The 51,108-nt window shown below is 51.8% G+C and carries 58 protein-coding genes; 42 read left to right on the top strand and 16 right to left on the bottom strand.

Annotated elements, in window-relative coordinates:
* Nucleotides 1-53: 53 nt before the first annotated feature.
* Together QMD53_03545 and QMD53_03540 are read right to left on the bottom strand one after the other, a co-directional pair.
* Nucleotides 54-1,301, bottom strand: a complete 1,248-nt coding sequence (locus QMD53_03545) for a hypothetical protein (protein ID MDI6799731.1) — start codon at nucleotides 1,299-1,301, stop codon at nucleotides 54-56.
* A 20-nt stretch (nucleotides 1,302-1,321) separates the two neighbouring features.
* Nucleotides 1,322-2,377, bottom strand: a complete 1,056-nt coding sequence (locus tag QMD53_03540) for a hypothetical protein (GenBank protein MDI6799730.1) — start codon at nucleotides 2,375-2,377, stop codon at nucleotides 1,322-1,324.
* 473 nt (nucleotides 2,378-2,850) lie between these two features.
* Between QMD53_03540 and galT the strand changes: the two genes are divergently transcribed.
* The 15 genes from galT to QMD53_03465 all read left to right on the top strand — a co-directional run bounded on the left by galT (nucleotide 2,851) and on the right by QMD53_03465 (nucleotide 16,709).
* Nucleotides 2,851-3,858: a galactose-1-phosphate uridylyltransferase gene (galT, locus tag QMD53_03535; GenBank protein ID MDI6799729.1), complete on the top strand. Its 1,008-nt coding sequence runs from the start codon at nucleotides 2,851-2,853 to the stop codon at nucleotides 3,856-3,858.
* Nucleotides 3,859-4,068: 210 nt separating this feature from the next.
* Nucleotides 4,069-4,947, top strand: a complete 879-nt coding sequence (locus QMD53_03530) for a diguanylate cyclase (protein ID MDI6799728.1) — start codon at nucleotides 4,069-4,071, stop codon at nucleotides 4,945-4,947.
* A gap of 70 nt (nucleotides 4,948-5,017) precedes the next feature.
* Nucleotides 5,018-5,263 (top strand): hypothetical protein, encoded by a 246-nt coding sequence (locus tag QMD53_03525; GenBank protein MDI6799727.1) that lies wholly within the window; start codon nucleotides 5,018-5,020, stop codon nucleotides 5,261-5,263.
* Between the two features lie 93 nt (nucleotides 5,264-5,356).
* The gene (locus QMD53_03520) at nucleotides 5,357-5,833 is read left to right on the top strand and encodes a Na+/H+ antiporter subunit E (protein ID MDI6799726.1); all 477 of its coding nucleotides are present in this window, start codon (nucleotides 5,357-5,359) and stop codon (nucleotides 5,831-5,833) included.
* Nucleotides 5,833-6,102 (top strand): cation:proton antiporter, encoded by a 270-nt coding sequence (locus QMD53_03515; protein ID MDI6799725.1) that lies wholly within the window; start codon nucleotides 5,833-5,835, stop codon nucleotides 6,100-6,102. Before QMD53_03520 ends, QMD53_03515 begins: the two co-directional genes overlap by 1 nt.
* Nucleotides 6,095-6,463, top strand: coding sequence for a monovalent cation/H(+) antiporter subunit G (gene mnhG / locus QMD53_03510; GenBank protein MDI6799724.1), 369 nt, complete (start codon nucleotides 6,095-6,097; stop codon nucleotides 6,461-6,463). The genes QMD53_03515 and mnhG overlap by 8 nt, the downstream gene beginning before the upstream one ends.
* Entirely contained in the window at nucleotides 6,450-6,692 is a 243-nt protein-coding gene (locus tag QMD53_03505) for a DUF4040 domain-containing protein (GenBank protein MDI6799723.1), read from the top strand. The genes mnhG and QMD53_03505 overlap by 14 nt, the downstream gene beginning before the upstream one ends.
* A complete protein-coding gene (locus QMD53_03500; GenBank protein MDI6799722.1) occupies nucleotides 6,689-7,420 on the top strand; it encodes an MnhB domain-containing protein in 732 nt (243 codons plus the stop codon). The genes QMD53_03505 and QMD53_03500 overlap by 4 nt, the downstream gene beginning before the upstream one ends.
* On the top strand, nucleotides 7,417-7,791 hold the full coding sequence (locus QMD53_03495) for a cation:proton antiporter subunit C (protein MDI6799721.1): 375 nt from the start codon (nucleotides 7,417-7,419) through the stop codon (nucleotides 7,789-7,791). Before QMD53_03500 ends, QMD53_03495 begins: the two co-directional genes overlap by 4 nt.
* Before the next feature lie 3 nt (nucleotides 7,792-7,794).
* The gene (locus QMD53_03490; GenBank protein ID MDI6799720.1) at nucleotides 7,795-9,315 is read left to right on the top strand and encodes a proton-conducting transporter membrane subunit; all 1,521 of its coding nucleotides are present in this window, start codon (nucleotides 7,795-7,797) and stop codon (nucleotides 9,313-9,315) included.
* Between the two features lie 73 nt (nucleotides 9,316-9,388).
* Nucleotides 9,389-10,930: a monovalent cation/H+ antiporter subunit D family protein gene (locus tag QMD53_03485; GenBank protein MDI6799719.1), complete on the top strand. Its 1,542-nt coding sequence runs from the start codon at nucleotides 9,389-9,391 to the stop codon at nucleotides 10,928-10,930.
* A gap of 8 nt (nucleotides 10,931-10,938) precedes the next feature.
* The gene (locus tag QMD53_03480; protein ID MDI6799718.1) at nucleotides 10,939-11,430 is read left to right on the top strand and encodes a hypothetical protein; all 492 of its coding nucleotides are present in this window, start codon (nucleotides 10,939-10,941) and stop codon (nucleotides 11,428-11,430) included.
* A gap of 64 nt (nucleotides 11,431-11,494) precedes the next feature.
* Nucleotides 11,495-13,036, top strand: coding sequence for a monovalent cation/H+ antiporter subunit D family protein (locus QMD53_03475; protein ID MDI6799717.1), 1,542 nt, complete (start codon nucleotides 11,495-11,497; stop codon nucleotides 13,034-13,036).
* An 8-nt stretch (nucleotides 13,037-13,044) separates the two neighbouring features.
* Entirely contained in the window at nucleotides 13,045-13,536 is a 492-nt protein-coding gene (locus QMD53_03470; protein ID MDI6799716.1) for a hypothetical protein, read from the top strand.
* Nucleotides 13,537-13,559: 23 nt separating this feature from the next.
* Nucleotides 13,560-16,709 (top strand): proton-conducting transporter membrane subunit, encoded by a 3,150-nt coding sequence (locus QMD53_03465; GenBank protein ID MDI6799715.1) that lies wholly within the window; start codon nucleotides 13,560-13,562, stop codon nucleotides 16,707-16,709.
* A 367-nt stretch (nucleotides 16,710-17,076) separates the two neighbouring features.
* Here the strand turns inward: QMD53_03465 and QMD53_03460 are convergent, their stop codons facing one another.
* The 14 genes from QMD53_03460 to QMD53_03395 all read right to left on the bottom strand — a co-directional run bounded on the left by QMD53_03460 (nucleotide 17,077) and on the right by QMD53_03395 (nucleotide 29,094).
* Nucleotides 17,077-17,538, bottom strand: coding sequence for a hypothetical protein (locus QMD53_03460; GenBank protein ID MDI6799714.1), 462 nt, complete (start codon nucleotides 17,536-17,538; stop codon nucleotides 17,077-17,079).
* A gap of 8 nt (nucleotides 17,539-17,546) precedes the next feature.
* The gene (locus tag QMD53_03455; GenBank protein MDI6799713.1) at nucleotides 17,547-17,870 is read right to left on the bottom strand and encodes a hypothetical protein; all 324 of its coding nucleotides are present in this window, start codon (nucleotides 17,868-17,870) and stop codon (nucleotides 17,547-17,549) included.
* Nucleotides 17,870-19,714 carry a FapA family protein gene (locus QMD53_03450; protein MDI6799712.1) on the bottom strand — a complete coding sequence of 615 codons (1,845 nt, stop codon included), beginning with the start codon at nucleotides 19,712-19,714 and terminating at the stop codon, nucleotides 17,870-17,872. The genes QMD53_03455 and QMD53_03450 overlap by 1 nt, the downstream gene beginning before the upstream one ends.
* Nucleotides 19,715-19,730: 16 nt before the next feature.
* A complete protein-coding gene (locus tag QMD53_03445; protein ID MDI6799711.1) occupies nucleotides 19,731-20,468 on the bottom strand; it encodes a FliA/WhiG family RNA polymerase sigma factor in 738 nt (245 codons plus the stop codon).
* A gap of 133 nt (nucleotides 20,469-20,601) precedes the next feature.
* A complete protein-coding gene (locus QMD53_03440) occupies nucleotides 20,602-20,865 on the bottom strand; it encodes a hypothetical protein (protein ID MDI6799710.1) in 264 nt (87 codons plus the stop codon).
* On the bottom strand, nucleotides 20,865-21,509 hold the full coding sequence (locus tag QMD53_03435; protein MDI6799709.1) for a PilZ domain-containing protein: 645 nt from the start codon (nucleotides 21,507-21,509) through the stop codon (nucleotides 20,865-20,867). The genes QMD53_03440 and QMD53_03435 overlap by 1 nt, the downstream gene beginning before the upstream one ends.
* Nucleotides 21,496-22,416: a MinD/ParA family protein gene (locus QMD53_03430; GenBank protein ID MDI6799708.1), complete on the bottom strand. Its 921-nt coding sequence runs from the start codon at nucleotides 22,414-22,416 to the stop codon at nucleotides 21,496-21,498. Before QMD53_03430 ends, QMD53_03435 begins: the two co-directional genes overlap by 14 nt.
* Complete coding sequence (flhF, locus tag QMD53_03425; protein ID MDI6799707.1) at nucleotides 22,409-23,536, bottom strand: flagellar biosynthesis protein FlhF; 1,128 nt, start codon at nucleotides 23,534-23,536, stop codon at nucleotides 22,409-22,411. The genes QMD53_03430 and flhF overlap by 8 nt, the downstream gene beginning before the upstream one ends.
* Nucleotides 23,536-25,599 carry a flagellar biosynthesis protein FlhA gene (gene flhA, locus QMD53_03420; protein MDI6799706.1) on the bottom strand — a complete coding sequence of 688 codons (2,064 nt, stop codon included), beginning with the start codon at nucleotides 25,597-25,599 and terminating at the stop codon, nucleotides 23,536-23,538. Before flhA ends, flhF begins: the two co-directional genes overlap by 1 nt.
* 22 nt (nucleotides 25,600-25,621) lie before the next feature.
* Nucleotides 25,622-26,683, bottom strand: a complete 1,062-nt coding sequence (gene flhB / locus QMD53_03415; GenBank protein ID MDI6799705.1) for a flagellar biosynthesis protein FlhB — start codon at nucleotides 26,681-26,683, stop codon at nucleotides 25,622-25,624.
* A 7-nt stretch (nucleotides 26,684-26,690) separates the two neighbouring features.
* Nucleotides 26,691-27,455, bottom strand: coding sequence for a flagellar biosynthetic protein FliR (fliR, locus tag QMD53_03410; GenBank protein MDI6799704.1), 765 nt, complete (start codon nucleotides 27,453-27,455; stop codon nucleotides 26,691-26,693).
* A gap of 31 nt (nucleotides 27,456-27,486) precedes the next feature.
* Nucleotides 27,487-27,756 (bottom strand): flagellar biosynthesis protein FliQ, encoded by a 270-nt coding sequence (gene fliQ, locus QMD53_03405; GenBank protein ID MDI6799703.1) that lies wholly within the window; start codon nucleotides 27,754-27,756, stop codon nucleotides 27,487-27,489.
* Nucleotides 27,757-27,790: 34 nt separating this feature from the next.
* A complete protein-coding gene (gene fliP, locus QMD53_03400) occupies nucleotides 27,791-28,573 on the bottom strand; it encodes a flagellar type III secretion system pore protein FliP (protein MDI6799702.1) in 783 nt (260 codons plus the stop codon).
* Nucleotides 28,570-29,094 (bottom strand): flagellar biosynthetic protein FliO, encoded by a 525-nt coding sequence (locus tag QMD53_03395; GenBank protein ID MDI6799701.1) that lies wholly within the window; start codon nucleotides 29,092-29,094, stop codon nucleotides 28,570-28,572. The genes fliP and QMD53_03395 overlap by 4 nt, the downstream gene beginning before the upstream one ends.
* A gap of 598 nt (nucleotides 29,095-29,692) precedes the next feature.
* On the opposite strand from QMD53_03395, the gene QMD53_03390 reads away from it, so the two are divergent.
* The 27 genes from QMD53_03390 to QMD53_03260 all read left to right on the top strand — a co-directional run bounded on the left by QMD53_03390 (nucleotide 29,693) and on the right by QMD53_03260 (nucleotide 51,072).
* Entirely contained in the window at nucleotides 29,693-31,759 is a 2,067-nt protein-coding gene (locus tag QMD53_03390; protein ID MDI6799700.1) for a methyl-accepting chemotaxis protein, read from the top strand.
* Nucleotides 31,760-31,851: 92 nt separating this feature from the next.
* Entirely contained in the window at nucleotides 31,852-32,340 is a 489-nt protein-coding gene (locus tag QMD53_03385) for a chemotaxis protein CheW (protein ID MDI6799699.1), read from the top strand.
* Nucleotides 32,341-32,539: 199 nt separating this feature from the next.
* Nucleotides 32,540-32,806, top strand: coding sequence for a response regulator (locus QMD53_03380; GenBank protein MDI6799698.1), 267 nt, complete (start codon nucleotides 32,540-32,542; stop codon nucleotides 32,804-32,806).
* A gap of 99 nt (nucleotides 32,807-32,905) precedes the next feature.
* Entirely contained in the window at nucleotides 32,906-33,466 is a 561-nt protein-coding gene (locus tag QMD53_03375; protein MDI6799697.1) for a hypothetical protein, read from the top strand.
* A 49-nt stretch (nucleotides 33,467-33,515) separates the two neighbouring features.
* Nucleotides 33,516-34,046, top strand: a complete 531-nt coding sequence (locus QMD53_03370) for an HD domain-containing protein (GenBank protein MDI6799696.1) — start codon at nucleotides 33,516-33,518, stop codon at nucleotides 34,044-34,046.
* Nucleotides 34,047-34,185: 139 nt separating this feature from the next.
* Nucleotides 34,186-36,321, top strand: a complete 2,136-nt coding sequence (locus QMD53_03365; GenBank protein ID MDI6799695.1) for a chemotaxis protein CheA — start codon at nucleotides 34,186-34,188, stop codon at nucleotides 36,319-36,321.
* 17 nt (nucleotides 36,322-36,338) lie between these two features.
* On the top strand, nucleotides 36,339-36,947 hold the full coding sequence (locus tag QMD53_03360) for a chemotaxis protein CheC (protein ID MDI6799694.1): 609 nt from the start codon (nucleotides 36,339-36,341) through the stop codon (nucleotides 36,945-36,947).
* A complete protein-coding gene (locus QMD53_03355) occupies nucleotides 36,944-37,447 on the top strand; it encodes a chemotaxis protein CheD (protein MDI6799693.1) in 504 nt (167 codons plus the stop codon). The genes QMD53_03360 and QMD53_03355 overlap by 4 nt, the downstream gene beginning before the upstream one ends.
* Before the next feature lie 18 nt (nucleotides 37,448-37,465).
* Nucleotides 37,466-37,828, top strand: a complete 363-nt coding sequence (locus tag QMD53_03350) for a response regulator (protein ID MDI6799692.1) — start codon at nucleotides 37,466-37,468, stop codon at nucleotides 37,826-37,828.
* 24 nt (nucleotides 37,829-37,852) lie between these two features.
* Nucleotides 37,853-38,893: a chemotaxis response regulator protein-glutamate methylesterase gene (locus tag QMD53_03345; GenBank protein ID MDI6799691.1), complete on the top strand. Its 1,041-nt coding sequence runs from the start codon at nucleotides 37,853-37,855 to the stop codon at nucleotides 38,891-38,893.
* 24 nt (nucleotides 38,894-38,917) lie between these two features.
* Nucleotides 38,918-39,718 carry a protein-glutamate O-methyltransferase CheR gene (locus QMD53_03340; GenBank protein ID MDI6799690.1) on the top strand — a complete coding sequence of 267 codons (801 nt, stop codon included), beginning with the start codon at nucleotides 38,918-38,920 and terminating at the stop codon, nucleotides 39,716-39,718.
* 6 nt (nucleotides 39,719-39,724) lie between these two features.
* Entirely contained in the window at nucleotides 39,725-40,720 is a 996-nt protein-coding gene (locus tag QMD53_03335; protein MDI6799689.1) for an HDOD domain-containing protein, read from the top strand.
* Between the two features lie 3 nt (nucleotides 40,721-40,723).
* Complete coding sequence (locus QMD53_03330) at nucleotides 40,724-41,200, top strand: chemotaxis protein CheX (GenBank protein MDI6799688.1); 477 nt, start codon at nucleotides 40,724-40,726, stop codon at nucleotides 41,198-41,200.
* Nucleotides 41,201-41,235: 35 nt separating this feature from the next.
* Complete coding sequence (locus tag QMD53_03325) at nucleotides 41,236-41,856, top strand: hypothetical protein (protein ID MDI6799687.1); 621 nt, start codon at nucleotides 41,236-41,238, stop codon at nucleotides 41,854-41,856.
* A gap of 23 nt (nucleotides 41,857-41,879) precedes the next feature.
* A complete protein-coding gene (locus QMD53_03320; GenBank protein MDI6799686.1) occupies nucleotides 41,880-42,182 on the top strand; it encodes an EscU/YscU/HrcU family type III secretion system export apparatus switch protein in 303 nt (100 codons plus the stop codon).
* A 59-nt stretch (nucleotides 42,183-42,241) separates the two neighbouring features.
* On the top strand, nucleotides 42,242-43,030 hold the full coding sequence (locus tag QMD53_03315) for a flagellar hook-basal body protein (GenBank protein ID MDI6799685.1): 789 nt from the start codon (nucleotides 42,242-42,244) through the stop codon (nucleotides 43,028-43,030).
* Between the two features lie 126 nt (nucleotides 43,031-43,156).
* The gene (flgG, locus tag QMD53_03310; protein MDI6799684.1) at nucleotides 43,157-43,975 is read left to right on the top strand and encodes a flagellar basal-body rod protein FlgG; all 819 of its coding nucleotides are present in this window, start codon (nucleotides 43,157-43,159) and stop codon (nucleotides 43,973-43,975) included.
* A gap of 26 nt (nucleotides 43,976-44,001) precedes the next feature.
* A complete protein-coding gene (locus tag QMD53_03305) occupies nucleotides 44,002-44,403 on the top strand; it encodes a MerR family transcriptional regulator (protein ID MDI6799683.1) in 402 nt (133 codons plus the stop codon).
* Between the two features lie 78 nt (nucleotides 44,404-44,481).
* On the top strand, nucleotides 44,482-44,805 hold the full coding sequence (gene flgM / locus QMD53_03300) for a flagellar biosynthesis anti-sigma factor FlgM (GenBank protein MDI6799682.1): 324 nt from the start codon (nucleotides 44,482-44,484) through the stop codon (nucleotides 44,803-44,805).
* A 48-nt stretch (nucleotides 44,806-44,853) separates the two neighbouring features.
* Nucleotides 44,854-45,336: a flagellar protein FlgN gene (locus QMD53_03295; GenBank protein ID MDI6799681.1), complete on the top strand. Its 483-nt coding sequence runs from the start codon at nucleotides 44,854-44,856 to the stop codon at nucleotides 45,334-45,336.
* A gap of 21 nt (nucleotides 45,337-45,357) precedes the next feature.
* A complete protein-coding gene (gene flgK, locus QMD53_03290; GenBank protein ID MDI6799680.1) occupies nucleotides 45,358-46,764 on the top strand; it encodes a flagellar hook-associated protein FlgK in 1,407 nt (468 codons plus the stop codon).
* A gap of 25 nt (nucleotides 46,765-46,789) precedes the next feature.
* Complete coding sequence (gene flgL / locus QMD53_03285; protein MDI6799679.1) at nucleotides 46,790-47,683, top strand: flagellar hook-associated protein FlgL; 894 nt, start codon at nucleotides 46,790-46,792, stop codon at nucleotides 47,681-47,683.
* A gap of 15 nt (nucleotides 47,684-47,698) precedes the next feature.
* Nucleotides 47,699-48,013 carry a DUF6470 family protein gene (locus QMD53_03280; GenBank protein MDI6799678.1) on the top strand — a complete coding sequence of 105 codons (315 nt, stop codon included), beginning with the start codon at nucleotides 47,699-47,701 and terminating at the stop codon, nucleotides 48,011-48,013.
* Nucleotides 48,014-48,067: 54 nt separating this feature from the next.
* On the top strand, nucleotides 48,068-48,508 hold the full coding sequence (locus QMD53_03275) for a flagellar assembly protein FliW (GenBank protein ID MDI6799677.1): 441 nt from the start codon (nucleotides 48,068-48,070) through the stop codon (nucleotides 48,506-48,508).
* 36 nt (nucleotides 48,509-48,544) lie between these two features.
* On the top strand, nucleotides 48,545-48,802 hold the full coding sequence (csrA, locus tag QMD53_03270) for a carbon storage regulator CsrA (protein ID MDI6799676.1): 258 nt from the start codon (nucleotides 48,545-48,547) through the stop codon (nucleotides 48,800-48,802).
* A gap of 90 nt (nucleotides 48,803-48,892) precedes the next feature.
* Nucleotides 48,893-50,083, top strand: coding sequence for an aminotransferase class I/II-fold pyridoxal phosphate-dependent enzyme (locus tag QMD53_03265; protein ID MDI6799675.1), 1,191 nt, complete (start codon nucleotides 48,893-48,895; stop codon nucleotides 50,081-50,083).
* 701 nt (nucleotides 50,084-50,784) lie between these two features.
* The gene (locus QMD53_03260) at nucleotides 50,785-51,072 is read left to right on the top strand and encodes a hypothetical protein (protein ID MDI6799674.1); all 288 of its coding nucleotides are present in this window, start codon (nucleotides 50,785-50,787) and stop codon (nucleotides 51,070-51,072) included.
* The last annotated feature ends 36 nt before the right edge of the window (nucleotides 51,073-51,108 follow it).

Here is a 51,108-nt window from a genome sequence, read left to right as displayed (position 1 = left end):
TTGGCTAAGATCACATCAAATAGGCGCAAAGCTTTAGGTAAGCCTATTTTTGCCTAATCCCTGGAGTACTTTATCACCCTAACGCCATCCCGATCGGCCTGCAATTGAAAAATATTGCCGTCTCCGTCGACTGCATGGTGATAGCGCGAAAGTCCTGAAATGGATTTATCATCCTCAAGCCGAAGAGTAACAATATTGCCTTCGTCAAGATCTATTATGTCCATCCAGGTCTCTATCTTCCTCCGGTACTCCTCAAAATCCTCCTCGGTCTCAAGGGGGATGGTGGGCGCATTGACCCGCAGGTAGTAGAGGTTCCCTTCATTATCGAATTCCGATGGTCCACCCCCAAGATAATAAAAACCGGGTGAGAGATAGGGCTCGTAGATCAGTTCGTCCTCCTCTCCCCTGGCCCCCGTTCGATTGACCACGTACTGGGCTCCTTCAAGGCCGCCGCCAAGAAGGGTGAAGTTGACCCGATCTCCCTCTCTATCCTCGAACTCAACGAGGTTGAAATTATAATCGTGCTGTTCGCCTGGCTTTTTCAAGAATTTGCCATTCTTGTTGAACTTTCGACCCCTCAAATTGTATTCGGGCGTTGGGGTCTTATCGATCACGTTGTAGTTGCCGCTGGGAAAGACCCTGAGCTCGTCGGCCTCTTCCAGTTTGGGCCCTATCGGCTTAAACTTGGGCCCTATCGGCTTAAAGCCAGTCTTAGCTTTCTCGTCATCATCATCTTCTTCTTTCAGATCAACTTGCATCTTATACACCCTGGTTTGCGTCAAGATGAAGAGGTTGTTCTCATCATCCACCCCAAATTCGCCGGTCCAACGAAGATCGTGATCGACCTCTATCTTCTTGATGAACTCGCCGCTCTCGGAGAAGACCTTGATGGCCGGGGTCATAGCTATCGGATCGGTTTCTTTGACAAGTCCATACTCCCCGCTTGCCCTGTCGGCCACAAAGATGACTCCGTCTTCGCCGAGGGCTATGCCCGAAGGAGCCCTGATCGATCCGGCAAGCTCATTGCCACCCGGAAATTCTCTAAAACCAAACTCCTCATCGGCCGCGCCGTAGGCGACATCCAAGATGACCTCGCTTGAATAGCTATCCGTCTCATCCTCGCCCTCGCTTACGAACTTTGCTCTTCCCTTCTCGAAGTCATCATCCAGCTCCTCTTCGGGCAGAGGCATGTTCTTCTTGCCAAAATCCAAAAAAGGCGCGGCGCTCAAATGAAGGCCGCCAAAGATCAAGATGACCAAAATGGTTGCGGTGGAAATCGCTAGCCATCTCTTCTTATTCATATCCATTCCTCCTCTCATCGTTACCTTAAGGCCCGCCTTGAGTAGCTGAGATAGTCCGTTATCGCCGTCTCTTGGCATTTTCTGGACTCATCCCGGCTTGCGGCATGCATGACCTTAAAAAGATTCTCTCCTGAAGCCGATAGTCTGGAAGCAAAGCAGACATGACTGCCGCTCTTGACGTAGACATCTCCGATCTCAACATTGCGCCAATCCGAGATATGAGTCGAGTTGCTATAGATATAGTCCGTCCCTACGTAATCGATCCCTTTGCCTTCAATAGCATAAGTAATCGTAGAGGCATTAGCCGCTCGCCAGATGAGCCCGCTGCAATCAATCCCCGTCCATTTTCCCGTTTCACCGTCATAACGTCCGGGCCTATAATAGCTTGAACTATAATCATTCCAGTTGTCCTGGGGAACAGTTTTGTTTGCGTTTGCCTCGGTCATCTTCACCCTATAATCACTTATCGCATCCTTGGATCCGTAGCCATAGGCAACCCCTTTAGTATGATACTCCGTCCCTGAGAAAAGTCGGCCGTAAAAAGCGAAGGGATAGTCCACATACCTTAATCCTTCCATATAGAAGGCGGCATCCCCCTTGACTATCTGCATCCTGTACTTTGTGGAGCTATAGGCGCTTGAATAACCATCGATCCGGATAAAATAGGTCCCTTGTTTAGCAATTGAAAAATGCGCCTGCTCCGTCGTTGTTCCTCTGCTTCGCGAAGCGGCTAGGACGGTGGTCGCTGGCTCCGGTCCCCTGACCTCGATATCATAATCGGCCGGCAAGCTTCCGTAAATACTGCTCGTGGTCTTGGTGTTGTTTGTCAAAGTAACGGAATGGTAGCCGGGAGTGAGCCAGATTTTAAACCAGTCTTCATCTCCATTATAGCTTATCGCACCCGTCGCACAGCTCACCCTATATTCAAAATTCGTACCGCCAAACGACATTGAGACCGCCTTGGCCGCTGTATTATTGGGTTCGGTATCGACCCCATCTAAGGCATAGCCCGTCGCTGGAGTTAACATCGGTAAAACCAGCATGGCCAATAAAAACGTGACAATTATTCTTTTCAATCCAATTTCACCTCCAGTTTGTCAGCAAGTCTAGCTTGAATAAATAACGTTCTTTTTTCGATTGTCCTAAATAATCACCGCCTTCTCTTCGTAATAAAATTCTAATTGCAATTTCATTTTGACTTATCTTGTGAAGAAGATATCATTGGACCCCCCCCGTTTGTCAATAGTTTTTTTCAAATTATATTTTTAATTTGTCACAACTAATATTTATGCAAAACCACCTTTCCCTGCCGCCGCTAGCAAGCTCACGCTGGAGAAGTGAGAAGCAAAAAGGGACCCCCGATCGGGGTCCCTTTTTTTATCCTTTGATTGGCTAAGATCACATCAAATAGGCGCAAAGCTTTAGGTAAGCCTATTTTTGCCTTGACACAAATCATAAGTTCGTTTACTTAAAGATCGAAGTCGGCTATTATTGGTCTTTGTGAGCTCAAAGCATTAAATCTTAAATCATCATTTTGAAAAGGGGTCAGATGCCGGAGCTAAGAAGGGATCCAACCACGGGCCGCTTGACGGTGATAGCGACCGAGAGGGCCGCAAGGCCGGAGGTCTTCTGCTTAGCAAAGGAGAATTTTTCTTCCAGCCCAAAGGACTGCCCCTTCTGTCCGGGCAATGAGGATATGACGCCACAAGAGGTCTTTGCCTTAAGGCCGCCCGGTCGCTCTCCAAACGATGATGGCTGGCAGGTCAGGGTGATACCAAATAAATTTCCCGCCTTTACCCTAAAGGACCTGGAAGGGGAAGGTGGTTGGGTCAAAGAGGGGCTGCACGAAAGCTCCCCGGCCGTTGGTATCCACGAGGTCATAATAAATACCCCAGACCACCTAAGGGGTCTCTCTCTGATGGAACCGTCTGAGATAGAGATGGTTCTTGCGACATATCTTGTCCGCTTGGCTTCCCTCAAGGCTTACCCCCATTTAAAATCCTCGATCGTCATCATCAATCACGGCCAGAGGGCAGGGGCTTCGATGGAGCATCCTCATTCTCAGCTCTTCAGCATGGCAAACGAGATTCCGCTACTCAAGACCGAGATGGCCACAGCCAAGTTATATTTTGAAGACAAGGGGCGCTGCATCTACTGCGATATCGTTCAAGAGGAGGCCCAAGCCAAAGAGCGGGTTCTTCTCGAAAGCGATCATTTTCTCTCCCTTCTTCCCTTCGCCTCTAGGTTTCCCTTCGAGATTTGGATCTTGCCCAAAAGGCACTCGAAGGATTTTGAATCGTTGACGGAGGAGGAGAAGGGAGATCTTGCCGTCCTCCTCAAAAGGGTGACCTACAAAATACAAGTTGGTTTAAATGATCCATCTTATAATCTCTATATTCACTCGGACGGCTTCGATGACGGGGCGGGCTGTTACTATCACTGGCACATTGAGATGATACCGAGACTGATCAATTTGGCCGGTTTTGAGATGGGTTCGGGGATGATGATAAATATCGCCTCCCCCGAGAAGGCGGTTAAAATTCTGGCGCCTATCTAAAATTTTTTTAAATTTTTGAAGGAATATCGCTCTTTTTGTGTAAAACCACTTTGTAAGGATTACCAGTTTTTTACAAATTCTTGAAGGATATTTCGGTCTTTTGTGTAATTACTACGATTAGCTGGGTGTAATCTTGCGTGGTCTTATGGGCAAGAGCTCGATACCTTTGGGTATTAATATAAACTACAACAGAAAAGGAGGTTGAGATTTTTGGGCGCAGGTCAACATTTAAAGAAGATGCTTTTGATTGTCGTTAGTTTTGTCTTCGTATCCCTCTTCGTATATGTTTCCGGTCAACTTGAGTTCTATTGGTTTCTTTATGTCATTCCCATATTCATAGCGGCTGCCGCTTATGAGTTTGCCGGAAGCATAATCGCTGGGGTACTGAGTGGGGCGGCCATCTATTGGACCATGGGAAACAGTTCCTTGATGATAGCCGATCCAGAGCGCTTGAATTACCAGATGATGCTCGGAGTGGTAATCTTCACATTGGGAGGGCTGGTCGTCGGCTATATCTCCGGCAAGCAGCGCAAGCAGCAAGCTGAAGCCGAAATGCTCTCCAACAAGGATGCTCTGACTCATCTATATAATTATGGTTACTTCATGGCTCGCTTAACGGATGAGGTCAAGCGCTCCAAGAGGTATAGCGATGCTTTTGCTCTATTGATGCTGGATATCGATGATTTCAACAAGTTCAACGACACCTTCGGCTACGATAAGGGCAATAGGATGCTGGAAAGGGTAGCCGAGATAATCAAGAAGACGGTTAGAGAGATAGACATCGTTGCCCGTTACGGCGGAGAGGAATTCGCCGTCATTCTGCCCAAGACCGATTACTCAGGAGCTGAGACGGTCGCAGAAAAGCTTCGTAAGATGATCGAAGCGGCACAGTTTGAAGGAGATATCGAGCAACCGGTCGTCAAAGCCACAATAAGCGTGGGAATATCCATATATCCGACGAGTGCCGACACCGATACCGAGATGATAATCAAGGCGACCGAAGCCCTACGCAAAGCCAAATCGGACGGGAAAAACAAGGTTGTCATCCTTACCGAGAAGAAGGAGGGCACAAAGAAGGCGAAAAAATAATCTCATCTTCTTTTGGCGGTCGCTCGTCGCCTTAAGTACAAGGCGAAATAATTCTTTGGGAGCTGTGATATTGTATACCGAAAAAGAAAAGGTTAGGGTGGTGATGTGCACCTCGCTCTATAAGGTAGAGGGGGATATCTACATTATTCCGGGAAGCAGAATCACCGATATGCTCAACGTCAAGGCACACGATTTCTTCCCGTTCACGAACGCCAAAGTGATGAATGCTCTGGATGACAAGGTCTTATTCACCAAGGATTATCTGACTGTCCATCGCAATGCCATTCTTGTGGCATTTCCAGCAGGCGATGGATAGCGGCTTTGAGGCGTTTTGTGTCATTGTTACATAGATCATAAATAAAGCTCTGATAAAGGGGGGTTTTGATTGCCTTCTAAAAAGGTATTTAGTATGACACTATTTTTGTTCGGTTTTTGGATGTTACTTACATCCGGTAACTGGGGCTCTACCAACGTCATCATGGGCGTGGTTGTCTCCCTGCTGGTAGCGGTCTTAGCTTATGTTTTGATGAAGGAGAACCTTGGAGACGTGGAGGGATCGCCGGCCATTTTGGGCAGGTTCCTCTACTCCATCTTCCTTCTCTTGATTGAGATCATCAAGGCCAACATAGATGTGGCCGAGAGGGTCTTGAATCCCCGCCTTCCGATCGATCCTCAGATACTTAAGTATGACTGCCATCTCAAAGGAGAGGATGCCAAGACCATCCACGCCAACTACATAACCCTGACCCCAGGGACTCTGACGGTCGATATCGATGACGAAGGTTACTACTACATTCACTGTCTGGCCGATACCCACGCTCGCGGCATGGGAGAGAGAGTCTTGGAGAACATGGTCAAATGGGTATATGAAGGGGTGAAGGAGTAGTGGATAATTTCTTTATCGTGGTATGCACCATCCTGGTTCTCTATATGTTCGTCTGTCTCTTTAGGGCCATAGCCGGACCGACTCTGGCCGATCGGCTGGTTGCGGTCAATCTGATCGGCACCAAGACCGTTGCGGTCTTATCCCTCATCGCCTTCATCTTCGATCAAAGCATGTATATAGATACGGCAATCGTCTACGCGCTTCTTAACTTCATCGTAACCATAGCGGTTGCCAGATATCTCGAGACGGGAGGTCTGCCAAGTGCCTAGTCTAAATATTTTAGGAATCATTACCAACATTCTGATCTACATCTTTGCGTCCATGGGCCTCTTCTTCTTCTTCGTTGGAGTCCTGGGCCTGGTCCGTTTGCCGGATGTCTATTGCAGGCTTCATGCTGGAACCAAGTGTGACACCTTAGGACTTGGAGGAATCCTATTCGCCTTGGCGATATACGAAGGTTTCTCCGGAGACGGCCTCAAGATGATCATCCTCATCTTTCTGAACATGATTTTGACCTCGGTCTGTGGACATGCGATTTCCCGGGCCGCTTACAGGGTCGGCATCATGCCCTGGAGAAAGCAGTACCAGACAACCTATGCAAGGGAGGGTTTTGCCGATGCGGAGTCTTGATTTACTGCTCTTGCTCTTTCTGATAATCGCAGCTTTCGGCGTGGTTCGGACCAAGGACCTTCTTGGAGCCTCGATCATCTTTTCGGCCTATAGCTTGATAATGGCCATTATTTGGCAACGCTTAAGCGCTCCTGACATCGCTCTGACTGAAGCGGCCGTCGGCGCCGGTGTTACTACCATCCTCTTCTTGATCACCATCGGCCGTACCGTCAGAAGGGAGGACGAGTGAAAAGAATACTGACCTTTTTCATACTCTTTTTATTGTGGCTCTTGATGGTCTCAGCCGTCTTGGCCCTGCCCCCGATAGGCAGCGAGACGACTCCCGTCACCACTCATGTGATACCTCGTTATCTTGAACAGGGGGTAGAGGAGGCCGGAGCCGAAAACATCGTGACCTGCGTCATCTTGAACTACCGTGGTTACGACACCATGGGTGAGGTGACGGTCATCTTCTGCGCCCTGATCGCCGTCTTGGCGGTCGTCGGCAGAGAAGATCCCAAGCTTCATACATCCAAGGTCGACTTGGTCGGCATCAAGGAGAGCGTCATCGTAAAAAGCGTCGTCCGTTTTCTAGCTCCATTCATCATGCTCTTTGCCGTATACATCATGCTTCACGGCAAGGAATCTCCCGGCGGCGGCTTTCAGGCCGGTGCGATCCTTGGCGCGAGCATAATCATCTATACGATGACCTTCAGTTATGAGCTGGCCTTGAGCAAGTTCTTTGTGAAGGTCAGGACCCTGATGGAGGGGGCCGGACCGATCGCCTTCTTCGCCTGCGGCGTGGTGGCTCTATTCTACAACCAGAACTTCTTGACCTATATCATTCCCGGTCTCGATCCTGTCACTCAGACGGCCATGCGCAGCCTAATGATCGAGATAATCGAAGTAGGCATAGGTATCGGGGGCGGAACGGTCATATCCTCGATATTCTTGGCCATGGAGAAGGTGGAGAAATGATAAATAACGAGATAATCGCCAAAGCTTATTCGAGCATAAATTATGTGGTGGCCGTGACCCTATTCTGCATTGGGCTATACGCTCTGATCATTAAGCCCAATCTAATCAAGAAATTCATGGGCCTTAATATCATCGAGACATCGGTCTTTCTCTTTATCATCTCGAGCGGTCTGGTTGAGGGCGGTATCGCTCCCATTTATACCAAGACAACGCCGGCAAACCCGGTCTTCGTAAACCCGATACCCCAGGCCCTCATCCTTACGGCCATCGTCGTTGCCGTCAGTACGACGGCTCTGGCGCTGTCGCTGATGATAAAGCTCTATGACCAGTGCGGTACCTTGAACGCAAACAAGTTAAAGGAGTTAAGATAAACTATGACGACATATCTGACATCTCATAGCCCAGTCTTAATGGAAATAATCTTTCTGGCTGGAGCGGCCTTAACTCCCATCATCAGCCTGATCAGAAAGAAACTCGCATTTTGGTGGGCTCTGATAGTATCGACTTTGGGCTTCTACTTCTGTATGCTTGCTGCGGCAGAGCTCTATCGGTCCGGGCCCCTAAGTTACTATCTAGGCGGCTGGAGGCCGCCCTACGGTATCGAGATAAAGTTCGATTACTTGGGAGCCTTCGCCTTTCTGATCCTGCTCCTAAACATCATCATCATGGTCTATTCCAAGAAGTATATGGAGCACGAGATAAGCGAGGATAAACTCCCCATCTACTATACCTTGGTCTTGCTTCTAGTCGGAGGCATGGTCGGCGTTACCATAACCGGCGACATCTTCAATATGTTCGTCTTTATGGAGATACTATCTCTGGCCGGTTACTCTTTGATAGCCATAACCGAGGAGAGGCTAAACGCCATGGCCAGCTTCAAATATCTGGTGATGGGTGCTCTCTCGTCACTGCTTCTTCTGGTAGGCATCGCCTTCATCTACAACGTTACCGGCAGCCTCAATATGGCTGATATCTCACTCAAGCTTCAGCAGTATGGAGCATCTACTACGGCATATGTGGCCGTGGCCGCGCTGATAATCGGCTTTACCGTCAAGGCGGCCATGTTCCCGGTCCACATCTGGCTACCCGATGCCCACGGTCTTGCCCCCTCTCCGGTCAGCGCGCTCCTTTCCGGTCTGGTCATCAAGATCGGTATCGTCGGAATCTTGAGGATTGTCTTTTCGATATATAGGATCGCCGGACCGATCAACTTCAGCTACCTGCTCGATGTGCTGGCCTGGTTTGCGACGGCGACCGTAATCTTTGGTGCCTTCTTCGCCTTTTTCCAGGATGATTTAAAGATCATCTTAGCCTATTCCAGTGTTTCCAACATCGGCTACATCCTTATGGGTATTGGTCTTATCTCGGTATCTAATCCGGCTGGAAGCGTCAACGCCATGCTCGGCGCCTTAACCCATGTGGCCGCCCACGCCATCATCAAGAGCCTTCTCTTCCTTTCAGCCGGTGCCATAATCTACAAGACCGGCCTTAGGAAGCTGAACGATCTTAAGGGAATAGGGAAGAAGATGCCGATCACCTGCATGGCCCTTGTCATCGGTGCTCTCTCTATTACGGGTGTTCCCGGAACCGTCGGCTTCTGGGCCAAATGGTATGTCATCAACGGGGCCTTTGATTCCGGTCGATTATTCTTCGCCATAGCCATGCTCGTTGGAGCCTTGATGGTCTTTGCTTACTACATAAAGATAATAAACGTGATATTCTTCCGCATCCCCGAGAATCTCACGGCCGAGGTTGACGAGGCCCCGCTTAGCATGCTGATCCCGATAGTCATACTGGCTGCAAGCTGTCTTGTTTATGGCCTCTTCTATATCAATCCGATGATCACCAATTACTTCATGCCGGCCGCTAAATCGCTGCTGGGGCTTGCCATGTAAGGGGCCGCTTTAAGGTTTCACAGCTTTCAAGCTTTAGACGTGCTTCATAATACTATTTAAGGAGGTTTTAAAGATGAACGGTAGTTCGCAAGCTATGTTTTCGAATCCCGCACTCTTAGTTGTCTTAATCCCACTAGTCTTTGCGGTCCTCATCTTCTTGCTCGGCGAGAAGAGGAGCGGCTTGGGTTCCTTCCTGGGCGTAATCGCCTCGGTGGCAACCTTCGTCGTCACCCTCTCGATGATGAAAACGGTCATCGGCGGGGGGGTCTATGAGGCGAGTCTGGGTGAGGTCGTTCCCGGCATAAACTTTGCCCTAAGGGTCGATCAACTCGGTCTTCTTCTGGTCTTCACGGCCGCCCTCATCTGGGTCTTGGCCACCATTCACTCGATAGGCTATATGTCTCACGGTCACTCCAAGAGACGCTACTTCAGCTTCGTGGCCCTATGTCTATCCTGGACGGTCGGTGTTGCCATATCGGCCAACCTCTTTACCTATCTCATATTCTACGAGCTCTTCTCCTTCTCGACCTATCCCTTGATAGTTCATGAGGAGACCCCGGAAGCCCTGGCAGCCGGTAAGAAATACATGGTCTACATATTGATCGGTTCCTCCTTCGTGCTCTTCTCGATCATCTATACATACTTCTTGGCCGGCACCTTGGATCTCTCCATGGCCGGTATACCGGCGCTCGCGGCTCAGAATAGGGCAGCTCTTCTCGTCCTCTTCTGGGGCTTCATGATCGGCTTCAGTGTCAAAGCCGCCATGATGCCACTGCACGGCTGGGTCCCTCAGGCTCACCCGGTAGCTCCGGCTCCCTTTAGTGCCATCCTTTCGGGCGTCATGGTCGCCGTCGGTGCCTTCGGTATCGTTAGAACCGTGCTCAACGTCTTTGGCGTGGCCTTGGTCAAGAGCTTGAACGTCTCCTTCACCCTGGCCTACATAGTCTCATTCACCATCATCGTCTCCTCGATACTGGCCCTAAATCAGGACAACCTTAAGAGGAGGCTCGCCTATTCGACCATCGGTCAGATGGGCTACATAGTTCTTGGAACCGTCCTTTTGACCGAGTTCTCAATCGCGGGAGCCCTGGTTCACATCATTAACCACGCCCTCATGAAAGGAACTCTCTTCATGTGCGCCGGTAACATCATCCATCAATCGGGCAAGGCCAATGTGAGCGAGTTTCGCGGTCTTGGTAACAAGATGCCCTTAACCTTCATCGCCTTCACGATAGCCGCCCTCGGCATGATCGGTCTTCCGCCCTTTGTCGGCTTCATCAGCAAGTGGTACTTGGCCATCGGTGCGCTCGATGCGGGCGGAGTCTTCTTCGTCATAGTCCTCCTCATAAGCTCGCTCCTTGGAGGCGCCTACTTCCTGCCCATCATCTACACCGCCTTCTTCCAGAAGGCCGAGGGTGAAGCAGCGGCCGGACACGGCCATGACGAGCATGGCCACGGCGAAGCCGCCAAGGTCGAGTCGATAGAGGCTCCGGCCGTCATGACCATCCCGGTTCTCGTCGGTGCGCTCGGGGTCATCGTGGTCGGCATATTCGCCAAGGCTCCAGGTTTCCCACTAGATATCATAAAAGCAGCCACCAATATCTTGCTTAAGTAGGGGTGCTCATGAGAAGCGGTTCAATCAGAAAGCTATATATAACGATAGTCACCTTGGTCCTAGGGCTGATCCCTTCGGGGATCGCCTTGGCCAGCGCGGCGGCGGAGGGCGGCCATGAGGTCGATAAGGTGGCGATGCAGTACTATCAGATCCAATGGGGTCTCACCATCGCAACCTTCGTCATCTGCCTGCTCTATGCCCTCAAGATCAAGCTGCGCGGCAAGGGCCACAGCGAGGGTATGCTCCTTGGCTTCCTCATCGTCATCATGGTCTTTGCCATCAAGGGACTAGATTATCCCCTGATGCTAAGGTCGTTTCATGAGACTCAGCAGCTCGGCACGATTAGGATATTCGTCATGTTTGTGGCGGCCTTCCTGATCACCTTCTACGGGGTTCTCGGTCGTCACGACGAAGAGCCGGGTGATCACGGGTCCGATCACGGACATGGATCGGGTCACGGAGAAGATCATGGCGCGGCCCCTGACGCGGGGCACCATTAATACCTATTTCACAGCTTTCAAGCTTTAGACGTGCTTCATAATACTATTTAAGGAGGTTTTAAAGATGAACGGTAGTTCGCAAGCTATGTTTTCGAATCCCGCACTCTTAGTTGTCTTAATCCCACTAGTCTTTGCGGTCCTCATCTTCTTGCTCGGCGAGAAGAGGAGCGGCTTGGGTTCCTTCCTGGGCGTAATCGCCTCGGTGGCAACCTTCGTCGTCACCCTCTCGATGATGAAAACGGTCATCGGCGGGGGGGTCTATGAGGCGAGTCTGGGTGAGGTCGTTCCCGGCATAAACTTTGCCCTAAGGGTCGATCAACTCGGTCTTCTTCTGGTCTTCACGGCCGCCCTCATCTGGGTCTTGGCCACCATTCACTCGATAGGCTATATGTCTCACGGTCACTCCAAGAGACGCTACTTCAGCTTCGTGGCCCTATGTCTATCCTGGACGGTCGGTGTTGCCATATCGGCCAACCTCTTTACCTATCTCATATTCTACGAGCTCTTCTCCTTCTCGACCTATCCCTTGATAGTTCATGAGGAGACCCCGGAAGCCCTGGCAGCCGGTAAGAAATACATGGTCTACATATTGATCGGTTCCTCCTTCGTGCTCTTCTCGATCATCTATACATACTTCTTGGCCGGCACCTTGGATCTCTCCATGGCCGGTATACCGGCGCTCGCGGCTCAGAATAGGGCAGCTCTTCTCGTCCTCTTCTGGGGCTTCATGATCGGCTTCAGTGTCAAAGCCGCCATGATGCCACTGCACGGCTGGGTCCCTCAGGCTCACCCGGTAGCTCCGGCTCCCTTTAGTGCCATCCTTTCGGGCGTCATGGTCGCCGTCGGTGCCTTCGGTATCGTTAGAACCGTGCTCAACGTCTTTGGCGTGGCCTTGGTCAAGAGCTTGAACGTCTCCTTCACCCTGGCCTACATAGTCTCATTCACCATCATCGTCTCCTCGATACTGGCCCTAAATCAGGACAACCTTAAGAGGAGGCTCGCCTATTCGACCATCGGTCAGATGGGCTACATAGTTCTTGGAACCGTCCTTTTGACCGAGTTCTCAATCGCGGGAGCCCTGGTTCACATCATTAACCACGCCCTCATGAAAGGAACTCTCTTCATGTGCGCCGGTAACATCATCCATCAATCGGGCAAGGCCAATGTGAGCGAGTTTCGCGGTCTTGGTAACAAGATGCCCTTAACCTTCATCGCCTTCACGATAGCCGCCCTCGGCATGATCGGTCTTCCGCCCTTTGTCGGCTTCATCAGCAAGTGGTACTTGGCCATCGGTGCGCTCGATGCGGGCGGAGTCTTCTTCGTCATAGTCCTCCTCATAAGCTCGCTCCTTGGAGGCGCCTACTTCCTGCCCATCATCTACACCGCCTTCTTCCAGAAGGCCGAGGGTGAAGCAGCGGCCGGACACGGCCATGACGAGCATGGCCACGGCGAAGCCGCCAAGGTCGAGTCGATAGAGGCTCCGGCCGTCATGACCATCCCGGTTCTCGTCGGTGCGCTCGGGGTCATCGTGGTCGGCATATTCGCCAAGGCTCCAGGTTTCCCACTAGATATCATAAAAGCAGCCACCAATATCTTGCTTAAGTAGGGGTGCTCATGAGAAGCGGTTCAATCAGAAAGCTATATATAACGATAGTCACCTTGGTCCTAGGGCTGATCCCTTCGGGGATCGCCTTGGCCAGCGCGGCGGCGGAGGGCGGCCATGAGGTCGATAAGGTGGCGATGCAGTACTATCAGATCCAATGGGGTCTCACCATCGCAACCTTCGTCATCTGCCTGCTCTATGCCCTCAAGATCAAGCTGCGCGGCAAGGGCCACAGCGAGGGTATGCTCCTTGGCTTCCTCATCGTCATCATGGTCTTTGCCATCAAGGGACTAGATTATCCCCTGATGCTAAGGTCGTTTCATGAGACTCAGCAGCTCGGCACGATTAGGATATTCGTCATGTTTGTGGCGGCCTTCCTGATCACCTTCTACGGGGTTCTCGGTCGTCACGACGAAGAGCCGGGTGATCACGGGTCCGATCACGGACATGGATCGGGTCACGGAGAAGATCATGGCGCGGCCCCTGACGCGGGGCACCATTAAATTAAAGTATTGGAGGAAAGTGTATGAGTGCGGCAGCAGTAGCTGGGCCCGTAACGGGCGGAGTAAGTAATCTTACAGCTTCTCTTCCGCTGGTAGCATGTCTTGTACCGGCCGGGGGGGCCCTGGTTGCCGGATTACTCAACAAGAGGGAGAAGTTAAGAAATGCAGCCACGGTCCTTACCACCTTGGCTACCTTCTTGGTCCTTCTTATGATGTATAATCCGGTGGTCAAGGGAGTATCTATTAAAGGCCATACCTATCTTGGCATTGAACGCGTTTATGGATTTTTAAATTTAGGATTCAAGGTCGATCCGACGGCGCTACTGATAGCGCTCACGACATCGTTCTTATGGCTCTTATCATCGATATATGCTGTAAGTTATATGTCGCACGAGCATGCTAGGACAAGGTATGCCACCTTTGTCCTTTTGACCTTGAGTGCGGACCTCGGTGTCCTTTTGTCCAGAGATTTTCTCTCTCTCTTCATCTTCTTTGAGATGCTCGGTCTCTTCTCGGTCATGCTGGTAATTCACGAAGAGAACGAGGCGGCCTTCTCGGCCGGAAAGCTCTATCTCTGGTTCGGCATCATCTTCGGTCTGGCCCTTCTGGTCGGTATTCTGCTTCTCTTCTCCTATACCGGTCAACTAAACATCATGCCGATGGCCGAATTGATCCAGAAGACGGTCCCAACTAATATGAGGTATATAATAGCGGCCTGCATGGTCGCCGGCTTTGGAGCCAAAGCCGGCGTCTTCTTCCTCCATGTCTGGCTGCCCGAAGCTCACCCGGTTGCTCCGACTCCGGCCAGCATGCTTCTCTCTGGCGTTATGATCAAGGCCGGCGCTTACGGTATCATCAGATCCATCAATACCCTCTACACTGAGGCCCATCCGGTCTTTGCCGAGGCAGCGGCGACCCATTCGGCTGCTGCCGGTCACGTGGCCGAATGGACGACCAAGACTACCTTGGGTTACGCTCTCCTCTGGCTCGGAATAATCACAATGTTCTTTGGTGTCGTTAACGCCTTGCTCACGGCCAATTGCAAGAGGATGCTTGCTTACCACAGCGTCTCTCAGATGGGCTACATCGTCTTCGGTTTCGGTTGTGCGGCTTACCTCGGTGCAGACGGGGCCATGGGTTTTGCGGGCGGTATCTATCATATCGTCAACCACGCTCTCTTTAAGGCCCTCTTATTCATGAGTATCGGTGCGGTCTACTTTAGAACGCACGAGCTCGACATGTATAAACTGGGTGGTCTCTGGCGGAACATGCCGATTGTGGCCATAGCCTGCTTGATTGCGGTCTTCGGCATAGCGGGCGTGCCCTTCTTCAACGGTTTTGCCAGTAAGACCCTTCTCCACCATGCCATTTTCGAGGCGTTTGATCACTCGGCCGCCTTTTCGGCGGTCGGCAAGAAGGACATCTTGCTCCTGGTAGCCGAAATAATCTTCATGCTGACGGCCTTTGGAACCTTCTGCTCCAACTTCAAGATGTGGCTCTTCGTCTTCATCTGGAAGAGGCCGGAGAAGTACAAAGATGTCGAGCGCGAGCCGATCTACATGACCATCGCGCTTGTGACTCTAGCTTCGGTCATCATCTTCATCGGCATGAAGCCCAACTGGATGATAGAGAGCTTCATTGGACCGGCTCTGGCCTACTTTGGTTATAATCCGGCCTCCCATCCCTATCATATACTGTTCAATACCCATGCGGCTGCGGGAGAGATAAAGTCGATCATTCCTCTCTGGTTTGACCCGGTTACTAAGGCAGTCTTCAGCAACGCTGACGCCCTTCACAACATCTTGGGTTCGGCTATGGCGGTTATGGGCGGCGGAATGTATTTCGTCTTAGGTTATCGCATAGGTCTCTTCCACATTCACCCGCCGGAATGGATCTCGGTCAGGTACTGGTATCTCAAGATCTCGGCCGCCTTCTTGTTCTTCAATAAGTTCGTTGCCGAATCCAAGAATAGCGTCAAGTCGAACATAGAGACGGGGCTTGTCGAGTCGGGGGCTTTAACCCTTCCCAAGCGGAGCCTTAGTGCGTTCGATAGGATCAGGCTGAAAGCCGGAAGCTTCTTATTGGAAGCCGTACTTGCTAAGATGCCAAAGACCCTTAGTGCGTTCGATAGGATCAGGCTGAAAGCCGGAAGCTTCTTATTGGAAGCCGTACTTGCTAAGATGCCAAAGACCCTTAGTGCGTTCGATAGGATCAGGCTGAAAGCCGGAAGCTTCTTATTGGAAGCGGGTCTTGTCAACGTGCCGAGAAATGTTGATTCACTCAACAATAGGATCAGGCGCAGGATCAACACCTATCTCTTCAAGGGCAAGCACGAAAGGCGCAGAGAGATAAGCGTGCGCGTGGCAACCCTGCTCGAAGAGCAGAAAATCAGAGGCGAGATTATCAGGGATATTGCAGAAGCCGTCTCAAACTTGAATAGGGGATTGGACGATCTCTCCCAGAGGGAGCTCCACGCCTTAAGAAAGGTCTTAATCCAGATAGAGGAGCCCTTGATCCGCGAGGAGCATCTCTCCAGAGCCGACCTCAGCGCCCTAAGATATATGGGAGCTGCCGTCGAGAGCAACCCGAACCTCCTAAGCAAAGAGGATGTCTATTGGTTGAACAGGCTGCTTACCAGCGCCGAAAAGACTCTGGAGAGGGATCAGAAGATTATTAAGGATAAGCTGAATCGCCTGCAAGATACCATCGTCAAGCTGGAAGAGATCAGCAAGATGTATGGCGGAGAGGGCATGTTGGGAACCGGCGAAGGTCCGGCCACCTTAGAAGAGCTCCGCGCCCAATTCACCATATTTGGTGAGATGGGCATGGAGAGCATGGCCAAAGCCGAGGACTTCGTCGAGTCCGATAGGATAGAGCAGCTCTTCCAGAGAGCGCTTTTTGAAGCCGGCAAGGCCCAATTGACCTACAAGATACTGACCTATGGCGTCTATCAGGAGATGAACTGGATTAGAAGGATGATCCTGGCTGGTCTCACCTTCCTCTCCGAAAAGAGATTCGCCGGGGCCGAGCAAGCGCTCTATGCTGCCATAGACGTCGAAGAGACCAGGGATTCGATCCGTTCATACACCAGGGATATCGGTACCAATATACTGATAATGATAAGCCTCCTTCTGGTTATTGCGGGCTCCTTGCTCTACGTAAGGGCCTTCTAGAGACAAGGTCATTTCTAGTCATAATTAAATAGCACCATAAACTCCTTAAGCGGGCTATTCTAATCGATAGCCCGCTTAAGAATAGGTGCTCCTAAAGGGCATTTATGGCCTCCATTGGTCATATTTGAAATCAATTAATCTTTAAGAAAAGGGAGTTTTGAAGTGAAGAGATGCTGGCAACTCAAAGGCTGTCCGGCCAGCCACTATCTCAGCTGCGAGGCCTATAAGAAGGGTGAAAGCTGCTGGGTAAATAAGAATGGCTGTCTTTGTAAGGCTGGTCTTGAATGTAGGGTCTGTCCGATTTACGCAAAGCACGTAAATGATGAGGATGGTTCAAAATAGGGCTCGACAGGTAAAATGCGCCAGCTCAGTTATCGAATCTTTTGTTTGCCTTCAGGTTAAGTATCAATTCGACTTCACCGGCCCCTATGCCCAAGACCTGGGCGATCTGATTGGAGCTAAGACCCAAAGAGACCATCTCATCCAGGCTTAGTCCTTTTGCTATCTCGTTGATGCTTAAGCTTTCCTTATCCGGCGACTTCATCTCAATTTTCTGCTCTCTGGTCACGTGGGCCATATTATCAATCAACTCTTCGGCCCTCTTGATGACGAGTTCCAAACGGATCGTTGCCCGGTCAGCCTCACCAAGAGCTCTTTCAGAGGCCGTTTCGATTTCGGAGAGGAGGTGGCTCAAAGAGTTTTCCAGTTCTTTGAGCTCGAGGTGTTTTCCGGCTTCATCGGCAAATAGCGAGCTCTTTCTCATCCCTTTCGCTAGTAGGAATGGTAAGAGTACCAAGATCAGCAGCAATAAGAAGATCAATATTTCCAACAATCCCCCTAAATCTTTATATCCAAATTTTGACCCGTCTCTTCTTCCTCATCCTCATCGTGGGCACCCTGTTCGTTGTATGCCTCTTCCTCGGACTTCTTCTCTCCACCCTTTTTCCTTCGCTCTTCCTCTCTTATCTCTGCCTCTTGTGGCTTTGGGGTCTGGGTTACATCCTTCTCTCTGTTTTTGTGGATCTTGTTCATCTCTTGGGCAAATTGCTGCTGTTGAATGCGGGAATGTTGTTGTTGTATCTGCTGGATTCTCTCTACATCCTGGGTCTTTTGTATTATTATCTGCAGGTCACTTGGGCGAATGGACATACCCGTCCTCATTAAGGTGAATACGTTCCGATATGGATTTCTCCATTCTTTTCATAGAGCGAGCAGGAGTCGAGCTCGTCGGTTACGTTTATTATAGCACCTCTTATGGTCACCTTCACTTGTGAAAATATCTTTCTTGAAGCCGATACTTTGGCGAAGCGCGAAGCGAATAGTGTCTCTTTGAGCTGGTCCAATCTCTTTTTGAGGAGGGTGTTATCATCCTCAAAAAAGGAGATATTGGTCTTGAGCCTCTCGTAGAGACCGACCCGATCCTTGGTTAGAAAGCCCTTCTCCTTCCGCTCCTTCTCCAGGAGCAGTATCGCCTTTTCAGTATCGTCTATCTTTCGTGACTTCTCCTCTATCTCGTTTTTGACAAGGTCATATTCTGCCCTAACTTCCGGGATGATGCCGACCTCTATCACGGTCTCGGTCCCAAGGTGGGAGCCGATGTTATTGGCATCGACGTCCTCTCCGGCCCTAATGACTCCACCTGAAATGAGCCCCTTGCCCCGTTTGACCAAGATCTTCTTATGGGCGAATATTTCGCTGTGCAGGACGGCATCTCCGACTATGACATTTCCCCTGGAATGGATAATGGCGTTGCTGATATATTTTGCCGTTACGTCCCCGCCGGCTTTTACTATTCCCTTGCTGTGAGACTGGACGCCCGCCCCGATGATTATCGCCTCTTCCGCTTCCAGGGTGGCGCCCTCCACGCCCCCCCTAACCTCGATACTTCCCTTGGCTTTAACGGAGAAGCCGTCTCTGACCCAACCTCTGATGACGACGCTTCCGATGAAGTCTATGTTGCCGACCGAAAAATCTACGTCGCCGCTGGTTTGATAGATGGGCAGGACGGTTATCTTGCCGTCCTTTATGTGGGGAGTTCCGTCTATCTTGGCGAAGGCGGTCTCCCCATCTTCATCTTCGACCGTGTAGACGTTCTGTCCGATAGGAATCCTTCTATCCTTGCCCGCCTTCTGTAAGATCCCTTCGCCAAAGACGCTGACTCCCGGAACTCCAGGGGTAGGGGGGGTCTTTTTTGCCAAGGGCTCGTCCTTGGTGACGTTTATTATCTCGTTTATTTCACGAAAGTCTATCCGCAAGTTTTCGGGGTTTTCGATCAATTCCTTCTTGTGGGGGCCCCTCTCAAAGAGGTACTCGACGCTGGCATTCTCGCCGTCGATGGGAGGGACCCCTTGAGCTAAAAGGACCGGTTTGCCGTAATAGAAACCTCGCTTATCGGCGGCTATCCTTTCTATGAGGCCCCATTCGACGCCGTAGGTTACGTTGTTCATCATGAGGGCCGACTCGATATCCTCTTTGCTTGCAGGTTTGCCGTCCCCCCAGGGCTCGCTGATGAGAGCGTTTGCCGTGACCTTGTCCCTGGATACGGTTATCGTGATCTCGCCATCCTTGGGAGTTATCGGCTGGACGGGAGCTATCCAGACATCGATGCTATCCTGTTTGCTTACAGCCTCCATTACGTTCTTCATATCGAAGTCTTTGATCTCACAGTACCTAATCCTTGCCATGACCCGCTCAAGCCCGACGCTCTGGCCCTGTCCCTCCGGAGGATAGACCCGAAGGAAGATGCCATCGCCCTTGGCAAGGAGGCTAAAAGAGCCATCAAGATCGGCGGAGATCTCCTTTTGAGAATTTTCCTTTTCTTCCCCCGGGTTAATCTCCTCAGAATGGACGGCTTTAAAGCGGTAGGCTCCGGCGCTCGATGGCGCATCGCCATCCGATGACTCCAAGGAGACCTCACTCCTGTGAGCCTTGAGTATCTTAAGGGCGGCCTTTATGGCCGCCTCTTTGATTTTCGCTTCTACCTCTATCGATTCCTTATCTTCCATCCGGTTTCCTCTTGAATTAGACCAGAGCGTCCTGCTCTAGGTGGCTGAGCATCTCACGCAAGCGCAAGACCGCCTTGGTCCGTATCTGCGAGACTCTAGATTCCGAAAGGCCCAGAACCTGGCTTGCTTCTTTCAGAGTCAGGCCGTCATGGTAATAGAGAGATATCACTATCCGCTCCTGTTTGGCAAGGCTCTCTATGCCTCGGGCCAAAGCGGCCTTGATGTCCTTGGCCTCGAGCACTTGGAGGGGGTTTTCCGCTAGCTTATCATCCAGCCTTTCGCTGAAGGTCAGGGTCGAATCGGAGTCGCTTACGATGAAATCCTCCAAAGAGACTAGCGACATCCTGTTGACCTCGGCCAGCATCAGGTTATAGCTACTCATATCCATGCCGAGCTCTTCAGCCAGCTCAACGTCCTTGGCCTCTCTGCCGAGCTCTTTCTCCAGTTTGACGTGGGCCTCGAGCAGACGCTTGGCCTTCTGGCGCAGAGAGCGGGGGGCGTCGTCCGAGAGGCGAAGCTCATCGACAATGGAGCCTCTGATTCTGGGGATGGCGTAGGTCTCAAATTTTAAGCCCCTAGAGAGATCGAACTTCTCGATGGCGTCGATTAGACCGATTATCCCGTTGCTGACCAGGTCGTTTGACTCCATCTTGAGCTTGGGAGAGAGATTGTCCTTCATCCGCTCGACGATGTATTTGACAAGCGGTAGATACTCGATTATCAGTTCCTCGCGAGCCTTCTTATCTCCATTGATCTTATAACGAGTCCAATTATCCTTGCCCTTAATCTTAACTCACCTCGGGTTCCAAAGTAATATTAAAGGTAAAATTCACATATTCATTTAATCGGATTCAATCGAGGGTTAGTTGAGGATTTTGAGGAATCTATTACGTGGATGCCGGATTTGCCCTTTGTCTCCTTGTGACGCAATCGGCGATGGCCGCTTCGGAGAAGATCTTTCTTATCACGTAAGAGACCGCTCTTACCAGGATGGAGACTAGGATGAAGGCGAGAAGGGCTCTTTTGTAGAAGATGTTTATTATATCGCCTCCCGAGATGAAGGCGAACAGGCCGGATACCAGGCCGAGGATGATGCCCAAAAATAACCTGATTGCTGCGATGTTGTTTTGATCGGTGAGATAGGAGGTCATCAATCCCTCCTTATGGCCTGCTCTTTAAGGAGGAACCCGATTACCTTGTCCCGGTCACTCTCCTTTATCGTATTGAAATAGACCCTGACCGTAAGGAAACCGTCGTCGCCCAGGGTAGCACCCAAGATCTCCCCGACGATATTTATGCTCTCTTCAAGGCTGGGAAGGTGTATCTGCAGCCTTATCCTCTTTTTCACCTTGATATCTGGGTCGTTTGGGATCTCTATCGCGGCTCCGCCGCCGCTTATATCCAGGGCTCTGGCGAAGTAGAGCCGGGAAGAGTATAGATCCTGGCTCGTTTCGACGAGCCTGTATTTCAGCCCGATGTTCGGATTTCTAAGCCGGTAAAACTCGCGTCTCTGGATCACCGAAGCCTCCTTCAAAGGTTTCAAAGCCAATAGCGAAATGTCGCCTCTGAGCTCGAAGACTTCGGTCTCGAGATTATAGCGTCCCGTCTCGGCCAGGGCAGAGAGCTTCAAGCGCACATTGGGGCGGAGCCTTTCTATATCGGCGCCGTCGCTAGGCAATTGGGCCAATATCAGACCTTCATCCACCCCGAAGACCTCGCTCTTCCAGGATTGGTCTAGAGCTTTGGAGTAGATATCAACCTCAAGGCCCCTCTGAAATACTTTATCCAAGTTCATCAGCTTCACCACCAATAAAAAGCCGCATAAAGAAATTCATCAGCCCTTCCCCCTTCGGATGGGCAGAATCGGACCGAGCAAAGAGATCGGCCACCCTAAGAAGTGACCTTGAGGCGTGGCTTGTCGGCGATTCGATAAGCCAGGGCCTCTGCATTCTGACAGCCTTGGTCACAGCCACATCCTTAAATATATAGCCCAGACTATCTACTCTTTTATTCAAGAACTGCTTGGCCACCAGGGATATCCTGTCGAAGACCTCTTTGCCCTCGGCCTCTCCGCTCACCATATTGACGATGAGCCCGACATCGACATCAAAATCTCTCTCGCTGACCACCTTGATCAGCCCGTAAGCGTCCGTTATGGCCGTCGGCTCCGGGGTGGTCACCACCACCGCCTCACCGGCCGCCATTATGAAATCGAGGACATTTTTGGATATGCCTGCTCCGGTATCGATCAAGGTGATATCCGACTCATCCTCTATATCGACGAATTTTAAAATTAGTTTAGCTCTCTCTTCATCGGAAAGTTCTGTCAGTTCCATTATACCCGAAGCTCCAGGTATTATTCTTATCCCGCCCGGTCCTTCGAGTATGATATCGGCAAGTCTCTTCTCCGAAGCCACTAGGTGCTTTAGATTATATTTTGGAGTCAGATCTAGCAAGACGTCTATATTGGCAAGACCCAGATCGGCATCTAAGAGAAGGACTTTCTTGCCTCGCCCAGATAGGGCGATTGCAAGGTTGATGGCTATATTGGTCTTGCCGACCCCGCCCTTACCACTGGTTATGGCGATGACCCGGCTCTTTGATCTGACCGGAAAGGCTGTCTTTTTGGTCTTGGTTTTTGGAACCCCCTTCTCCTTTGCGAGCTCTCTAAGTTTTTTTGCCTGATCCTTCTTTTCAATCATTTCCGATCCTTAAAATTATCTTAGCCACCAGGGCGGGGCTTGCCGCCTCGATATCATCTGGAACATTTTGGCCATCCGTTATGTAAGATAGAGGAAGCCCGGTCTCCTTGAGGAGGCCGAGCATGCTTCCCGGGCTCCGGGTCTCATCCAGCTTGGTGAAGAGGAGGTTGGAGACATTGGCCTTGGAAAACCTTTCGACGGCATCGATGAGATCGGCCGGTTTGGTGGTTAAGCTCAAGACCAAGATGATCTGATCCGGTTGGCAGGCGGAGATGAGGTCAGCGAGCTCCAGGATCTGATCCTGATTGTGGGGGCTTCGCCCGGCCGTATCGATCAGGATGAGATCCTTATCCTCATGTTTTCTCAAGGTAGTTCTCATATCATCCTGACAGAAGACTATTTCGACCGGTGCTCCGATGATCTCGGCATAGATTTTGAGCTGTTCGACTGCGGCTATGCGGTAGGTATCGGCCGTAATCAAGGCGACATTTTTGCCTGAGAATATGCTGCTTCGAGCGGCCAACTTGGCTATGGTGGTCGTTTTTCCGCTTCCGGTCGGCCCGACCAGGGCGATGACCTTTCGTCCTTCGCCCAGCTCCTCCAGGGTTCCTTCAACCCTGACCCTTGCCGATATCTCAGAGAAGAGGGCCTCTTTGAGCTGGGTGGGGCCAGAAGCGCCTTCACCCAGGTTCTGCTTGGCCGAGACGATGATATTTTTGGCCAGTTCCTCATCGACTCCTTGCTGGGTTAAACTCTTTAGCGCCTCCATCATCGCCTCCGATGCCTCCGCCATGAAGGGATCATTCTCAATTGGTGATATGGAGCGGATCATCGTCTTTATCTCGTCCATCTCGTCTCTTAGCATGCCGAGCTTCTCTTCGAGGCGGGGTGCAAGATCGCTTGCCCTGGGGTCCGACCCTTCTCGCTTCATCGGCGGGTCGCCCATCAGGTTCAAGTCGAGGGCGGCCGTGATCTCAACCCTCTCCTTTGAAAGGAATTTGAAGGGACCCTTCTTGGGGCTCCGCTTGGTATGAAGGATGATGGCCTCGCGGCCCAAGTCGGCCTTGACCTTGGCTAGGGCTTCCTCTATCGTTGCCCCCTCGTATCTCTTTACCCTCATCAGCTCACCATCCCGACGATCTTGAGCTCGATATTGGGGACGATCTCTAAGAAGGATAGGACGATGAGGTCGGGCACGAAACGGGCGGTTAAGCGTTTGAAGGGAGATCTGATCTTGCCCGAGCAGAGCAGGATGGGGCTGTGTCCTTCTTTGAGCAGTATCTCAAGCTTGACCGAGATATCCGATATTATCTTGTTGACCCGGCTCGGTTCCAGGGCGACTTGAGAGCCCTGCTCCGTCTGTTGGATGGCCTCGGCTATCTCGCTATCCAATTCGGGCGAGAGGGTTAGGACGTAGATGCGGTCGTTCTCCTTATATTGATTGCAGATATTTCTGGCCAAGGCTTGCCTTACCCGGTCGGTCAGATAGTCGATATCTCTGATGTGGCTCGCGTGATCGCCGAGCGTCTCTAGAATGGTTACCATATCGCGGATGGCGACCTTCTCTCTCAAGAGGTTCTGAAGCACCTTCTGGACTTCACCCACCGTCATTTGGCCTGGAATCAGCTCTTCGACGATGATCGGGAAATTCCGTTTGGTGTTATCGATTAAGGCCTGGACCTCTTGACGGCCCAGAAGCTGGTAGGAGTTCTTCTTGACCAATTCTGAGAGGTGGGTTATGACGACCGAAGCCGGATCGACCACGGTGTAACCTAAGAGTTCGGCCCCTTCCTTTTGGGTTTCGGTTATCCAGAGTGCATCCAGAGAAAAGGCTGGCTCTTTGGTCGGTATGCCCTCCACCTTCTCCTCTACGCCGCCGCTCTCGATGGCCATGTAATGGTCGAGCATGATTGAGTATCGGGTCATCTCCACGCCTCGTATCTTGATCACGTAATCATGCGAGCCGAGTTGGATGTTGTCGCGTATCCTGATCGGCGAGACGATGTAGCCAAGGTCCATAGCTATCTGCTTGCGCATCAAGGTGATCCTATCCAAAAGCTCGCCGCCCTGGTCGGGATCGACGAGAGGTATCAATCCGTAGCCGATATCCAGCTCTATCGGATCGTACTGAAGGTTCTCCAGTATGCCTTCCGGCGTTCGCATTCTATCCTCTTCAGCCTCTCTCATCTCGGGCTCGGCCAAGGCCGCCTCTTCGGTCGGCTGACTGAGGAGGTAGTAGGCGCCTCCGATTCCCGCTGCGACCAGAAAGAAGGGGAGCTTGGGCAGGCCCGGGACCAGAGCGAAGAGGATGAGAAGGATTGCCGCTATGGCCAGAGCTTTGGGACGGGCCAGAAGCTGGGTCGTCAGCTCATCACCGAACGGTTTCTCCGAAGCCGCCCGGGTCACGATGGTGCCGGCCGCCGTGGAAAAGAGGAGGGAGGAGACCTGGATAACCAGGCCGGCTCCAATGGCCAGCGTTCCGAAGGTCTGAAGCGAGGTCACTATGTCCATGCCTAGCTGGACGGCTCCGATTATGAAGCCGCCGAGCAGGTTGACTATCATAATTATTATGCCGGCGATGGCGTCTCCCTTGACGAACTTACTTGCACCATCCATGGCTCCAAAGAAGTCGGCCTCGTCTTCGACCTCGCGCCGTCTCATCTTGGCCTCTTCTTCGGTTATTATGCCGGCGTTCAAGTCGGCGTCTATCGACATCTGCTTGCCGGGCATTGCGTCCAAGGTAAATCTCGCTGCGACCTCGCTTATTCTCGTCGTTCCCTGGGTGACGACCAGAAACTGGATGATGACAAGGATGATGAAGATGATGATGCCGACGACGTAATTTCCGCCGATGATGGCCGAGCCAAAAGCCTGAATGACGACGCCGGCCGAGCCCTGCGAGAGGATTAGGCGGGTCGCCCCGATGTAGAGGGCCAGCCTAAAGACCGTTGTGATGAGGAGAAGGCTTGGAAAGATCGAAAGTTCCAGGGCCTTATCGATATACATGGTCAAAAGGAGGACGACGATGCTTAAGGTGAGATTTAAGCTTAAGAGGAGATCCAAGAGGGGGGCGGGGATCGGGATGATGAGCATCATCACTATGATCGCAAGGATCATGGCGACAGTCAGATCGTTATATCTGGCCTTTCTCAGCCCAGAGGCCGCTTCGGTTCCGTTTGCCATCTTATATGGAATGCTCCCCAAATTACATAGCCTTCTTGCGACTTATCTGGTAGACGTAGGCCAAGATTTCAGCCACCGCCTTAAAGAGCGAGGCCGGAATCTCTTCGCCCGGCTCGCACGTCTTATAGAGGGATTGGGCGAGAAGCCTATCCTCTATTATAGGGATATTGTGGATGGATGCTATCTCTTTTATTCTCTCGGCCATAAGGCGGGCTCCCTTGGCCACCACCCTTGGAGCGGCCATCGAATCGGGCTCATAGCGTAGGGCCACGGCCAGGTGGATGGGATTGGTGATGATGACGTCTGCCTTGGGGACCTCCTGGATCATCCGGGAGATGGCCATCTGGAGCTGTTTTCTCTTTATCTTCCCCTTGATCTTGGGATCGCCTTCGGCCTGTTTGATCTCATCTTTGATCTCCTGCTTGCTCATCTTCATGCTCTTTTCATGCTCGTAGCGCTGATAGGCATAGTCGAAGGCGGCCAGGACGAATAGGGCGACACCGATCTTGACGCCGATCTCGTAGGCTACTTCGGCCATTGTTACCAGGATCTGACCGAGATCCATATCGATGAGCTGTATGATCATCGGCAGGTTCTTCATGGTCACCGAGTAGCCGATGTAGCCGAATATCAAGAGTTTTATCATCGATTTTACCAACTCCATGAGGGATCTTGGCGAGAAGAGGTTCTTGGCTCCCGATATGGGATTGATCTTGTTCAAGCTGGGTTTGAGCGATTCCAAAGAGAGGAGGAAGCCGACTTGACCGATGCTCGCGATGAAGCTAACCACCACGACGACCAGGAATATCGGAGCAAGGATCCTGACCATGACCATGAGGACCGAAGCGAAGATGGCCGAGAGGCTCTCCGGTGTGAGCGAAGTGCTGCCAAGATTGGAATAGATCGAAGTGAAGAGGGCCTCTATCTCGTAGATGATCGATTGGCCAGAAAGCCTTAAGGCGAAGAAGACGGCCAGAATGATGACGGCCGAATTTATCTCATTGCTCTTTGAGACCTGGCCCTTCTGCCTGGTTTCCTGGCGGCGTCTCGGAGTCGCCCTCTCTGTTTTACTGGGATCGGCCATAATTCACCTACCTCAAAGCGCCAAGTATCTCTAGGGGAATACCGCGTATCACGCTGCTCAAATAGTAGAAGAAGAAGGGCATGGTTATCACCAGAATGGCGAAGCCCACCCCGATATTTAGAGGGATGCCGACTATGAAGACGTTCATTTGAGGCATCGTTCGAGCGATGATGCCAAGGACCAGGTTGGCCATGAAGAGGGCTCCGATGGCCGGGGCGCCTATCTTTACGGAGATGACGAAGATGTCTGAGAAGAAGCGGGTTATGTTCTCTACCAGGGCTCCCGAGACGGTAAAGGCTCCGAGCGGCAGAATGGTAAAGCTCTGGGAGAGGGCGGTAAATAGAAGGTGGTGACCATTTATGACCAGAAAGAAGATGAGGGCCAAGATGTACTGGAACTGGCCGATGACCGAGACTTGGATGTTGGTGATGGGGTCGATGACGTTGGCGATACCAAAACCCATCATGAAGTCGATGGTCTTGGCGGCAATCAGAATGCCGCTGAAGATGAGGTTTGGAATGTAGCCGATTATCAGGCCGACCATAAGCTCTTTGCCAATAGAGATGGTCAGATAGACTAGGCGCTCATCAATGGGAGGGATCTCGATGAATGGCATGATTATGATGGCCAAGAAGAAGGCCAGGCCCAGTTTGACCCTCTGGGGGACGTTGCGGGCCGAGAAGATGGGGGCGGCAAAGAAGAGGCCGCTCACCCTGGCAAATATCAGTATGAAGGAGATAAATTCCATTTTGGTTGGCGAGAGATAATTCATCGGCCCTCTCCTTGGGCGTAAGGCCCGAGCGCTACTTGATGAAGTTTGGCAGATCTATCAGGATCCTTGAGGTGAAGCTGAGGAGAAGCCCCAGCATCCAGGGGCCGAAGATGACCAGGGCCGAAATGGCCGCAAAGACCTTGGGTATGAAGGTCAAGGTGAACTCGTGAACCTGGGTTACGGCCTGAAAGATGCTTATGGCAAGTCCAGCTATCAAGGTAAAGGTCAAGATGGGCAATGTTATCTGAAGGACCAATATCAGCGTCCTTCGGCCCATCTCCATAACCATGCCTTCAGTCAATCAAACCCCCCCTTTACTTGCGCTCCCTTTTTCATTAGCGAAAACCCATTACCAGCGAGCGGGTGATGAGATGCCAGCCGTCCACCATGACAAAAAGAAGCAACTTCAAGGGGAGGGATATCATGATGGGCGGCAGCATCATCATGCCCATGGACATCAGTATGCTCGCTATTATCATGTCAATGACCAGAAACGGGATGTATATAAGAAAACCCATGATGAAGGCGGTCTTAAGTTCGCTGATTATGAAGGCGGGGATGAGCACGTGAGTTGGGATGTCGCTTGGGGCTTTGGGCCGCTCCATCTTGGCCAGGCTCACAAAGAGGGCGAGATCCTTCTCCCTGGTCTGTTTGAACATGAATGTTCTAAGCGGTCCCGTCGCCGTCTCGATGGCCTGAGCTTGATCTACCTCTCCGTTTAAGTAGGGTCCGAGGGCCTCGGTATTTATCTGGTTGAAGACCGGAGCCATGATGAAGAGGGTTAAAAAGAGGGCGAGTCCCACGATGACCTGAGAGGGTGGAACCTGCTGGGTGCCGAGCGCGTTGCGGACAAAGGAGAGGACGATGGCGATCCGCATGAACGAGGTCGTCATGATGAGGATGGCCGGAGCGAGCGAGAGGATGGTTATGAGAAAGAGGATCTGGAGGCTGACGGCTACGTCCTGCGGCGTCTCAGCCTCCCCGACTCCAAGATTTATGCTTGGGATGGGGATCTCTGGTTGGGCCAAGGCCGGCCTTGGCCCAAATGTCAGGGCAGAGAGCGCGAGAGCCACTCCGAGTGATATGATCCAAAAAGTCCTAAAAGCGGCGACCCTCATCTCTTATCCCCGCCATCTCTGGTGAACTCATCGACCCTCTTGGAGATGGAGGCGGCAGCCTCCTTCACGCTTTTTCTGATCTCAAAGGAGCCCTTATCCCCCCCACCCATCTTCTTTGCGAAACCGAAGAGCTGGCCCTGGAAGGAGGCCGCCGGACTGGCCGCCTTTTTCGATCTTATCTTGGCCACTTCATTCTCATCATCTATCTCAAAGAGGAGGGCTATATCGCTTGCTCCGACTCCAAGCAGGACCGTCTTTCCTCCCGCCTCAACCAGCATTAGGGATTTATTGGGAGCTAAGTACTTTATCTCGGCTATCTTTATGAGATCGTTTCCTTCGCTCGCAAAGGGAGCGCCCCGGCCAAGGAAGATCTTGAGGCCTTTTACCATTAGATAGCCGAGGGCCAGGACGAAGGCTAGGCTCAAGAGATATCTTAAGGCGGTAAGGATGAGGGAGATGATCTCGGCAAACAGGGAGGGCTCTTTAGCGGCCCCTGCCGGATCTTCGTACTCTCTTAGCAAGAAGCCCCCTTCATCTTGGGCAGTCTCTTCTTGAGCGGAGGGCGGCCCTTCGCCCCCCGCAGGATTTTCGCCCGCGGCGTAGGCATGCCCGATAAGAGTGAAGCGGTTTCTTGCATCATTTTGGGGCGGGCTTAGGGGTGAGGAGGTTAAAGCTCCAAAAATAAGGAGTGAAATAAGAAAGAATAAAAATATTTCCCGTCTAAAAAAGCGGGTTATGCCGACCCCTCCCTTGAGGAGAATCATTTAAATTCATCATACTCCAGACACAAAATATGTCAAGAAATTTGAGTCAAAATACAACATATTGTGTTTTTCGGCCGGGCTCGGCTCGGCCTTGAGGGGTAAATGGCTCGTTCCTTGCCCGGCCGATTTTTTCTGTGCCTGGTTAAACTTTTTGACAATCTTGTCGAAAATAATGAATGCTGCTCTGGCCAAAGAAGGCTTGTGGCAAAAAGGGGCTAAATATCCATAATATGCGGCTTTTAAAGGGAAGACCGCGGGAAAGAGGTGTTGGCCTATCAAACTCTTAAAGAGGAAAGAGAAGAATCATAACGACGATAGTCTGCACGAAGCAGAAAATCCAGGGAGGGATAAAAAATTGAAGAAGTTTAAGATCGAAAAGTTTCTCTTTGCAATGAATCATTGGAAGATAAGCACCCGCCTGAAAACGGCTTTCATGTTCATGGTGGCCCTGATAGTCATCTGTGGGTGCACTTCCATATATTTCTTGGAGGTCATGGGGACAAAAACCGAGACGATCGCCATTAGGGCAGATGAGCTCGAGGTGGTCGGAGACTCCTTGACCATGATCTCAGGATACCTTGCCCCCATCCGCATGCTCGTCATCGAGCATGACTTAAGCTATCTTGACATATTCGAAGAGAAGGACAAGGAATTGGATACGGCTCTGGCCCACATGGAGGAGATGTTTAAAGCCGTGGGCGAGGAGGGCAAAGAGGAGTTGGAGCTCATCAAGGGGACGATGGCCGAGAAGGCCAAGATGAAGACCGAGGCTGAGGATGTTATCTCCACCCATACCGATCTGGTCGTCTCAGCCCACAAGATAAAGGCTATCGACGACAATTCGGCCGCCATGATAAAGGATATCGAAAAGACCTACAAGCTGGCCGAAGAGTTCATCAATGAGAGCATAACGGATGCCCAGACCGCTCAGAGCCGGGCCAATGTAACCATGATAATCCTGCTCATTTTAAGCTTGGCTCTTGGAGCCTTCTTCGGGATGGCCATCACGGCATCCATCGTCAACCCCATCCAGGAGCTGGTCGATGGGGCCGAGAAGATAGCGGGCGGCGACTTCACTGTGGAGATAATCAGTCATTCCAAGGACAGGATAGGCGTGCTCGCCAACGCCCTCCACGATATGGCCAAGAATCTGAGGGAGGTAATCAGCCGCGTCAAGGATGATGCCAACAAGATCAACGACTCCTCCCACGGACTCTCCGACGTATCGGGCGAGATCTCGACCGCGACTGATCAGGTGGCCCAAGCCATCGGCCAGGTGGCCAAGGGGGCGAGCGAGCAGTCGGATAGTTCATCTAGGGCATCGGAGCTGATGGGTGAGATATCATCCGCCATCGATCAGGTGGCCAAGGGGGCGACCGAGCAGTCCCAGAGCGTCGGTCAAGCGGCCGATCTGGTCAACCAGATCTCGACCGCCATCGATCAGGTGGCCCAAGGCGCCCAAGAACAGTCCAAAAATGTGAATGAGACGACGAGTCACATGACCGAACTATCTGACGTAATAGACAGCGTGACCAAGCGGGCCAAAGAGGTGGCCGGCGTGGTCGCTCAGACCAAAGAGGTGGCTCAAAAAGGCGGCACCGCGACCGATGAGACGATCAGCGGGATGGACCGCATCAAGGATGTAGTCCTGGAGGCGGCGACCAAAATCCAGACCCTGGGCGATCAGTCTAAACAGATAGGCGAGATAATCAACGTCATCAACGATATAGCCGAGCAGACCAATCTGCTCGCCCTAAACGCGGCCATCGAGGCGGCCAGAGCCGGCGAGCACGGCAAGGGCTTTGCCGTCGTGGCCGATGAGGTCAGGAAGCTGGCCGAAAGGTCGGCCGCGGCCACCAAGGAGATAGCCAACCTCATCAAGGGGATCCAGGTCGGCGTGGAAGAGGCCGTCGAGTCGATGGAGAAGGGCACGGCTGAGGTTGAGAAGGGCTCAAGCCTGGCCGAGAGGGCCGGCGGCGCTATCAAGGAGATGATGAGGGCGATAGAAGCGGTGGTTGATCAGATAGACGAGGTCTCTAAGGCCTCTGACCGCATGGCCGTCTCGACCGAACAGGTGGTAAAGGCGATAGATACCATCGCCTCGATCTCCGAAGAGAACACTGCCGCGGCCGAAGAGGTAGCCGCCTCGACCGAACAGGTGGTAAAAGCGATAGATACCATCGCCTCGGTCACCCAGGAGAACTCGGCCTCGACCGAACAGGTGGCTGCTTCGACTGGAGAGGTGGTCGGTGCGGTCAATAATATCGCGGCCGTCTCACAGCAGACCGCGGCCTCGGCCGAACAGGTCTCGGCCTCCTCTGAGGAGCAGGCCGCCTCGGTTCAGCAGGTAGTCGGTGCGGCCAAGGATTTGGCCCTGATCGCCGAAGACTTAAATGAGCTGATGAAGCAGTTTACCGTCTAATATCCAGTTAGCGGCGGGGCGCGCCTTGAAATCGAAAAAGAGCATCCGCCCCGCCCGGATTTAAGCCGCACGAGAGGGAGGAGGGCTTAAACTTGGAAGATATAAAGCAGGTCGAAGAGGAACAGATTGTCGTCTTCAAGATAGCGAACGAGGTTTGCGGGATAGATATATCGAAAGTCCAAGAGATAATCAGGATGCAGCCGATAACCGAGGTTCCCAAAGCCCCGGAGTTCGTAAAGGGCGTGATCAACCTTCGGGGCAAGGTGATACCGGTCATAGACCTTCGCGAGAGATTCGGCTTCGAGGCGAGCGAGGACACCAAATCGACCAGGATCGTCGTGGCCGAGGTCGGAAGCGACACGGCCGGTATGATAGTTGATGCGGTGGCCGAGGTCATCAGGGTTCCCCTTACAGCGATTGAGCCGCCCTCACATGTGGTAGAAGGACTCGGTTCGGACTATTTGAGGGGGATAGGTAAGGTGGACGAACGCTTAATCATCCTGTTGAACATGGAGAAGATCTTAAACAACAACGAGCGGGAGTACTTGAGCGAATATAAGGAAGAACCGGATAGAAAGTAATGAGCCGGTCCTTAAAACCTTCCTTTTTCGATGCCGGAGGCTGGGCTCAAGATCTAATCATGCTGGGAAGGTGTACCAAAGATGGGAAATACTATACTCGTTGCCGACGATGAATTTCATATACGAAGGACACTAAGTAAGGTTAAACCTGGAGAGAGCCGGCTTTACGGTCATTGAGGCCGAAAATGGTCAGGAAGCGGTGGATGCGGTCCTCTCTAAGGAGCCGCCCGACCTCATACTCCTAGATATCTCGATGCCCGTAATGAGTGGTCTGGACGCTTGTAAGATCATTAAAAATGATCCGAGATCAAAAGATACACCGATCGTGATGCTGACGGCAAGGGGCCAGGGCCAAGATGAGAAGGCGGGCATATCGGCTGGAGCCGACTTCTATGAGACCAAGCCCTTCAGTCCCAAGCTTATAGTCGAAAGGGTATCGAGCATTCTATTCGAAGGCATGATCTAGTTCGATTAAATCTGGCCGCCCGATCTTAATAACCGCGCGATCCGGTCGAACATGCTTTTGATCCAAGCCCGTAAGAACGGCCCCTAGGAAGTGGTGACCATGAGTGCAAGCGAGAGACTTGCCCCAAGTGAAGTTGAAATCAACTCCATGGCGGAGGAACTGAGCGGTGTCTACGAGGAGCTTACCCTGCTCTTTCGTTTGAGCCGGGAATTCTCCTCCTCTTTGGATAGTGGCGAGATAGCCAAGATGATGGCCAAGGAGATATCGGCCCAGCTAAAGTCGGGGCTTGTCATTGTGCTGATAAACGACGAGGAGACGGGCAATCTAGAGATAAAGGCTACCTCAAGCGGGGAGTCGTTGCAACGGGATATCCAGAACTATCACAAGGTTACCATGGGTCTTGCTCAGAATATGAAAGCGAAGAGCGGGGCGGTCATTCTCAATGATATCAATTCACCAGATTCACCCGACCACATCTTTTACGGCGAGGGGACCGTCAAGCTCCTCTCTGCTCCCATCCGGGCGGGAGGAGAAGATGATGGGAGTCGTCAGCGTCTATCGAAAGGCCAGCGAGGCCGAGTTCGATTCCAAGGAGCTCAAATTGGTCGAGGCGATAAGCAATCAAGCGGCCATCGGTATGGTCAACTCGATTACGCATAAAGAGATGCACGACATGCTCTTTGGCATCATCAAGGTCCTGGTCGGTGTGATGGAGAAGCGCATCTCGAGCGTGGCCGGCCATTCGATCAGGGTGGCTATGTATGCCAAGCTGATAGCCGAGGAGATGGGTCTTCCGACAGCAGAGATGGAGGACCTTCAGGTCGCCTCCATCCTGCATGACATCGGAAAGATCTCCTTGGATAAGGAGATACTCGGCGTTCCCATCGACCAGCTTCCCGTCGATAAGATGTTTGAATTCATGGAGCATCCCGTGCGCGGCGTAGAATTGATTGAATCGATAAAGAGCTTAGCTCACATAAGCGCGAGCATACTCCACCATCACGAATCCTTCGATGGAACTGGTTATCCTGATGGCAAGAGGGGCGAGGATATCCCCATCCACTCCAGGATCATCGCGGTGGCAAACGAATTCGACAGGGCGGCCCATCAACTGATCCAGAAGAAGCTGACCACTATCATGGCGGTGGAGAAGATCAAGAGCAAGTCGGCCACCCTCTTGGACCCCAAGGTGGTCGCCGTCCTTATCTCAGCTCATGAGACGGGGAAAATGACAATTTAGATGGCGGCAGAACCTGTTTTGCCGCCAAGAAAAAGATTTTTTGGGCCGAGGCCGATTAAGAAAAGCATGGGTGAAACCGATAATAATTTGAGATGTCTTTTGACCTCAAATTGACAAAAGACCTTAAAGGAAGGTAGACGTGACCCTTGAATTTGACGGAAGCCAAGAAGAGATAGAGCTATTCTTGCAGGAGTCTGATGAACTGATTCAGACCCTTGATGAGGACATAGTCCGCCTGGAGAAGGAGGGCTCCGAAGTTGAGCTCCTTCAAGAGATATTTCGGGCCGCCCATACCTTAAAGGGCTCTTCCGGCATGCTCGGTCACAGTCGGATGGCCAAGCTGACCCACACGATGGAGAGCCTCTTCGATAAGTTGAGGAAGGGCGAGATGGCTGTTGCTGTCGATCTGATCGATCTCCTCTTGGAGGCTCTCGACGCCATCAAGCTAATAAACAACGAGCTTGTGACCAAGAAAGAGTCCGGGGTTGATGTCGATTCCTTGGTAGTCAAGATAGAAGCCTTCATGGGCGGAGGAGCCGACCCCACCAAAGCCAAAGGTAATCCCAAGAAGGATGAGCCCAAAAAGGCCAAGGCCGAAGAGGAGAAGCCAAAGACCTCCATCATTGCGACCGAAGAGGATGAGGGCGCCATTGCCCAGGCCGAAATCAAGGGCGAGAAGATATTCATGGTCAAGGTCGTCCTCTCAGGCGATTGTCCCATGCCAGCCGTGCGTCTTTTTCAGGTTGTCGAGGAGCTAAGGTCGCTTGGTGAGATAATCAAGTCTTCTCCGACCGACGCCGAGCTAGAAGAGGGTAAGGAGATATTCGAATTTAACGCCATCTTCGGGACAGAAGGGGATCACGACAGGATAGAGAGTGCGCTCAAGCTCATCTCGGAAGTCATCAAGATTGAGGTTGCGGCCAAGGAGACGGCCGAGGAAGAGGCAGAGGGCAGCAAGGATGACGCCATTAGCGCTGGAGAGCAGGCACCCAAGACCGGCGCTGCGCTAGAAGTTGACTCCGCAAGCTCGGCTGGCCCACCGGAGGAGGCGGCCGTTCCCAAGACCGCCCCGACCAAGACGGTCAGGGTCGATATCGAGCGCTTGGATAATCTGATGAATCTGGTTGGCGAACTTGTCATAAATAAGACCCGTCTCCTTCGTATAGGTTATGAGCTTCAGGAGAATTATGAGCTAGGCGAGCTGAGCAGCGATCTTAATGCCACGACCGCCCTGGTCGGTCAGATAACCAACGATCTTCAAGAGGAGATAATGAAGGCGCGCATGCTGCCCATAGATCAGATCTTCAACAAGCTTCCGCGTCTGGTCAGAGACTTGGCCCGCAAGGCCGGCAAACAGGTCAATTTCGACATGAGCGGCAAGGATACCGAACTCGATCGCACTGTCATCGAGGAGATCGGAGATCCCTTGATCCACATCTTGAGGAACGCCGTCGATCACGGCATAGAGGAGCTCAAAGAGAGAGAGAAGGCGGGCAAACCGGCCGAGGGAAGGGTATTTCTGGCCGCCCGGCACGAAGAGAGTCACATCGTCATCGAGATAAAGGACGATGGCCGAGGGATTGACGCCGATAAACTCAAGAACAAAGCGGTGGAGAAGGGCATCATCGACAGGACCGAGGCCGACCGGATGGACGACAAGGAGGCCTACAAGCTGATCTTTCTTTCGGGCTTAAGCACCGCCAAGACAGTGACCGACATCTCTGGCCGCGGCGTCGGCATGGATGTGGTCATGAATAATATCAAGAAGATAAACGGACGGCTCGATATAGAATCCAAGCTCGGCAAGTGGACCAAGTTCTTGATAAAGATCCCCCTGACTCTGGCCATAGTCGATGCCCTTCTCGTCCTCTTGGGCTCTAGAACCTACGCCATCCCACTAAACAGCGTCAAAGAGGTCTTTAGGATGGATAAGAGCGAGGTCAGATTCGCAGCCGGCGAGGAGAAAGCCCTCCTTAGGGGCCGGGTCTTACCCCTGGTAAAGCTGAGGCAATTATTCGAAGGGGAAGATTGCGAAGAGGAAGAGGAACTCCAGGTGGTCGTGGTCGGCTTCGGCGACATCAACGTCGGTCTCATAGTCGATAGCCTGGTGAGCAAGCAGGAGATAGTCATAAAATCGCTCGGCAACTTCCTTGGCGAAATGGACGGGATAAGCGGCGCGACCATCCTTGGCGACGGCATGGTCGCCCTCATCGTCGATGTAATCAACTTGATATCTCGGACCGATAAAAAAGTTAAGCAAGCTACGGCTGGCTGATCTCCTAAGGAGTAGAGATGACCGTTTTAAGTTCCGAAAGAAAAGATATATTGAGCTTCATCATAAAGCTGAGCACGGAGGAGGCGGCGTCGGCCCTATCCGAGATGACGAGCAATCAGGTGACTTTGGAGGTGCCCGAGGTCGATCTGGTCAGCCTGAATAACTTGATCAATAGGATGGGTGGAGCCGATAAACCGGTAAATTGTATCTATCTTGCTTTCGAAGGGGATGTCTTTGGCTTGATCGCCATCGTCCTTTCGACCGAAAGCTCATACAAGCTCATCGATGCCCTGATGGGTGAGGAGATTGGGACAACGAGCGAGATGGACGATATGGGCCGCTCGGCCCTGGGCGAAGTCGGCAACGTGGTGGTCACCTACTTCTTGAGGATTCTAGGCGAACACACCTGGCTCAACATTGTTCCATCCGTGCCCGACGTGTTGACCGATATGGCCGGGGCTATCCTCTCATCGATGGTTCTCTCCATCGGCGAGGAGCCTGACGAGGTTCTCTTCGTCAGGGCGATCTTCAAGGCCGAGGAGCACAACATCGAAAGCAACATGTTTCTTTTTGCCTCACCCGAGGTCCTAAAGAAGATTATAGATACCTTAGAGGTAAAACAGTGATCGAAACAGCCAAGTATACGACGATGATAAGCACAGGCATCGGAGAGATGGCCGCAACCAACCAGGGCGAGATCTATCTGGTCGCCCATGGCCTCGGCTCCTGCATCGGGGTCTGTCTTTATGATAAGACGGCCAAGGTCGGGGGGATGGCACACATCATGCTTCCCCAAGATAACGGCGGGAATGCCAGCGTGCCGGCCAAGTTCGCTGATACCGGCATATCCAAGCTGTTGGAAGAGGTATTGGGCAACGGAGCCCTTAAACACCGCCTCGAGGTCAAGATAGCCGGCGGTGCCAGAATGCTCAAACTCCAGTCTTTGGACGGCAAGTTCGACATTGGGGACAGAAATATTGAGAGCGTAAAGAAGGTCTTGGGCGATCTGGGACTAAAGATCGTGGCCGAGGATGTCGGAGGAAATTATGGGCGGACGGTTACGCTCTACCCCGACACGGGAGTAGTTACAGTCAGGGCTGTCGGTAAAGAGGCCACGGAAATATAGGAAGGAGGGTGACTTCATATGGGTAAGACCGTGCTGATTGCGGACGATGCGGCTTTTATGAGAATGAAGCTTTCCAAACTGCTTGCTGAGAACGGTTATACGGTTGTTGGAGAGGCCAAAAACGGCAAGGTAGCTGTGGACATGTATCAACAGCACGCGCCTGATCTGACGATAGTCGATATAACCATGCCGGTAATGGACGGCATCCAAGCCATAACTGAAATCAAGAAGGCAAATCCGGATGCGCTGGTGATCGTCTGCAGCGCCATGGGACAACAAAATATGGTCATCCAAGCTGTGAAGGCGGGAGCCAAGGATTACGTCCTCAAACCCTTCCAGCCGGAGCGGGTTTTGGACGCTGTTAAGAAACAGATAGGATAATACTTCCTCAAGGAGACAGTAGATTTGTCCAAGATAAAGACTCTGATCGTCGATGACTCGACGTTCATGAGAAAAGTGCTAACCGATATGATAGAATCCGACCCCGATATCGAGGTGATCGGAGTGGCTTCAAATGGTCTCGAAGCCATCGACAAGGTGAAAGAGCTCAAGCCCGATGTCGTCACCTTGGATATCGAGATGCCCAAGATGGATGGTCTGACGGCTCTGGAGATTTTGATGAAGGAGAATCCCATCCCAGTCATTATGGTCAGCACCTTGACCCAGGAAGGCTCGGATGCCACGGCCAAGGCTCTGCTGCTCGGAGCCCTCGATTTTGTGGCCAAACCGACCAACATGCCGCACCTGAATATGAGCGTTATCAAGAATGATTTGATGGAGAAGATTAAGACTGCAGCCGGCTCCAAAGTGGATAAGCTGGATAAGCGGATTGGCATAAAGAGCGATAAGCTCAAAGGAATAGATACCAAGGCTTTAAAGAAGAACAAGGTCGTCTTGATCGGGGCCTCGACCGGTGGGCCGAACGCCCTCTCCCGTGTCATCTCCGATCTGCCGGCCGATCTGCCGGCTCCGGTGGTGGTGGTCCAGCATATGCCGGACGGACCCTTCACTAAGTCCTTTGCCGAACGGATTGACATGATTTCGGCCATAAAGGTCAAAGAGGCGGAGAGGAGCGATTTCTTGAGGGCCGGACAGGTCCTGGTAGCTCCCGGCGGCTATCATATGCTGATTGAAAAGGGCGGCCAGGTCAAGATGAACAAGAGCCCCTTGGTCAACGGGGTCAGGCCGGCCGTCGACGTGATGATGAATTCGGCCGCCGCCGTTTATGGAAAGAACATCATCGGGGTCATCTTGACCGGCATGGGCAGCGACGGGGCTCAAGGCATGGCCCAGATAAAAGCCAAAGGCGGCCGAACGGTCGCTCAGGACGAAGCTAGCTGCGTTGTCTACGGCATGCCCAAATCGGTGGTGGAGATGGGCAATGCCGACAAGGTGGTTCCCTTGAATGATGTGGCGAGCGAAATAATCAACATGCTTAAAGAATAGATTAAGAGATGGGTGGGGTTTTACATGCAGGTATTGAATAAAGATACCGAATACGAATATTTCAAGAAACACGTCTTGAGTCTGACCAACATAGATCTCAATGCTTATAAGGAGCATCAGATTAGAAGGAGGCTCCCCTTCATCATGGATCCGACCGGGGCCAAGGACTACTACCAGTATATAAAGATACTCGCCTCCGATGAAGCTAAACTGAATAAGTTCGTAAATTGGCTAACCATAAACGTCTCCGAATTCTATCGGGATATCCGTAAATTTGATGAACTTAAAGAGAAGGTCCTGCCCCACCTCTTGAAGAGGAGCCGAACCTTAAAGATCTGGAGCGCCGGTTGTTCCATCGGAGCCGAGGCCTATACGGTCGCCATAATCTTGAGCGAGATCGACCAAAGACTCAAGCACGAGATTATCGCGACCGACTTGGACGAGCGCATATTAAAGAGCGCAAGAGATGGCTTCTACTCGGCCAAACAGGTCCAGTCGACTCCTGTAGATATCCTAAAGAAATACTTCGATGAAGACGATGACTCTTTTAGGGTAAAGGGTGAGATAAAGGCCAAAGTCACCTTCAAGAAACACGATCTCTTGAAGGACCCCTTTGATAAGGACTTCGACCTCATACTCTGCAGAAATGTGGTCATTTACTTCAATGACGTAGCGAAAGATAAGATATATAGACAGTTCTTAGAGTCACTGAAGCCTGGGGGGATACTTTTTTCTGGTGTCTCCGAAAGCATCATGAACGCAAGCAGTTTGGGTTTCAAATCATTTATGCCGTTCTTCTATATGAGACCGGAGCAAGAAGGGTAAGCTTAAATGGCAACCGATAAAAACAAGGAATTATTCGAAAAGTTAAGAGAGAAGAAGCTCGCCAAGGAGGCCAAGGGATCGGCCAAGGAGGAATCCTCCAAGGCTGCCCACAAAAAGGGCGACAAGGACGAGGCCGTGAAGAGAATCCTGGCCGATGTCGAGGAATTGCCCCCCTTCAACCAGATAGCTTCCAGGGCTCTCAACATGATCAACGATCCAACCTCGTCGGCGGCGGATATCGGCCGCGTCATCATCTTGGATCAGGCCTTGGCGGCCAAGATACTCAAGATGGCCAATTCCTCCTATTATGGGTTCGCCCGCAAGGTCACAACGATTGGCGAGGCCATCGTCATCTTAGGCTACAACACCCTAAAGAGCGTCGTCTTCGCTCTGGCCATGAAGAAGTTCTTCAATCAGCCGGTCGAGGGCTACGGCCTGGATAAGGATGGAATCTGGAGGCACTCGGTCGCCTGCGCCTTGGCATCAAGGGTGGTGGCCGGCAAGGTCCGCTATATCGATCCCGAAGAGGCCTTCGTGGCCGGACTCCTGCACGATGTGGGCAAACTGATCCTTAGCGAATACGTCAAAGAGGACTATGACCTGATACTCAACATCCTGGCCACAAGCGACGTCACATTCATTGAGGCCGAGGAGTCGGTCCTCGGTTTCAATCACCAGCAAATCGGCAAAATGGTTGCCGAAAAATGGAATCTGCCCGACAAGATCGGCGAGGCGATCGGCTTCCATCATCGTCCCCATGAGGCCAAAGTGGAGCCGACGCTGACATCCATAGTCCACCTGGCCGACTTTATCTGCTTGACTCTAGGCATAGGTATAGGGGTTTCGGGTATGCTCTATAGCCTGGAATCGGGCGCGTTAAAGACGCTTGGCATAAGTGACTCCATGATAGACAGCCTGGTCTCCGAAAGTATGGAAGCGGCTTCGGAGATAAATACGATCCTGGGGTCGAACACGATGCCCGGTGAAGGACAGGAGGAATAGGGGATGCTCAAAGTTGAATTTATAAATCCTTTCATCGAGGCCGCTTTCGAGATATTCGAGAGCGAGGTAGGCATGGCCATCGAGAAGGGCAATCTATCGGTTCATACCACATCACAAACATCGCAAGATATCAATGTCATGGTCGGGGTGACGGGCTCCATCCGTGGCCAGATCATCTACGGCATGGAGGAGAAGACGGCCAAAAAGATCGCCGGCGAGATGATAGGTCAGCCGGTGCCCCTCTTCGATGAGCTCGCCCAGAGCGCCATCGGCGAGCTTGGCAACATGATAACCGGTCTTGCCAGCACCAAGCTGGAAGCGACCGGTTATCCGTCGGCCTTAACCCCGCCGACGATCATCCAGGGTAAGAACGTCATCATCTCCACCCTGGATGCTCAGCGAATCTACCTTGTGGTAAAGTCTCATTTGGGCGACATCGAAATCAGCATCGCCCTTCGTGAGAGCAGTAAGAGCAATTAACAGGACCATATCGGCCTGGTCAAGGGGGCTTTTGGTTGCAGCCCGTCACTTCACTGCCACTCATCGGTCACATCTCTTCCGTCTCCTCAAGCGGTCAGCTTAGGCTGGGCGAGATCGTTCTGGCCAGGGTGATGGCTACCTTCGGCCAAAGCGTTGTAATCAGGCTGGCCGGAGAGAACATCATGGCCGAGACCGGGCTTTCGCTTACGCCCGGTCAGTTCATAAAACTAAGGGTCGATGAGGTCAAAAAGGATAAGGTTCTCTTGAAGCTCGTCGAGAAGGGGGAGGCCGAAAGGGGCGATTCCTTAAAGGGCAAAGAGCTCTTTAAGGTGGAGAGCATCCTATCACTTCCCAAGGGCGAGGGGCAGAGCTTTGGGGTCGAGATAGAGAAGGTGGAAGCCAAGGGCAAAGAGGGCGATGATGAAGAGGCCGCCTTCGGCCTAGTCATCGCGCTGGATATGGAAAACCTGGGGTCGGTTAAGATCTTCTTCGAATCGTCAAAAGCCGCCACCACCTGCGTCATCGAGGTCGATGCCAAGGGGGCCAAAGATTACCTCTTCCCTCTTTTAAGCCGACTAAAAGAGTCTCTTGCCAGGATACTGAGCAGAGAGGTCATCCTCGCTCTCTCTTTAGGCAAAAAGAGAGAGCGAGGATGACCGTGGATATCGAGGTCTGAGCGATGAAGGATGAGAAGCGGGGCTCAAAGCGGGAGCGGGCCATAGCCCTCGCCTATAATCCAGAAATCGACCGGGCTCCGGTCGTGATGGCCAAGGGAGCCGGGGATTTGGCAAAGAGGATAAAGGAGATCGCAGAGGAATTTGCCATCCCAATATACAGCGACCCCTCTTTAGTCGAGGTCCTGGCCAAGCTCGAAGTGAATCAGGAGATACCGGCCCTCCTCTACAAGGCGATAGCCGAGATTTTAGTTTTCGTCTATCAGGCCGATAAATCATATGAGGGAAGAGCCCGTCCAAAGGGCTGATAAAAACCCCTCTCAACTTGGAATAGATTGACCCAGAGGGGCCGAAGGGAGGTGTTAACATGATACGGGGTCTATATGCTTCGGCTCTTGGAATGCTCGCCCAGATGAATAAGAATGATGTCATCGCCAACAACTTGGCCAACGTAAATACAAATGGTTACAAGAGAGATGCCGCTTCGGTCGTATCCTTTTCACTTGCCCCGATCAAATCGGTAGAAGGTAGCGCTCCTTCTGCGCAAACACCTTCTGTTGGCTATCTTGGCATGGGCGTTGGACTGGGCAAGACGGTTTTTGACCCAACCCAAGGGGCCCTACGGCAGACTGGTGGTGAACTCGATTTTGCCATCTCGGGCGAAGCCTTCTTCACCGTTCAGACGCCTAGCGGCAATATGTATACCAGAAACGGTTCGTTTAGTCTGGATAGCACTGGGCAGCTCGTTGACGGTAATGGCTACCTGGTTTTAGGGCAAGACGGACCGATCAAAATAGAGGGGAGTGAGGTGGTCGCCGATTTATTGGGCAACATCTATGTGGATGGGGTCAAGAAAGATACCTTCAAGATAGTTGCGGTAGAAAAAGCAGAAGGCGAGGGCCAGGCCAAGGCGCTAAAAACGCAGGATGTCTTCAAAAAGGAAGGGAACGGGCTTTTCAGCGCGGCAAGCGAACCAGCAGCCGCAACGGGCTTCCAGGTCGTCCAAGGTACGGTGGAAACTTCCAATGTCGATCTGGCCAGAGAGATGACCGAAATGATAGCGACCTTCCGAGCTTATGAGGCTAATCAGCAGGCTATATCGAGCCACAATGAGACGCTGGGTAAAGCGGTAAATGAAGTGGGCAGATTGAGATAATGGGCCGGACTTTTGTGACGGAAAGAGGCCTTCTGAGCCGCCGACCGATAGAGGTGGCTCAAACGGGATGTGTTATCCAACCATCCCGCTCTCTGCTCAGGAGTTTAAATCTGAAAGGAGAAACAAATGATAAGATCGCTCAATATTTCTACTATGGGTCTTCAGGTTCAGCAGTTCAACATGGATGCGATAGCCAACAATCTGGCCAACATAAATACTACGGCCTACAAAAGGCAAGCGGTAGGCTTCAAAGACCTCTTATATACCAAAACAGATCTCTTTGGCACCCCACTACTGCCAGGAGCGGCCGTGACCAGTCAATCTCAAATTGGTAAAGGGGTAGCTATCTCTCAAATACGGCAGATCTTCGACCAAGGGCCTTTGGCTGAAACCGGTCAGGAGTTGGATCTGGCCATCGATGGGGATGGTTTCTTTCAGGTTAAGCTGGCCGATGGTACCTTTGCACACACAAGAGATGGTACTTTCAGTATTGATGGGGCAAGCGGTAACCTCATAACCCCCGGCGGCAACATGTTAGATCCAGCCATAATCTTACCTCAGGGGACCGTTTCGTTCAAGGTATCCGAGGATGGCAAAGTCACCGCAACCGTGGTCAAAACGGCCGAGGGTTCTGGAGAGCCTATGGGTGCAACCGAAGAGGAGGTCGGTCAGATAAACCTATTCAAGTTTCCCAACCCCGAGGGCTTGTTGAGGCTGGGTAATAATCTATATGCTGCCACGGAGGTCTCGGGGGCGGTTACCACTGGGGCACCAGGGGCTGCTGGTTTTGGATTAGCCAAGCAAGGGTTCTTAGAGGGATCCAATGTCAATTTGACAGATGAGATGGTTAACATGATGCTTGCTCTTAAAGCTTACCAGGTAAACTCCAAGGCAATCATGAATTCGGACAATATGCTCTCGATCGCAAATCAGATACCGAAATAAGGACTTTTTAAAGGAGGCGGGTCGATTTGAAGCTGGCAAATTGCAGTGAATGCGGCAAGATTTTTAAATCAAACGGCGACGATATCTGTCCCGATTGTGTCGTTTTGGAGGGCGAGGATCTCGATAGGGTCAAGGCCTTCTTAAGGGATAATCGTCTGGCCGGAATAGCCGAGGTGAGCGAGGCAACCGGGGTGGATGAATCCAAGATCGTCAAGTTCGTCAAGGATAACCGACTGGTAGTCACAAGCCCGATACCCGGCGTCGAACTGGAATGCGAGCGCTGCGGCAAACCGATCCTGGGTGGCCGCTTCTGTAGCGTCTGCGCAAATAGCTTGAAGAGCACCTTTAAGGATGCTAAGTTTGAAGATGAGAGGCCGAGCGGTCAAGGGATGTTAAGCCGCGATCTGATCAACAGGCAGGGTAAGTAATCGGGTTTAGGTGGAGAAACGGCCCGAAAATGTCGATAATATATATCGGTGTATCCAAAAACCCATCAGAGGTGAAGGATGAAAATTTCAGACAATCAGATCGAGAAGGTTCTTCAGAGCTACGTCAAGCAGCTTGCAGAGGCCCAGAAGGAGGCGGCCTCGTCTCAGGCCAGCCCAAAAGAGGCAGAGGGCAAAAAGAATGAGCCAGCCGATACCGTGACCATCGCCGAAAAGAGCCGCGAGCTTGCCAAGGCCATGGATGCCTACAAGAAGTTGCCCAATGTTCGTGAAGAGAAGGTAAAAGAGGTCAAGGACCTCATCGATAGTGGTAACTATGACGTCTCGAGCAGCGAAATCGCCGAAAAGATGATCTATAGGAGCATCATAGACAAGCTTGTTTAAGCTTGGCCACCACAGGTTTTTTGGACTTAGGCATAGACTGGAGTAGTTTTGGCTGGAAAAATCTCTGAACTCATAGAAATCCTCAAAGAAGAGAGCAGGGTTTATAAAGATCTTCTTGATCTCACCGAGAGAGAAAGGGATATCATCGTCTCGGGCAAGGCCGCCGAAATCGAGGCAGTGACCAAGGATATCGAAAAGCTTTTAGCCGTCTCCAGCCGACTCGAAAAGGATCGCCTCGTCTCCTTCGAAACCTTCAAAGAGAAGAGGGGTCTTAGCGAAGCTAAAACACTTAGCGATCTTGCCGCCCACATAGAAGGGGATGCGGCAAGAGAGATAAGGTTGATCCAGGATGAGATGAGCAAGGTGGTAAAGAGACTTAGCGAGGCGAGCAAGACCAACGCCGAGCTGCTCAAGAAGAACTTGGGATACGTGGAATTCCTCTTAAAGAACCTGTCGGGCGATCAGACCTACCAGTTGGATGCCTCCAAAAGGAATTCGTCAGGTCCAAAAATATTCAATGCCAGAGCTTAGCATATAAGGAGGATACCGATTATGGGATCCGCTTTTTTTGGTTTAGAGATTGCTACCAGGTCCCTTAGGGCTCAACAGAGGGGCATGGAAGTTACCGGCCACAACATCGCAAACGCAAATACGCCAGGTTTCAGCCGGCAGAGGGCGGTTCTGGCGACGACCGATCCGTATCCCGTTCCGGCTTTCAACCGGCCCTTAGTTGGCGGCCAGATCGGGACGGGTGTCAAGATAGAGGCGATCCAGCGGGTGAGGGATGCCTTCCTGGATACCCAGATCCGCAAGGAATCTCTCTCTTTGGGCAGTTGGCAGTCGATCGAGACGGCTTTAGAGCAGGTAGAAGTGATCTTCAATGAGCCGAGTGAGTCGGGCCTTTCCAAGGTCATGAGCGACTTCTGGAATGCCTGGCAGGAACTGGCCAAAGATCCCTCCAGTCAAGTGGCCAGGGTGAGCCTTAGGGAGCAGAGCACCACCTTAACCGGTGCCATCAACCATGCCTACGCTCAACTGGAAGAGCTGAAGAACAACTTAGACGGCGACATCGAGATCAAGGTGGATCAGATAAACACTATCGCCCGCCAGATCAGGGATCTCAACGAGTCGATAATCAAGTTCGAATCGACCGGCGACAGCGCAAACGACCTTCGCGACAAGCGCGACCTCCTCTTGGACGAGCTCTCCAAAGTCATAAATTTCTCGGTCACTGAGTCGGATAACGGCGGGGTCCTCATATATATCAAGAATAAGACCCTGGTCAGCGACGTCGAGATGCTGGAGCTGACAACCACCCCAGGTCCCTTGAACGACAGTTTCTTGAAGGTCATCTGGGCTGACGATCTCTCCGATGTCAGCATCACAAACGGCAGCTTAAACGGTCTCATCGAGGCCAGGGACGATTACATAAATTTCTATATGGATGAGCTGGATCAGCTCACAGCCGGGATAATCGCCCAGGTTAACGACATTCACGAGGACGGTTTTGCCCTTGATGGCGTAACGACTGGGCTCGACTTCTTCACGGGGACCGGGGCGGCCGACATTGCGGTCAACTCGATCTTTAGCGATCTCTCCCTGATAGCGGCCTCGATGAGCGGCGAAGCTGGAGATGGCTTGAACGCTCTAGCTATCGCCGGACTCAAGAGGACGCTTACCATGAACGGAGCCACGGCCACCTTCGACGATTTCTACAAATCGACCATCTCATCGCTTGGCGTCGATATCCAGGAGGCGAACCGTCTGGTCGTAAACGAAAGGCTTTTGATAGAACAATTGAACAACCGCAAAGAGTCGGTCTCGGGCGTCTCGCTCGACGAAGAGGTGGTAAACCTGCTCAAGTATCAGCGGGCCTATGAGGCGGCCTCCAGGTTGATCACCGTAATGGACGAAATGCTCGATAAACTGATAAACGGCACCGGCTCGGTCGGCAGATAGCCCAATTTTAAGGGGATGATTTAAGATGAGAGTCACCAACAAGATGGTTCAGGCGAGAATACTTACCAACCTTAACAGCAGCATGGGGCGGCTGAACATGCTTCAGAACCAGCTCTCGACGGGCAAGCTCTTCTCTAGCCCTTCCGAAGACCCCATCGCAGCCGCTCAATCTCTATCAATAAAGAGCATCATCAAAGATATCGAGCAGTATCAGAAGAATATCAACTCGGCTACGGCCTGGATCGATATCGCCGAAACTTCGATGAGCGATGTCGTCTCGACCGTCCAAAAGAGCAGAGAGATCGCAGTGGCCGGTGCGAGCGGCACGGCTTCGGCCGATGATCGCGAGGCCCTGGCCAAAGAGGTTGATCAACTCTTGGAGGGCCTTGTAACCGTGGCCAATACCTCATACGGGGGCAAGTATATCTTCGCCGGTTTTCGCACCACGGCAGAGCCCTTTGCCAAGGTGGGCGATCCCATCACCTCGGTCGCCTACAACGGAGACGGTGGAGAGATTCTCTATGAGACCGAGAGCGGCATAAAGGTTGCGGTAAATATCCCCGGCTCGGAGATCTTCGGCGGTCCAAACAATTCGTTCAATGCCCTGATCGATCTGAGAGATCACCTCCTGGCCGGCAATACGGCGGCCCTTACAGCCGACATCGGTCTGATCGATCAGGCTCTCGAGCAGGTTCAGGATAAGAGGTCCATCTTTGGGGCCAGGGCCAACCGCTTGGAAGCGGCCGACAATAGATTGACCGACCGGATGATAAATCTAAAGAAGCTCCTGGCCAAGACGGAAGACATAGATATGGCCGAGGTCATCATGAACCTCAAGATGGAGGAGAACGTCTACCAAGCCGCCCTGGCGGCCGGCTCGAGAGTTATGCAGATGTCCCTTCTCGATTATCTTAAGTAAAGAAGGGTTTTTTAGTTGGAGGCAGCCGAAATGGATGCCATAAGGATAAGCAGTGAGTACCCGATAGTTAGGATCGACTCATCCAAGCCCAGGGCCGAGATGGGTCTTCCAACCCCGCTTCAGCTTGGCAAGAAAGGGGCAGATGAGGGCGTAGCGGCCGCCAAGGCGGGCGCGTCTAACAGGGCAGTCAAGGGAGATATCTTGGCCAAATTTACCGAAGTTAGAGTGGCCGATATGGTAAAGGGCAGTAGCGATCAGAAGAAGAAATTCAACATGGGCCAAACTCCAAAGAGCTGGCCGGCCATAGAATGGAAGGAAGGGTGGTCATAGATATAGTTGCCTAAAGGGCTCATCTAGACTAATATTATGAAACGGGTAAAAGAATTGGCTTCCATTATAAAGATAAAGACGGATCGTTTTGGAGAGATCGAGATAGATGCCGGTAAGATTATCAGGTTCTTAGAGAGCCTGCCCGGTCTTCCCGAGAGCTTAAGTTTCGTGCTGATACCCCACAAGGAGGATAGTCCGTTCATGTGGTTTCAATCGACCGAGCTTTCCAATCTCGCCTTCATCGTGATCGATCCCTACGTCTGCGTCGGTGAGTATAACCCCAGCATCGAAGCGGAAGATCTGAAATCCCTATCACTCGGCGGCTATCCCGACGAGGATGCCCTGATGCTCGGGATGGTCTCCATCCCTCAGGACGTCAGCGAGATGACCGTAAACCTGGTCGCTCCCATCCTCATCAACCTCAAGACCAAGTTAGCGAAACAGGTCATCCTGGATGACTGCAAATATTCGATAAGGCAAAAGATACTCCCTTAAGATTTTGGGGGTTAATGATATAGACCTGGAGAAGATATGCTGATCTTGTCGCGCAAAAAAGATGAGAGCATAGTAATCGGCAGTGACGTGGAGATCGTAATCGTTGCCGTCGAGGGAGAGACCGTCAAGATCGGCATAAACGCACCAAAGGACGTCTCGGTATATCGAAGAGAGATATATGATCAGATCGAGGCGGCCAACAAGGAAGCCTTAAAGACGTCGCTCGGAGCGCTCGACAATGTCAGTTCGGCGACTCTGGCCAAGATGAACGATAGGGCCAAAAAAAGCAAGTGAACGGCCTTAAGCTCATTTGATCGGATATTAAACACGGCGGCCTCCTTGAAAGGATCAAAAGGATGGTCGCCAATTTTTTAAGGAGTCCATTTGAAATCCGTTTCTGATCTTGCCATATTCTCCAAGAAGCCAGCCTTTGATGAAAAACTCCACGTCGGTCGGCCCAATATCCCTGATGAAACGGCGTTTTTGGAGATGGTCAAAGGGGTCCCTGAAAGAAGATGGCTCACCAATAACGGACCCTTGGTGAACCAATTCGAAGAGGAGATAGCCCGCTTCCTTGGCGTAAAGCACGCCATTCCCATCTGCAATGGCACGGTCGCCCTAGAGATCGCGATCCGCGCTCTAAAGATGGAGGGCGAGGTGATCGTGCCTTCCTTCACCTTCGTGGCGATCGCCCACTCCCTAAAATGGCAGGGGATTGAGCCGGTCTTTTGCGACATCAAATCCGATGATTTCACCATCGATCCAGCAAAAATCGAAGAGCTCATCACCGAAAGAACGACGGGAATCGTCGGCGTTCACCTCTGGGGGCGGGCCTGCGACGCAGAGGCCCTTGAGGTGATCGCCAAAGAGCGCGGCTTAAAGCTGCTCTTCGATGCCGCTCACTCCTTTGCCTGCAGTCACGGGGCCAAGATGGTCGGCTCCTTTGGGGCCGCCGAGGTCTTAAGTTTTCACGCTACCAAGTTCATCAACACTTTGGAGGGCGGGGCGATCACCACCAACGATGATGAGCTGGCCAAAAGGATTCGCCTGATAAAGAACTTCGGCTTTTCCGGCATGGATAATGTGATCTATCTTGGCACAAACGGCAAAATGAACGAGATCTCGGCCGCCATGGGCCTTTGTATGCTCGCCGAAATGGAGAGGCTGATCGAGATAAACCGGAGCCATTACCACCTCTACCTAAGCGAGCTCGATGGAGTTGGCGGTCTTATCGTCCGCCCTTACGAGGAGAATAATAATAACAATTACCAGTACGTGGTGGTCATGGTCGATGAAGAGGAGGCCGGACTCTCCCGCGACCAGCTCCTCAAAGTCCTTCACGGCGAAAACATCATCGCCCGCCGCTATTTCTATCCGAGCTGCCACAACATGGAGCCCTATCGCACGCTTTGCCCAGAGGCCGGAAAGAATCTGCCCGAGACCGAGCTGGCTTCAAATATGGTGATCTGTCTGCCTACCGGCTCAGCCGTAAGCGCTGATGATATAAAGAAGGTCTGCGAGATAATCCGCCTGGCTTTGAGCGAGCCGGAAAGGGTTAAAGAAGGGCTTGGCTAGAGGAGATTTTACACCATCGCGCGAAACACCTCGGCCGAATTCTTTAGAGAGCTAGGCTTTCAAACTGCGCCGGGCAAAGCACCTGAGCACCCGGTATTTGTGGAACGCGGCATCACAAAACTTTACCTCTACTTAGAAAGTTGGCCTATGGCCGGAAGGACGGCCTGATTTGCAAAGTAGCAGCCAAGCATCTTAGACCTAAAAATCTTTATCGTTCCTACTTTTCTTGGTAAGTCCCAAGAAAAGTAGGAAAAGAAGGACGGCCGATCATTTTCTTGACGGCTCCAAAATTACGGGTGCTTAAGGCGCCTGCAGAACTCGGCCAAAAAATGGCCTCAAACAGCTTCGGCGTATTTCCTCAAGCCCCCTATCTGAAGCCTAAAAATGATATGGCAGTTTAAGACATGTATAATAGCTAAGAAGAGATAATATGAAAATCAAGCACTTAGGGAAAGGACATGGACAGATAGGCAAGTTGGCCTTATGCGAAAGGAGCTAGCTATCTTTGCCGATTTATACAGACTGAATATTTAAATTATGTTGCTTAGGAGCTGGCTGTGGTCGCAATTCGTGATATCGCGGACGAATTTTCTAAAGGAAATCTCAAATTCCACAAACGAGAAGAATCAGAGCTTTTCGAAGATGCCCTTAGAGCATACTTCGAGAAGCGATAATTAACGTCAGCTAGTCTATGTGCGATGTTGTATGAAAAGATTTTTACCACGAAGCTTGTAAGAGAAACGGCAAAACCTGATGGCTTTGTTGTCTCGAAGGACAATATCCAAGAACAACTCGAAAACCTGTTAAATCGGGAAATAGAGGTTGTAGAGACTGAAAAGCTTTCTTTTAAAGAAATAACGAAAAAACTAGCAGAAGCCGATGTTCTTACGTCTGACGAAAAGAGCGATTACGATAATTTCTATATGAGTATTCGAAACTCAGTGGCACACGGATTGACGTTGAGACTGTTTGGAGTTGACCCGCTTTAGTTGACACCCTAAGTTGATACAGAATAGATTGGTTCT

This window comes from Actinomycetota bacterium, from assembly GCA_030017835.1.
In the GTDB taxonomy this organism is placed as follows: domain Bacteria; phylum Actinomycetota; class Aquicultoria; order UBA3085; family Oleimmundimicrobiaceae; genus Yes70-04.
Note: the sequence above shows the minus strand (reverse complement) of the source record. Positions and strands in the feature narration are given on the sequence as shown.

Coding starts and splice junctions, on each gene's coding strand:
- flgM (MDI6799682.1), top strand. CDS start 44,482: ATGAAAATTTCAGACAATCAGATCGAGAAGGTTCTTCAGAGCTACGTC.
- fliP (MDI6799702.1), bottom strand. CDS start 28,573: ATGAGGGTCGCCGCTTTTAGGACTTTTTGGATCATATCACTCGGAGTG.
- flhA (MDI6799706.1), bottom strand. CDS start 25,599: ATGGCAAACGGAACCGAAGCGGCCTCTGGGCTGAGAAAGGCCAGATAT.
- QMD53_03320 (MDI6799686.1), top strand. CDS start 41,880: ATGAAGGATGAGAAGCGGGGCTCAAAGCGGGAGCGGGCCATAGCCCTC.
- galT (MDI6799729.1), top strand. CDS start 2,851: ATGCCGGAGCTAAGAAGGGATCCAACCACGGGCCGCTTGACGGTGATA.
- QMD53_03485 (MDI6799719.1), top strand. CDS start 9,389: ATGAACGGTAGTTCGCAAGCTATGTTTTCGAATCCCGCACTCTTAGTT.
- QMD53_03505 (MDI6799723.1), top strand. CDS start 6,450: ATGCGGAGTCTTGATTTACTGCTCTTGCTCTTTCTGATAATCGCAGCT.
- flhF (MDI6799707.1), bottom strand. CDS start 23,536: ATGAGGGTAAAGAGATACGAGGGGGCAACGATAGAGGAAGCCCTAGCC.
- flgG (MDI6799684.1), top strand. CDS start 43,157: ATGATAAGATCGCTCAATATTTCTACTATGGGTCTTCAGGTTCAGCAG.
- QMD53_03430 (MDI6799708.1), bottom strand. CDS start 22,416: ATGATTGAAAAGAAGGATCAGGCAAAAAAACTTAGAGAGCTCGCAAAG.
- QMD53_03455 (MDI6799713.1), bottom strand. CDS start 17,870: ATGAGGACGGGTATGTCCATTCGCCCAAGTGACCTGCAGATAATAATA.
- QMD53_03435 (MDI6799709.1), bottom strand. CDS start 21,509: ATGAACTTGGATAAAGTATTTCAGAGGGGCCTTGAGGTTGATATCTAC.
- QMD53_03375 (MDI6799697.1), top strand. CDS start 32,906: ATGAGTGCAAGCGAGAGACTTGCCCCAAGTGAAGTTGAAATCAACTCC.
- flgL (MDI6799679.1), top strand. CDS start 46,790: ATGAGAGTCACCAACAAGATGGTTCAGGCGAGAATACTTACCAACCTT.
- QMD53_03495 (MDI6799721.1), top strand. CDS start 7,417: ATGATAAATAACGAGATAATCGCCAAAGCTTATTCGAGCATAAATTAT.
- QMD53_03465 (MDI6799715.1), top strand. CDS start 13,560: ATGAGTGCGGCAGCAGTAGCTGGGCCCGTAACGGGCGGAGTAAGTAAT.
- QMD53_03350 (MDI6799692.1), top strand. CDS start 37,466: ATGGGTAAGACCGTGCTGATTGCGGACGATGCGGCTTTTATGAGAATG.
- QMD53_03490 (MDI6799720.1), top strand. CDS start 7,795: ATGACGACATATCTGACATCTCATAGCCCAGTCTTAATGGAAATAATC.
- flhB (MDI6799705.1), bottom strand. CDS start 26,683: ATGGCCGATCCCAGTAAAACAGAGAGGGCGACTCCGAGACGCCGCCAG.
- QMD53_03545 (MDI6799731.1), bottom strand. CDS start 1,301: ATGAATAAGAAGAGATGGCTAGCGATTTCCACCGCAACCATTTTGGTC.
- QMD53_03480 (MDI6799718.1), top strand. CDS start 10,939: ATGAGAAGCGGTTCAATCAGAAAGCTATATATAACGATAGTCACCTTG.
- fliR (MDI6799704.1), bottom strand. CDS start 27,455: ATGAATTATCTCTCGCCAACCAAAATGGAATTTATCTCCTTCATACTG.
- QMD53_03450 (MDI6799712.1), bottom strand. CDS start 19,714: ATGGAAGATAAGGAATCGATAGAGGTAGAAGCGAAAATCAAAGAGGCG.
- csrA (MDI6799676.1), top strand. CDS start 48,545: ATGCTGATCTTGTCGCGCAAAAAAGATGAGAGCATAGTAATCGGCAGT.
- QMD53_03315 (MDI6799685.1), top strand. CDS start 42,242: ATGATACGGGGTCTATATGCTTCGGCTCTTGGAATGCTCGCCCAGATG.
- QMD53_03475 (MDI6799717.1), top strand. CDS start 11,495: ATGAACGGTAGTTCGCAAGCTATGTTTTCGAATCCCGCACTCTTAGTT.
- QMD53_03370 (MDI6799696.1), top strand. CDS start 33,516: ATGGAGAAGCGCATCTCGAGCGTGGCCGGCCATTCGATCAGGGTGGCT.
- QMD53_03335 (MDI6799689.1), top strand. CDS start 39,725: ATGGCAACCGATAAAAACAAGGAATTATTCGAAAAGTTAAGAGAGAAG.
- QMD53_03520 (MDI6799726.1), top strand. CDS start 5,357: ATGACACTATTTTTGTTCGGTTTTTGGATGTTACTTACATCCGGTAAC.
- QMD53_03360 (MDI6799694.1), top strand. CDS start 36,339: ATGACCGTTTTAAGTTCCGAAAGAAAAGATATATTGAGCTTCATCATA.
- QMD53_03330 (MDI6799688.1), top strand. CDS start 40,724: ATGCTCAAAGTTGAATTTATAAATCCTTTCATCGAGGCCGCTTTCGAG.
- flgK (MDI6799680.1), top strand. CDS start 45,358: ATGGGATCCGCTTTTTTTGGTTTAGAGATTGCTACCAGGTCCCTTAGG.
- QMD53_03470 (MDI6799716.1), top strand. CDS start 13,045: ATGAGAAGCGGTTCAATCAGAAAGCTATATATAACGATAGTCACCTTG.
- QMD53_03440 (MDI6799710.1), bottom strand. CDS start 20,865: ATGACCTCCTATCTCACCGATCAAAACAACATCGCAGCAATCAGGTTA.
- QMD53_03340 (MDI6799690.1), top strand. CDS start 38,918: ATGCAGGTATTGAATAAAGATACCGAATACGAATATTTCAAGAAACAC.